General features: G+C 53.6%; 50 protein-coding genes and 1 other annotated feature (1 of these 51 running past the window's edge). Of the genes, 11 read left to right on the forward strand and 39 right to left on the reverse strand.

Annotated elements, in window-relative coordinates; all coding sequences use genetic code 11:
* Nucleotides 1–225: 225 nt before the first annotated feature.
* From AC6RNO_RS23495 to AC6RNO_RS23570, 16 genes are all read right to left on the reverse strand, one after another.
* Nucleotides 226–1,452: a methyltransferase domain-containing protein gene (locus AC6RNO_RS23495; RefSeq protein WP_497106956.1), complete on the reverse strand. Its 1,227-nt coding sequence runs from the start codon at nucleotides 1,450–1,452 to the stop codon at nucleotides 226–228.
* 160 nt (nucleotides 1,453–1,612) lie between these two features.
* The gene (gene ileS / locus AC6RNO_RS23500; protein WP_497106957.1) at nucleotides 1,613–4,693 is read right to left on the reverse strand and encodes an isoleucine--tRNA ligase; all 3,081 of its coding nucleotides are present in this window, start codon (nucleotides 4,691–4,693) and stop codon (nucleotides 1,613–1,615) included.
* Between the two features lie 86 nt (nucleotides 4,694–4,779).
* Nucleotides 4,780–5,035, reverse strand: a binding site (T-box leader).
* Entirely contained in the window at nucleotides 5,023–5,457 is a 435-nt protein-coding gene (locus AC6RNO_RS23505; protein ID WP_497106958.1) for an oligopeptide/dipeptide ABC transporter ATP-binding protein, read from the reverse strand. Its footprint overlaps the feature before it by 13 nt.
* A 1,242-nt stretch (nucleotides 5,458–6,699) precedes the next feature.
* Nucleotides 6,700–7,812, reverse strand: coding sequence for an NADH:flavin oxidoreductase (locus AC6RNO_RS23510; RefSeq protein WP_488434952.1), 1,113 nt, complete (start codon nucleotides 7,810–7,812; stop codon nucleotides 6,700–6,702).
* A 16-nt stretch (nucleotides 7,813–7,828) separates the two neighbouring features.
* Nucleotides 7,829–8,137 carry an ArsR/SmtB family transcription factor gene (locus AC6RNO_RS23515; protein WP_474679615.1) on the reverse strand — a complete coding sequence of 103 codons (309 nt, stop codon included), beginning with the start codon at nucleotides 8,135–8,137 and terminating at the stop codon, nucleotides 7,829–7,831.
* Nucleotides 8,138–8,333: 196 nt separating this feature from the next.
* Nucleotides 8,334–8,774: a MarR family winged helix-turn-helix transcriptional regulator gene (locus tag AC6RNO_RS23520; RefSeq protein ID WP_474679616.1), complete on the reverse strand. Its 441-nt coding sequence runs from the start codon at nucleotides 8,772–8,774 to the stop codon at nucleotides 8,334–8,336.
* A 173-nt stretch (nucleotides 8,775–8,947) separates the two neighbouring features.
* The gene (locus AC6RNO_RS23525) at nucleotides 8,948–9,637 is read right to left on the reverse strand and encodes a metal-dependent hydrolase (protein ID WP_488434953.1); all 690 of its coding nucleotides are present in this window, start codon (nucleotides 9,635–9,637) and stop codon (nucleotides 8,948–8,950) included.
* Nucleotides 9,638–9,664: 27 nt separating this feature from the next.
* Entirely contained in the window at nucleotides 9,665–9,946 is a 282-nt protein-coding gene (locus tag AC6RNO_RS23530; protein WP_488434954.1) for a chorismate mutase, read from the reverse strand.
* A gap of 130 nt (nucleotides 9,947–10,076) precedes the next feature.
* Nucleotides 10,077–10,658, reverse strand: coding sequence for an NAD(P)H-dependent oxidoreductase (locus AC6RNO_RS23535; RefSeq protein WP_497106959.1), 582 nt, complete (start codon nucleotides 10,656–10,658; stop codon nucleotides 10,077–10,079).
* Between the two features lie 75 nt (nucleotides 10,659–10,733).
* Complete coding sequence (locus AC6RNO_RS23540) at nucleotides 10,734–11,102, reverse strand: MarR family transcriptional regulator (RefSeq protein WP_497106960.1); 369 nt, start codon at nucleotides 11,100–11,102, stop codon at nucleotides 10,734–10,736.
* 190 nt (nucleotides 11,103–11,292) lie between these two features.
* Nucleotides 11,293–12,258 (reverse strand): class II fructose-bisphosphatase, encoded by a 966-nt coding sequence (gene glpX, locus AC6RNO_RS23545; protein WP_497106961.1) that lies wholly within the window; start codon nucleotides 12,256–12,258, stop codon nucleotides 11,293–11,295.
* Between the two features lie 72 nt (nucleotides 12,259–12,330).
* On the reverse strand, nucleotides 12,331–15,012 hold the full coding sequence (ppdK, locus tag AC6RNO_RS23550) for a pyruvate, phosphate dikinase (protein WP_497106962.1): 2,682 nt from the start codon (nucleotides 15,010–15,012) through the stop codon (nucleotides 12,331–12,333).
* A 147-nt stretch (nucleotides 15,013–15,159) separates the two neighbouring features.
* Nucleotides 15,160–16,212: a type I glyceraldehyde-3-phosphate dehydrogenase gene (gene gap, locus AC6RNO_RS23555; protein WP_474679623.1), complete on the reverse strand. Its 1,053-nt coding sequence runs from the start codon at nucleotides 16,210–16,212 to the stop codon at nucleotides 15,160–15,162.
* Between the two features lie 1,421 nt (nucleotides 16,213–17,633).
* A complete protein-coding gene (locus AC6RNO_RS23560; RefSeq protein ID WP_497106963.1) occupies nucleotides 17,634–18,383 on the reverse strand; it encodes an ABC transporter permease subunit in 750 nt (249 codons plus the stop codon).
* Entirely contained in the window at nucleotides 18,380–19,246 is an 867-nt protein-coding gene (locus AC6RNO_RS23565; RefSeq protein WP_497106964.1) for an ABC transporter permease subunit, read from the reverse strand. Before AC6RNO_RS23565 ends, AC6RNO_RS23560 begins: the two co-directional genes overlap by 4 nt.
* A 19-nt stretch (nucleotides 19,247–19,265) precedes the next feature.
* Nucleotides 19,266–20,636, reverse strand: a complete 1,371-nt coding sequence (locus tag AC6RNO_RS23570) for an extracellular solute-binding protein (protein ID WP_497106965.1) — start codon at nucleotides 20,634–20,636, stop codon at nucleotides 19,266–19,268.
* A gap of 531 nt (nucleotides 20,637–21,167) precedes the next feature.
* Between AC6RNO_RS23570 and AC6RNO_RS23575 the strand changes: the two genes are divergently transcribed.
* Nucleotides 21,168–22,310, forward strand: coding sequence for an oxidoreductase (locus AC6RNO_RS23575; RefSeq protein WP_497106966.1), 1,143 nt, complete (start codon nucleotides 21,168–21,170; stop codon nucleotides 22,308–22,310).
* 172 nt (nucleotides 22,311–22,482) lie between these two features.
* Nucleotides 22,483–23,052 (forward strand): TetR/AcrR family transcriptional regulator, encoded by a 570-nt coding sequence (locus tag AC6RNO_RS23580; protein WP_488438684.1) that lies wholly within the window; start codon nucleotides 22,483–22,485, stop codon nucleotides 23,050–23,052.
* Between the two features lie 203 nt (nucleotides 23,053–23,255).
* Here the strand turns inward: AC6RNO_RS23580 and AC6RNO_RS23585 are convergent, their stop codons facing one another.
* From AC6RNO_RS23585 to AC6RNO_RS23595, 3 genes are read right to left on the reverse strand one after another with little or no spacing between them, the layout of a single operon-like run.
* Nucleotides 23,256–23,600 (reverse strand): hypothetical protein, encoded by a 345-nt coding sequence (locus AC6RNO_RS23585; protein WP_497106967.1) that lies wholly within the window; start codon nucleotides 23,598–23,600, stop codon nucleotides 23,256–23,258.
* A gap of 6 nt (nucleotides 23,601–23,606) precedes the next feature.
* Complete coding sequence (locus AC6RNO_RS23590) at nucleotides 23,607–24,038, reverse strand: SHOCT-like domain-containing protein (RefSeq protein ID WP_488438686.1); 432 nt, start codon at nucleotides 24,036–24,038, stop codon at nucleotides 23,607–23,609.
* Between the two features lie 13 nt (nucleotides 24,039–24,051).
* Nucleotides 24,052–24,417 (reverse strand): DUF2089 domain-containing protein, encoded by a 366-nt coding sequence (locus AC6RNO_RS23595; RefSeq protein ID WP_063187382.1) that lies wholly within the window; start codon nucleotides 24,415–24,417, stop codon nucleotides 24,052–24,054.
* A gap of 302 nt (nucleotides 24,418–24,719) precedes the next feature.
* Here AC6RNO_RS23595 and AC6RNO_RS23600 point away from each other — a divergent pair, with 302 nt between their 5' ends.
* Nucleotides 24,720–25,244, forward strand: a complete 525-nt coding sequence (locus AC6RNO_RS23600) for a P-loop NTPase family protein (RefSeq protein ID WP_497106968.1) — start codon at nucleotides 24,720–24,722, stop codon at nucleotides 25,242–25,244.
* A gap of 87 nt (nucleotides 25,245–25,331) precedes the next feature.
* On the opposite strand, the gene AC6RNO_RS23605 is transcribed toward AC6RNO_RS23600, so the two are convergent.
* The 4 genes from AC6RNO_RS23605 to AC6RNO_RS23620 form a co-directional block, all read right to left on the reverse strand.
* On the reverse strand, nucleotides 25,332–25,991 hold the full coding sequence (locus AC6RNO_RS23605; RefSeq protein WP_488438688.1) for a TetR/AcrR family transcriptional regulator: 660 nt from the start codon (nucleotides 25,989–25,991) through the stop codon (nucleotides 25,332–25,334).
* A gap of 106 nt (nucleotides 25,992–26,097) precedes the next feature.
* Nucleotides 26,098–26,916, reverse strand: a complete 819-nt coding sequence (locus AC6RNO_RS23610) for an oxidoreductase (protein ID WP_497106969.1) — start codon at nucleotides 26,914–26,916, stop codon at nucleotides 26,098–26,100.
* Between the two features lie 463 nt (nucleotides 26,917–27,379).
* On the reverse strand, nucleotides 27,380–28,903 hold the full coding sequence (locus AC6RNO_RS23615) for a response regulator (protein ID WP_497106970.1): 1,524 nt from the start codon (nucleotides 28,901–28,903) through the stop codon (nucleotides 27,380–27,382).
* A 33-nt stretch (nucleotides 28,904–28,936) separates the two neighbouring features.
* Nucleotides 28,937–30,763: a histidine kinase gene (locus AC6RNO_RS23620; RefSeq protein WP_497106971.1), complete on the reverse strand. Its 1,827-nt coding sequence runs from the start codon at nucleotides 30,761–30,763 to the stop codon at nucleotides 28,937–28,939.
* 200 nt (nucleotides 30,764–30,963) lie between these two features.
* Here AC6RNO_RS23620 and AC6RNO_RS23625 point away from each other — a divergent pair, with 200 nt between their 5' ends.
* Nucleotides 30,964–32,229 (forward strand): ATP-binding protein, encoded by a 1,266-nt coding sequence (locus AC6RNO_RS23625; protein WP_497106972.1) that lies wholly within the window; start codon nucleotides 30,964–30,966, stop codon nucleotides 32,227–32,229.
* A gap of 1 nt (nucleotide 32,230) precedes the next feature.
* Here AC6RNO_RS23625 and AC6RNO_RS23630 read toward each other — a convergent pair whose 3' ends face one another.
* Genes AC6RNO_RS23630 through AC6RNO_RS23640 form a run of 3 tightly spaced genes read right to left on the reverse strand, consistent with a single transcriptional unit; the run spans nucleotide 32,231 to nucleotide 33,913 of the window.
* Complete coding sequence (locus tag AC6RNO_RS23630) at nucleotides 32,231–33,031, reverse strand: pyruvate, water dikinase regulatory protein (protein WP_474679638.1); 801 nt, start codon at nucleotides 33,029–33,031, stop codon at nucleotides 32,231–32,233.
* A 17-nt stretch (nucleotides 33,032–33,048) separates the two neighbouring features.
* Complete coding sequence (locus AC6RNO_RS23635) at nucleotides 33,049–33,684, reverse strand: CBS domain-containing protein (protein WP_497107009.1); 636 nt, start codon at nucleotides 33,682–33,684, stop codon at nucleotides 33,049–33,051.
* 40 nt (nucleotides 33,685–33,724) lie between these two features.
* The gene (locus AC6RNO_RS23640; protein ID WP_474679639.1) at nucleotides 33,725–33,913 is read right to left on the reverse strand and encodes a GapA-binding peptide SR1P; all 189 of its coding nucleotides are present in this window, start codon (nucleotides 33,911–33,913) and stop codon (nucleotides 33,725–33,727) included.
* Nucleotides 33,914–34,517: 604 nt separating this feature from the next.
* On the opposite strand from AC6RNO_RS23640, the gene AC6RNO_RS23645 reads away from it, so the two are divergent.
* Complete coding sequence (locus AC6RNO_RS23645) at nucleotides 34,518–34,991, forward strand: metal-dependent hydrolase (RefSeq protein ID WP_474679640.1); 474 nt, start codon at nucleotides 34,518–34,520, stop codon at nucleotides 34,989–34,991.
* Here the strand turns inward: AC6RNO_RS23645 and AC6RNO_RS23650 are convergent.
* Complete coding sequence (locus AC6RNO_RS23650; protein WP_497106973.1) at nucleotides 34,974–35,357, reverse strand: hypothetical protein; 384 nt, start codon at nucleotides 35,355–35,357, stop codon at nucleotides 34,974–34,976. The two genes, AC6RNO_RS23645 and AC6RNO_RS23650, sit on opposite strands and share 18 nt — an antisense overlap.
* Nucleotides 35,358–35,518: 161 nt before the next feature.
* On the opposite strand from AC6RNO_RS23650, the gene AC6RNO_RS23655 reads away from it, so the two are divergent.
* A complete protein-coding gene (locus tag AC6RNO_RS23655; protein ID WP_497106974.1) occupies nucleotides 35,519–36,733 on the forward strand; it encodes a PASTA domain-containing protein in 1,215 nt (404 codons plus the stop codon).
* 1,230 nt (nucleotides 36,734–37,963) lie between these two features.
* Here the strand turns inward: AC6RNO_RS23655 and AC6RNO_RS23660 are convergent.
* From AC6RNO_RS23660 to AC6RNO_RS23680, 5 genes are read right to left on the reverse strand one after another with little or no spacing between them, the layout of a single operon-like run.
* A complete protein-coding gene (locus tag AC6RNO_RS23660; RefSeq protein WP_497106975.1) occupies nucleotides 37,964–39,703 on the reverse strand; it encodes a DUF5605 domain-containing protein in 1,740 nt (579 codons plus the stop codon).
* Nucleotides 39,704–39,748: 45 nt separating this feature from the next.
* On the reverse strand, nucleotides 39,749–41,251 hold the full coding sequence (glpK, locus tag AC6RNO_RS23665; RefSeq protein WP_497106976.1) for a glycerol kinase GlpK: 1,503 nt from the start codon (nucleotides 41,249–41,251) through the stop codon (nucleotides 39,749–39,751).
* A gap of 11 nt (nucleotides 41,252–41,262) precedes the next feature.
* Complete coding sequence (locus AC6RNO_RS23670) at nucleotides 41,263–42,198, reverse strand: transketolase C-terminal domain-containing protein (RefSeq protein ID WP_497106977.1); 936 nt, start codon at nucleotides 42,196–42,198, stop codon at nucleotides 41,263–41,265.
* A gap of 3 nt (nucleotides 42,199–42,201) precedes the next feature.
* A complete protein-coding gene (locus AC6RNO_RS23675) occupies nucleotides 42,202–43,047 on the reverse strand; it encodes a thiamine pyrophosphate-binding protein (protein ID WP_497106978.1) in 846 nt (281 codons plus the stop codon).
* A 14-nt stretch (nucleotides 43,048–43,061) separates the two neighbouring features.
* Complete coding sequence (locus AC6RNO_RS23680; protein WP_474679646.1) at nucleotides 43,062–44,495, reverse strand: L-fucose/L-arabinose isomerase family protein; 1,434 nt, start codon at nucleotides 44,493–44,495, stop codon at nucleotides 43,062–43,064.
* 326 nt (nucleotides 44,496–44,821) lie between these two features.
* On the opposite strand from AC6RNO_RS23680, the gene AC6RNO_RS23685 reads away from it, so the two are divergent.
* Nucleotides 44,822–45,877 (forward strand): LacI family DNA-binding transcriptional regulator, encoded by a 1,056-nt coding sequence (locus AC6RNO_RS23685; protein WP_474679852.1) that lies wholly within the window; start codon nucleotides 44,822–44,824, stop codon nucleotides 45,875–45,877.
* Nucleotides 45,878–45,966: 89 nt separating this feature from the next.
* On the forward strand, nucleotides 45,967–46,746 hold the full coding sequence (locus AC6RNO_RS23690) for a Cof-type HAD-IIB family hydrolase (protein ID WP_497106979.1): 780 nt from the start codon (nucleotides 45,967–45,969) through the stop codon (nucleotides 46,744–46,746).
* Here AC6RNO_RS23690 and AC6RNO_RS23695 read toward each other — a convergent pair.
* Nucleotides 46,737–47,717, reverse strand: a complete 981-nt coding sequence (locus tag AC6RNO_RS23695; protein ID WP_497106980.1) for a phosphotransferase — start codon at nucleotides 47,715–47,717, stop codon at nucleotides 46,737–46,739. The two genes, AC6RNO_RS23690 and AC6RNO_RS23695, sit on opposite strands and share 10 nt — an antisense overlap.
* A gap of 876 nt (nucleotides 47,718–48,593) precedes the next feature.
* Between AC6RNO_RS23695 and thiM the strand changes: the two genes are divergently transcribed.
* Together thiM and tenA are read left to right on the forward strand one after the other, a co-directional pair.
* Nucleotides 48,594–49,400 (forward strand): hydroxyethylthiazole kinase, encoded by an 807-nt coding sequence (gene thiM, locus AC6RNO_RS23700; RefSeq protein ID WP_497106981.1) that lies wholly within the window; start codon nucleotides 48,594–48,596, stop codon nucleotides 49,398–49,400.
* Between the two features lie 15 nt (nucleotides 49,401–49,415).
* On the forward strand, nucleotides 49,416–50,075 hold the full coding sequence (tenA, locus tag AC6RNO_RS23705) for a thiaminase II (protein WP_474679650.1): 660 nt from the start codon (nucleotides 49,416–49,418) through the stop codon (nucleotides 50,073–50,075).
* A gap of 63 nt (nucleotides 50,076–50,138) precedes the next feature.
* On the opposite strand, the gene AC6RNO_RS23710 is transcribed toward tenA, so the two are convergent.
* From AC6RNO_RS23710 to AC6RNO_RS23725, 4 genes are read right to left on the reverse strand one after another with little or no spacing between them, the layout of a single operon-like run.
* A complete protein-coding gene (locus tag AC6RNO_RS23710; RefSeq protein WP_497106982.1) occupies nucleotides 50,139–51,236 on the reverse strand; it encodes an endospore germination permease in 1,098 nt (365 codons plus the stop codon).
* Between the two features lie 12 nt (nucleotides 51,237–51,248).
* Nucleotides 51,249–51,485 carry a hypothetical protein gene (locus tag AC6RNO_RS23715; RefSeq protein ID WP_497106983.1) on the reverse strand — a complete coding sequence of 79 codons (237 nt, stop codon included), beginning with the start codon at nucleotides 51,483–51,485 and terminating at the stop codon, nucleotides 51,249–51,251.
* A gap of 5 nt (nucleotides 51,486–51,490) precedes the next feature.
* Nucleotides 51,491–52,687: a Ger(x)C family spore germination protein gene (locus AC6RNO_RS23720; protein ID WP_497106984.1), complete on the reverse strand. Its 1,197-nt coding sequence runs from the start codon at nucleotides 52,685–52,687 to the stop codon at nucleotides 51,491–51,493.
* A gap of 16 nt (nucleotides 52,688–52,703) precedes the next feature.
* Nucleotides 52,704–54,230 carry a spore germination protein gene (locus tag AC6RNO_RS23725; protein ID WP_497106985.1) on the reverse strand — a complete coding sequence of 509 codons (1,527 nt, stop codon included), beginning with the start codon at nucleotides 54,228–54,230 and terminating at the stop codon, nucleotides 52,704–52,706.
* Between AC6RNO_RS23725 and AC6RNO_RS23730 the strand changes: the two genes are divergently transcribed.
* Complete coding sequence (locus AC6RNO_RS23730; protein ID WP_497106986.1) at nucleotides 54,213–54,575, forward strand: hypothetical protein; 363 nt, start codon at nucleotides 54,213–54,215, stop codon at nucleotides 54,573–54,575. The genes AC6RNO_RS23725 and AC6RNO_RS23730 overlap by 18 nt on opposite strands.
* A gap of 268 nt (nucleotides 54,576–54,843) precedes the next feature.
* Here AC6RNO_RS23730 and AC6RNO_RS23735 read toward each other — a convergent pair whose 3' ends face one another.
* Together AC6RNO_RS23735 and AC6RNO_RS23740 are read right to left on the reverse strand one after the other, a co-directional pair.
* The gene (locus AC6RNO_RS23735; RefSeq protein ID WP_488437748.1) at nucleotides 54,844–55,746 is read right to left on the reverse strand and encodes an aminoglycoside phosphotransferase family protein; all 903 of its coding nucleotides are present in this window, start codon (nucleotides 55,744–55,746) and stop codon (nucleotides 54,844–54,846) included.
* 1 nt (nucleotide 55,747) lies between these two features.
* A protein-coding gene (locus AC6RNO_RS23740; RefSeq protein WP_497106987.1) for a YcdB/YcdC domain-containing protein crosses the window boundary here: on the reverse strand, nucleotides 55,748–57,671 show its 3' portion. 446 nt of this gene lie beyond the right edge of the window; 1,924 of the gene's 2,370 nt are visible here — the last part of the coding sequence; the start codon falls outside the window, past its right edge; the stop codon is at nucleotides 55,748–55,750.

Raw genomic sequence — 57,671 nt, forward strand, 5'->3', positions numbered from 1 at the left:
CAAGACTCGTTATTGGTGATGTGGCTAACACCTTTCCAAGCAGGGTTCCCACCTGCTACCTCACTCGACCTATGCTTGGTCGCTCCACTTTTGCAGGCTTTCTTCGCGCAACAGGCCGAGCTGCCCTGAAAATAACCGGCAACGCGCCATTTTCGTGCAGTATAGGGGCCGCCAAATGGCATAAGGGCCCTTGCTTCACGCGTCCAGGCAGAGAGGCCGCTGGCTTCAGGCGCGCGAGGCTCCCGACGGCCCGCTTTTTCTGGCACAAAAAAATCCCGAATCCTTCGTGATGTAGAGGCTCCCTTTTTCCGCTATCCTGGCCCGCAAATAGGCCGTGAATTGGTCGAGCCTCTCGCCGACAAGAACCTTCCTCGCATTCATCGGAGTTGAAGTGATGTAATGAAGGAGCGGGTTCACCTCGTCAACCAGCATATAATCCTCAAACCGGATCTGCTCGATCTCCGTAAAAGAAGTCTGCAGCACCTCTTTCCCGTTATCCAACTGGAAGCGTTCCATTACAGGGTCCAGCACCTGAATATGCGGATCAAAAGCTTGGACCAACTGCTCGATTTCCTGCAAATGACTTCGGCTCATCGTTGAGGCGTACAAGCAGCCGCCCGGCTTCAGCACACGGTGCATCTCCGAAACGGCCCGGCTGATGTCCAGCACATGATAAAGCATGTGATTGGCGATTACGATATCGAACTCGTTGTCGTGAAAAGGAATCGCTTGGGCGTCGGCAAGCAGGAATTTGAACCGCCCGCTGTGTTCGCCCAGGCTCATCCGGGCCTCGTCAAGCATCCCTGCCGACAGATCCGTGAGCGTGATGCTCCACGTTTCGGGAATGCGGTCCGCATTTCTTCGCCATAACGCCGCGTCACCGCAGCCGAGCTCCAATATCTTGAGGCCGGGGAACGCGGCCAGATGTTCAAAAAACCACCGGTGCCATCCAAGCTTGTTCCGACTAAACCGGTCGTACAGACGTATTCTTGCCTGCAGCCGAACCGCATTATGGTACTGCTCGCTCCAGTCCTTTTCCTTATGGATCGTTTGGATAATGTCCGCCAAACCTTCCCAATCGACTTCCTGTCCCTGCTCATCTACCATACCTATCGCCTCTTCAATAGTTCTGTACACATACTGCATATGAGCGATCTTGTGTCGGATGATATCTTTTTGCATCTTCAAAGAGTCTCTCAGGTCCAATTCCGGGGCTGTATCGTTCAGGATGATTTGACTGATCTCGGCCAGGGATAACCCGATGTATTTCAGCATCTGGATCTTTTGCAGCCGTGCCACATCTTCTGTGCTATACAGGCGGACGGAAGCATGGTTGTACTGTGCCGGCTTTAGCAACCCGATCTTGTCGTAATAGCGGAGTGTGCGCAGAGTCATTCCCGTTCGCCGCGCGAGCTGGCCTGTTGTCAAGTATTGGCGTTCCTCCGGCTTCAAGCATTCGTCCTCCTCTCGTGATTTCTATTATATCCGGTGACGTTACGTCACCTTCAAGCTTTATTTAAGACTGCAGCTGGTCACGCAGGATTCCAACAAAATCAGAGCCGGGGGTCCATCGATAAGGCCCACGGCTCTGATTAGGTTACAGTTACTAGATTTACTCAAGCAGCAAACCGAAGCTGCGGTCTCCGATCTGCACGAACTCCATGCCCGCCGCTTGAGCAAAACGAATGCCGGCAAGGAGCACATTGTCCCGCAAAACAGCTTCATAGCGCTGCAGCGCTTCCTGCAGCTGCGCATCGGCGTCCAAAACGAGATTCACCCGCCGCTCAATCGGCAAATCGAGCTTTTTGCGGTAGTCTTGAATCGCGCGGACGACTTCGCGCACGAGGCCTTCCTGCTCCAGCTCCTCCGTGATCGCGGTGTTCAGCGCCACGGTCATCTGGTAGCCGGAGGCGGAAGCGAAACCTTCCCGGGCCTGCTTCTCGATGAGCAGCTCATCCAGAGCGATCCGCACCGCTTCGCCTTCGATCACTGCGTCCACAAAGGCGTTGTCGACAGCCTGCCTGGTCTCGGCAGCGGATAACTGCTTCAAATGGCTTTGGATCGGCCCGACCATTTTCCCGTATTTTTTGCCGGCCGCCTTCAGGTTCAGCTTCAATTGGAAGTTGACGAAGCCGTTATCGTCCTGTTCCACGCGAATTTGCTTGACGTTGATTTCGTCTTTGACGATATCCTCGAACCGGCTCAGGTCGAAATCGCCGCCGAACGACACGATCAGCTCGGATAGCGGCTGCCGGGTCTTGATTCCGGTCTCGTTTCTGACGCTGCGCGCCAGCTCGACGACTTGCCGCGCTTTCTCCATGCCGCTCTCCAGCGCGGCATCGATGACGGCCTCATCCGCCTGCGGATAATCGGCCAGATGGACGCTGCCTTCGCCGCCGAGATTGCCATAGATATCTTCGGCAATAAGCGGAGCGTACGGCGCGATCAGGCGGGCGAGCGTCAGCAGCGCGCTGCGCAGCGTCTGGTAGGCGGACACCTTGTCCGCCGTCATTTCGCTGCCCCAGAAGCGGTCGCGCGAACGGCGGATGTACCAGTTGCTCAGTTCGTCGACGAACGCTTCGAGCTGCTTCGCCGGATTCAGGAAATCGACGGCATCCAGCCCTTTCACCACTTGACGCACGGTGCTGTTCAGCCGCAAGAGAAGCCAGCGGTCCAATTCGTTTGCGGAAGCCTGCTCAGGATGATCGTCCGGATTGTAACCGTCGATCGTTGCATACAGCGCATAAAAAGCGTGCGTATTGTTGATCGTATCGATGACTTTGGACTTCGCCTCCGCGACGATCTGCTTCGAGAACCGCTTACTGTTCCATGGCGCGCTGTCGGACAGCAGCGCCCAGCGGAACGCGTCCGTGCCGAATTCCTCAATGATCTCCCACGGATCGATGACATTGCCCTTGCTTTTGGACATTTTTTGCCCGTTCTCGTCAAGGACGTGGCCTGTCGAGATGACGGCTTTATACGGCAGTTGGCCGTTATAAAGCGTCGATACGGCCAGCAGGCTGAAAAACCAGCCGCGCGTCTGGTCGATCCCCTCGCAAATCATATCGGCCGGATATTGCTCGCGGAACTGCTCCTCGTCGCCGAACGGGTGGCCGTATTGCGCAAACGGCATCGATCCGCTGTCGAACCATACGTCGATCACTTCAGGCGTTCGCGTCATCGTGCCGCCGCAGGAGCAGCGCAGCTTCACTTCATCTACGAAAGGCTTGTGCAGCTCCAGATTGTCGTCCAGCGGATGCAGCGACTTGCCCTGCAAATCGCGCAGGCTCCCCGGCGCATACTCGCCGCCGCAATCTTGGCACGTCCAGACGTTAAGCGGAGTGCCCCAATAACGGTTGCGGCTGATGTTCCAATCGACAAGCTCCTCCAAAAATTTGCCGAAGCGCCCTTCGCGCAGATGCGCCGGATGCCATTCGATCCCGCTGTTGTTGCGGATCAGCTCGTCTTTGACCGCTGTCGTGCGGATAAACCAGCTTTCCATCGCGTAATAGAGCAGAGGCGTTTTGCAGCGCCAGCAGAACGGGTAGCTGTGCTCGTACCGCTCCTTGGAAAAAAGCAGGCCGCGCTCGGACAAGCGCTTCACGACGTCGACGTCGCAATCTTTGACAAAACGGCCGGCAAATTCGGTAATCGTATCCGAATAAGTTCCGTCCGGTTTGACGACGTTCACAAAATCGAGCCCGTGCTGGCGCGCCGTCCGGTAATCGTCTTCCCCGTGCGCCGGAGCGATATGCACGATGCCGGTGCCGCTCGCATCACTGACATAGTCGGCGTCGACGACGATGTGCCCTTTGCTTACGCCGATATAGCCAAACGGCGGCTCATAGGCGGTGCCTACGAACTCCGCTCCTTTATGAACGGACACGATTTCATAGCTGCCGGTCATCACCTTGTCGGCGAGATTTTGGGCCACGATGTAAATCTCTCCGTTTTGCCTTACTTTGACGTAATCGACGTCTTTATGGACCGCCAGCGCCACGTTCGCGGGAAGCGTCCACGGCGTAGTCGTCCAGGCGAGGAAGCTTTCGCCGCCCTGCTTGCTTTTGAACATGACCGTCGCGCTCAAGTCCTTGACATCCTCATAGCCCTGCGCCACTTCGTGCGAGCTGAGCGTCGTCTGGCAATCCGGGCAGTACGGGCTGACGCGGTGGCCCTTGTAGAGCAAGCCTTTGCCGTGGATCGTCGATAAAATGTGCCACACGCTCTCGATGTAATCGTTCGTCAGCGTCACGTAAGGGTGCTCCATATCCGTCCAATAAGCGATCCCTTCCGTCAGCTCGCGCCACTGCCGCTCGTATTCGAAGACGCTCGCCTTGCATTTGCTTACGAATTCGGCGACGCCGTATTTTTCGATCTCCTGCTTGCCCGAAATTCCCAGCTGCTTTTCCACCCCCAGCTCGACCGGGAGCCCGTGCGTATCCCATCCGGCCTTGCGGACGACGCGGTAGCCGGACATCGTTTTGTAGCGGCCGATAAAATCTTTGATGACGCGGCCGAGCACGTGCCCGATATGCGGCTTGCCGTTAGCCGTCGGCGGACCTTCGTAAAATACGAAGTTCGGCCTTCCCTGACGGTGTTCCACCGATTGGCGGAACGTATCGTTTTGCTTCCACTGCTCAAGAACGCGCAGCTCACGGGTTCTGGCTTTTTCTTTCACATCGACTTTTCTCATGCGAGTATCCCTCTCTTTTTTGGGTTCATCCCATCCAAATTAACAGCTCCGAAAAAGGTGCGAAAAAAACAAAAAAATCCCGCCCCGTAAGGGACGAGATTCAACTCGCGATACCACCCTTGTTCCGCACCGACCGGCATGAATCCGATCTGCGGCACCTCCATCAGCGTACCATCATACGCGTTCCTTGTAACGGCGGAATCCCGGGGCAGCTTACTTCCTTGCTTCAGCTTTCCTTCTCGGAGAGGATTTTCGGTTACATCTTGTACATTGGCTTTCAGCGCAAGGCCAACTCTCTGGGGAACAAGGAAATAACGTACTCGTTCTCGTCAACGAATTTGTTCGGAACATTCAATTATTTCATTTGTACACCTATTTCCCCAAAATGTCAAGCAGGCAAAAGCCCCCGCGCAAGCGTCATACTTTGATGCAAGCGACGCCATGCCCGTCCGCCACCGTTCGCAAAGCGGGCTCGGTCTCCGGCATTCCCGGCTCGCCAACGGGCAGCGGTGCAAGAAGCTGCAGCCCTGCGGCTTGTTCAGCAGGCTCGGCACCTCGCCGGAAATGAGCACCCGCTCGCGCCGTTCCTCCACGAACGGGTCGGGAATCGGCACAGCCGCCAGCAGCGCCTGCGTGCAGGGATGGAGCGGGCTCTCGTACAGCGTGCGCCAATCGGCGATTTCGACGATTTTGCCCAAATACATGACCGCTACGCAATCGCTGATATGCCGCACGACGGACAGATCGTGGGCGGCATAGCCCACTGTTACATGCGCGCAGGGGCGACCGGCGGGGGCGGACTGGCCGCTGTTGCGCGAGTGCGGGGGGCGCGACCGGCGGGGGCGGACCGGCCGCTGTTGCGCGAGTGCGGGGGCGCGACCGGCGGGGGCGGACTGGCCACTGTTGCATGCGTGCAGGCGCGACCGACGGGGGCGGACTGGCCGCTGTTGCGCGAGTGCGGGGGGCGCGACCGGCGGGGGCGGACCGGCCGCTGTTGCGCGAGTGCGGGGGCGCGACCGGCGGGGGCGGACTGGCCACTGTTGCATGCGTGCAGGCGCGACCGACGGGGGCGGACTGGCCGCTGTTGCGCGAGTGCGGGGGGCGCGACCGGCGGGGGCGGACCGGCCGCTGTTGCGCGAGTGCGGGGGCGCGACCGGCGGGGGCGGACTGGCCACTGTTGCATGCGTGCAGGCGCGACCGACGGGGGCGGACTGGCCGCTGTTGCGCGAGTGCGGGGGGCGCGACCGGCGGGGGCGGACCGGCCGCTGTTGCGCGAGTGCGGGGGCGCGACCGGCGGGGGCGGACTGGCCACTGTTGCATGCGTGCAGGCGCGACCGACGGGGGCGGACTGGCCGCTGTTGCGCGAGTGCGGGGGGCGCGACCGGCGGGGGCGGACCGGCCGCTGTTGCGCGAGTGCGGGGGCGCGACCGGCGGGGGCGGACTGGCCACTGTTGCATGCGTGCAGGCGCGACCGACGGGGGCGGACTGGCCGCTGTTGCGCGAGTGCGGGGGCGCGACCGGCGGGGGCGGACTGGCCGCTGTTGCGCGAGTGCGGGGGGCGCGACCGGCGGGGGCGGGCTGACCGCTGTTGCGCGAGTGCGGGGGGCGCGACCGGCGGGTAACCTCGTTTGCCGTCCAGAGACCGGGGCTGCCGTTTGTGAAGCGGCTCGCTAGCCGCAAAGCCTGCAAAAGTGCAGGCTTTTTCGGCAGAAACGGCTCGTTTGGAGCAAAAGCCTGCGATAGTGCAGGAATTCCTGCTCCAGGTAGAGCTGAGCCCCGAATTCGGCGAAAAAAACTGCAGATTTGCAGGAATTTATCGCTGCAGGCGCGTCTTGGTGCAAAAGGATGCACTTTTGCAGTTTTTTTTCGCATGGCCGGCGTTGCCCTGGCCACAACAGCTTTTCAGCGGCCGGCCGCTCGGCGGCACGGGCGCGAACAAAAAAAGGCTGACCCGCAAGCAGTCTGCTAACTGCTTGGGGTCAGCCCCCGCCAAAACGCCGGCCGGTTTAGACCAGCGTTTTCAAGGCGTCGGCCGTGAACGGCACCAGCTCGTCGACTCGCCCTCCGCGGATTTTGTCCGCCCATGCGGGGTCGACCAGCAGCGCGCGGCCTACGGCTACAAGATCGAACTCTTCGCGCTCCAGGCGCTCAAGCACTCCGTCGATACTCGCGTTGCCTGCGCCCTTGCCCTCTGCAAAAACTTTCAAAAACTCTCCGTCAAGCCCGACCGAACCTACGGTAATGGTCGGCTTGCCGGTCAATTGCTTGGTCCAGCCCGCCAGATTCAGACCGGACCCCTCGAACTCGGGCTCCCAGAAGCGGCGGGTCGAGCAGTGGAACACATCGACGCCCGCATTCGTCAGCGGCTCCAGAAACTTGGCGAGCAGCTCCGGAGTTTCCGCAAGCTTTGCCGTGTAGTCGCCGGATTTCCATTGCGAGAAACGGAACACGATCGGGAAATCGGCTCCTGCGGCGCGGCGGCACGCTTCAATGATTTCAACGGCAAAGCGCGTGCGCGCGACCATGTCGCCGCCGTAGCGGTCCGTGCGCCGGTTCGTTTTCTCCCAAAAGAACTGGTCGATCAAATAGCCGTGCGCGCCATGGAGCTCGATGCCGTCAAAGCCGATTCTGCGGGCATCGGCGGCGGCCTGCGCGAAAGCGGCGATCACGTCGGCGATCTCCGTTTCGGTCATCGGCTCGGCGACTTTCGCGCCCTCGGCGTCGAGGCCCGAAGGGCCGGCCGGTGGCGCGTCCGGGTTCGGCAGGTCGCCGTTCTTGCGCTGCGTCCCGACATGCCAGAGCTGCGGAATAATGCGTCCGCCCGCTTCGTGCACAGCCGCCGCAACACGGGCCCAGCCGTCCAGGGCAGCTTCGCCGTGAAAACAAGGAATGCCCGGATGACTCGCCGCGGCCGGATGATCGATCACGGTGCCTTCGGTCACGATCAGGCCGACGCCGTTCTCCGCCCTGCGGCGGTAATAGTCGGCAACATCCTGCCCCGGCACCCCTCCGGGAGAAAAGGTTCTGGTCATCGGCGCCATGACGATCCGGTTTTGGAGCGTCAGGTTCCCGACCGTGAAAGGTTTGAACAATGCGGCAGCAGAATTGGAACTGGTCATCGTTACCTCCGATTCGTTAAAGCTTTTGGATTTTTTCCTTGAACAACTGTATGTTCGCTTCATTGCGTCTGTAATAGGTGTGCTGGCCGAAGCGCTTTGACTCGAGAAGCCCGGCTTGCTGCATTTTGACCAAATAGCCGGAAACGACCGATTGCGCCAGCCCGCTTTTTACGGAAATCGAGCCGACGCATACACCGCCCGCAAAGCCTGAATCTTCCGGCAAATGGATCTGGTTGTCAAAATTTCCGCGCGGATCTTTCAACCACTCCAAAATGAGGTACCGAGTTTCGTTAGACAAAGTTTTCAAAGCTAGTAAAGTGTCCATACGTTTATTATATCTATTTTAATAGAAATGTAAATATAAGCGGTTATTCGCACAGCGGCAGCGGCAGCAGCATCAATTGCCTTTTGCCTGCACCGGAAGCGGTATTTATCTCGCACTGAAGCGGCACAACCGGCGTCCGCACCGGTTTATCCGTAAAAAAGCCTGCGTTCCCTTGAAAAAGAGGCGCAAGCTCGTGTTATTTCAATTCATTTTTCAATTCGATTAATAGATCGTGAAGCGCTCTCAAACGTTCCCGCTGAAGATGGCCGTAGTTCTCCTCCAAGAACCTGGAAGCCGTCGAGTCCATCGGAAACAGCACTTCTTTTCCTTTCTCGGTAATCCTGACAATGACTTCCCGGCGATCCTCGACTCCCCTGGTTGCCGTAACCCAGCCCGGACGTTCCAATCGCTGGATCATGGAGGACATCGCACTCGGCGAACAATCGATCGTATGAATAAGGTCCGTTATCGTGACCTGTCTATCCTCTTGTTCCCTGGTAAACAATATTTTTAGCACATGAAGCTGGGGCACCGTAATATCGAAATCTTCGAATATCTTCCGCGATTGCTTGTTAAGCAGCTGATAAATATCCCGAATCTCTAAGTATACGCTTCTCAGCAATTCTGATGTCATCATCACCCTCTTCTCCTCACGTAAACGTTGTTGTATCCATCTTATAAACTCATCGCGCAAACGTCAATCACTTGGAAACGGGTTGAAGGCAAAAAAATAAGCACATCAGGCAGCGCGGCGGCTGCTCCGATTATGCTTAATTCTGCTGCACAGGCGCTTCTGTTCCCGGCCTATGTTCAGAGGCTTATTTTCTCGCCCGGACGAAGCACCTGGCCCTTCATGCCCTTCGCCTCCAGGCTCGCGCAGAACGCCTCGGCATCCTGCCGGATATCCGGGAACGAATCGTAGTGAATCGGCACGACCAATTTGGCGCCCAACCACTCCGCCGCCTGCAAAGCGTCGTCCGGCCCCATCGTGTACATTCCGCCGATCGGAACGAAGGCGACATCGATGGAGTGCCTTTCGCCGATCATTTTCATATCGGAGAACAAAGCGGTATCGCCCGTATGTAAAATCGTCTTGCCCCCGGCGCTGATGACGAATCCCGCAGGCATGCCGCCATAAATAATGCGCTGCTCGTCGTGAAGCACAATGCCGGAGCTGTGGAACGCCTGAATCATTTTGGCCTGCGCAAAGCCGAGGTCGACCGTGCCGCCGATATTCATTTGAATCGTGTCGAGCCCTTTCCAGGCCATGTAGGCGCCGAGCTCGAATGTCGCCACGATAGGCGCATTATTGCTGCGGGCGATAGGCTCCGCATCCAGAATATGATCCGCGTGAGCGTGCGTCAGCAGTATGGCATCGGTTTTGATGTCCTCGGGCTTTGTCACGGCAAGCTCATTGCCGCGCAAAAACGGATCGATGACGAGCGATTTGCCTTCCGTCGCGATTTGAACGCATGAATGTCCATGGTAAATAATTTCCATTATAATTCCCCTCGCTTGGCTTTTATTTTAACTATGTAATTTTTCCTGCATCTGCGTCGAAATATCAAAAATCTTTTTGAATAGTTCCGCTACAGTCGTATCGTCCAGCGGCCCGGTATTTTTTTGCAGCAAATAAGCGATAATTTCCTGCTCGCGAACGGGATCGAAAATAGGCAGGCCGTTGCTGACTTTGTACTCTCCGATTTGTTTAACGATCGAAGCTCTCCGGTTCAACAAACTGAGCAGTTCGTTATTAATTTCGTCCACTTTTGACCTTAGTTCGTTCAGCTCTTGCGCATTCATAGACATATCACCTGAATTCCTTCATTTTGGTTTGCTAAGTTAATTTTATTACTTTACCAACCTTTTGTCAGCATCTGCGCGCAAAACAAAAAAGAGCCGCCGGAAAGGCTAAGCTCCTCTTCGTTCAGGCAAGCGGTCAAAACGTGGAAAGGACCGTTTCCCGCACTTGCTTCAGCATCTCTTTGCGCGCGGCGTCGTCCACATAAGGAACGGCTCCGAACAATAAATGTCCGACAGACTCGATGCCGACAAATTCGAAAATGCCGGTATCCGAAGTTATTTTCAATCCCGCCGTCATGCCGATCTGATCGTAAACTTCCTTCGGTGTGCCGTGCGTGTTGATGATCAGGCCCTTTTTGCCTGTCAGCAGCTTGACGATCCCTTCGTCGCCGGAAGCATAAGCAAAGCCGTATGCAAACACCCGGTCTACGTACCCTTTGAGAATAGCGGGGAGCCCCGTCCACCAGATCGGATAAATAAAGGTTATGGCATCCGCCTCGGCGATATGCCGCTGCTCCGTCAAAATGTCCGCAGGAGTTTGCCCTTCTCTCATAGCGGCCGTATCCTCCGGTTTCAGCACAGGCTGAAAATCAAGCGCGTACAAATCGCGGACTACGACTTCATGGCCTTTTTCCTTCAAAGCGCCGGCTGCGGTTTCCAAAATGGCATGGTTAAAGCTTTCAGGGTTAGAATGGGCATACACGATAAGATGTTTCATAAGTTTAGCCTCCTGTTATTTTAAAATAATATGATTACCAACTACATAGACATCTATGCATTTGGGTAAAAAAAATTAAAACCTGCGGTAGAGGCGCTCCAGCAAAAACTCGAGCTGCTCTTTTTCTGTCTGCGTGAAGCCGCCGTAAATAACGTCGTTCAGTTTATCGGATATGGCCCGAAATACGGGCTCCAGCCGGAAGCCTTTATCCGTAAGCCGAATCAGCGTTATTCTGCCGTCCTCTTCGCTCTTGACTCTTTCGACATAACCGAGCTTCTCCAGCTTGTCCACAAGCACCGTTACGGTAGGCTGCGTGCGATGGATTCGTTCGGCCAGCATTTTAATGGACAACTGCGCATTCTCACGGTACAGAAACACCAAAATATCCCCGTGGGAAGGAACGATATCCTGCACCCCGTGAGCTTCCAGCTCCGACACAATCATTTTGTGAACTGCATCTTTAATCTTTCCAATCGTTGCGGCAGCGTTGTATGTTAGCATGCTTTGATTATACATAGATATCTATATAATTTCAAGCGAAATTTGATCCGCTGAAAAAAACGGCTTAGGAGTCCGGCAGGCGAAGCTGCTTTAGTGCATATCTTCTACGCACGCAGTTCGCCCGCCAGACTCCCTAGGCGCTCCCAAGCCGGCACTCCTGCAGTTGATGAATGCTCCGGACAAACCGGACAGACTCCGTATGCGCCCTCATGACGAGCGAATGCGTTTCGGCGCGGCTGCCGTAAAAAAATTTTACGCCCTGCAGCAGCTCGCCCGGCGTTACGCCCGTAGCGGCGAAGTAAATGTCCGAATCCCCGACAAGCTCCCTCATGCTCAAAGCTTGATCAGGATTGCGGATTCCCATCGAAACGCAGCGGTCCCGCTCCTTCTCGTCCGCCGGAAGCAGCCTGCCCTGCAGCTCGCCGCCCAGGCAGCGCAGCGCCGCCGCGGCAAGCACCCCCTCCGGGGCCCCGCCTGAGCCGACGTGCAGATCGATGCCCGCTTCAGGAAAAGCGACCGCCATCGCCCCCATCACATCGCCGTCGTGCAGCAAATGAATTTTGACTCCGAGCGAGCGCAGCGCCTCGATATGGCCGGTGTGCCTTTTCCGGTCCAAAATCGAAACGGTCAACTCGTCCGGCTGCTTGTGCAGCAGCTTTGCCGCCTGAAGGACCGTTGCTTTCAGCGGTTCATCCAGGCTCAGCTTCCCGGCTAATCCGGGGCCGACCGCCAGCTTTTCCATATACATGTCCGGCGCATGCAGCAAATTGCCTTTTTCGGCGATCGCTACGACCGATATGGCGTTGTTTCTCCCGCTCGCGACGATTTCCGTTCCTTCCAGCGGATCGACGGCCACGTCGAATCGGGGCCCTGTTCCGCGCCCTACCTGCTCGCCTATGTAAAGCATCGGGGCCTCGTCCATCTCCCCCTCGCCGATGACCACCTCGCCGTGAAAAGGGACGGAGCGGAACTCCGAGCGCATTGCGGAAGCAGCCGCATCGTCGGCGCTCATTTTGTTGCCCTTTCCTGTCCAGCGGGCTGAGGCCAGCGCCGCCAGCTCCGTTACCCGCATGATGTCCAGTGAAAAATCTCGTTCCATATGGCCCAGTCACCTCTCCGATTGTAAGGCAGGCAGGCTGCACGAGTCGTCACAGCCTGCCGGCTGATTGTTTTATACGGCCTCGACGGCTTGCCGCTCAGGCAGGACAGCTTGCTCCAGCACAGCTTGCGCAGCGGCAATCCGCGCCAGCGGAATGCGGTACGGCGAGCAGCTGACATAATCCAGGCCGATCCGGCTGCAGTAAAAGATCGATTGTTTGTCCCCGCCATGCTCGCCGCATACGCCTGTTTTCAGCGCCGACCGCACGGATCGGCCGGCGGTTACGGCCAGATCGATGAGCTGGCCGACCCCATCCGTATCCAGCACCTGGAACGGATTGTCGGGCAGCAGCTTGCGGTCCACGTAGTGGGACAAAAATTTGCCCTCCGCATCGTCCCGGCTGTAGCCGAACGTCATCTGCGTCAAATCGTTCGTGCCGAAGGAGAAGAAATCCGCATGGGCGGCGATTTGCCGGGCGGTCAACGCCGCGCGCGGCACTTCGATCATCGTGCCGACTTTATAGCGGCATTCGCGCAGCTTGCCCTCACCAAGCACCTGCTCGGCGACCTGGTCGATCAGCTCGCGGATCATTTTCAGCTCGTTGACGTGGCCCACAAGCGGAACCATAATTTCCGGAAGCACCTCGACATTCCTGTCCATGCAGCGGGAAACCGCGCGGAAAACGGCTTCGATCTGCATGTCGTAAATCTCGGGGTGGACGATGCCGAGCCGGCACCCCCGCTGCCCGAGCATCGGATTCGCCTCATGCAGCGATTGAACTTTGCGGATCAGCTGCAGCACTTCCGCTTTTTCCTGCTCGGAACCGTTCTCCTCGTAAGTCAGCCTGTTCAGCCTTTTTTGCAGCTCCGCCATGTTCGGCAAAAACTCATGAAGCGGCGGGTCCAGCAGACGAATCGTCACCGGCAGGCCGTCCATCGCGTCGAACATGCCTTCAAAATCGGCCTGCTGCATCGGCAGCAGCTTGCGCAGAGCCTCTTGGCGCTCTTCGGCGCGGTCGGCGAGAATCATCTGCTGCACGACGGGAAGACGGTCCGGCGAGAAAAACATATGCTCGGTCCGGCACAGCCCGATCCCTTCCGCGCCCAGCTCTCTCGCTATTTTGGCGTCGTGGGGGTTGTCGGCGTTCGCCATCACTTTCAGCGTGCGAATTTCGTCGGCCCACTTCAGCACTTCCAGAAGCTCTTCGGTCATCGACGCTTCCTGCAGCGGCACCGCTCCGAGAATGACCCGGCCGCTCGCACCGTCGAGGGTGATCCAGTCGCCCTCCCGGACGGAGAGGCCGCCGGCCTGCATCCGCTTCTCTTCCAGGTCGATGCGGATCTCCTCGCAGCCGCAGACGCACGGCTTGCCCATTCCTCTCGCCACGACCGCCGCGTGGCTCGTCATGCCGCCGCGGCTCGTCAGCACGCCTTCGGCGGCGATCACGCCGTGAATATCTTCGGGCGTCGTTTCGGTCCGCGCCAAAATGACGGTCTTGCCCTCGCGGCCCCATTCCGCGGCCGTATCGGCATCGAACACCAGTTGGCCGACCGCAGCGCCCGGCGAAGCCGGCAAACCTGTGGCCAATATGTGCTTGATCGCCTGTTCGTCGATGCCCCGATGCAGCAGCTTATCCAAATGCGCGACCTCGATCCGCTGCACGGCTTCCGCCTTCGTCAGCAAGCCCTCGCGGACGAGATCGGCCGCGACTTTTAAAGCGGCTTGCGCGTTCCGTTTGCCGCTGCGCGTCTGCAGCAGGTAGAGCTTGCTTTTTTCCACCGTAAATTCGATGTCCTGCATGTCTTTGTAATGCTTCTCAAGCTGCTTCGCAATGTGGAACAACTGCTCATACAGCTCGGGCGCTTCTTCCTTCAATGCGGCAATGGAAAGCGGCGTTCTTACGCCGGCGACGACATCCTCGCCCTGCGCGTTCATCAAATATTCGCCGTAAAACTCATTGTCGCCCGTCGACGGATTGCGCGTGAACACGACACCGGTGCCGCAATTCGCGCCCATATTGCCGAAAACCATGCTCTGCACGTTGACCGCAGTTCCCTGCTCGTCGGGAATCCGGTTGATTTTGCGGTATACTTGGGCCCGCGGATTGTGCCACGATTTGAACACCGCCTCGACGGCGAGCCCGAGCTGGTTATGCACATTTTGCGGAAACGCCTGCCCGGTTCTGGTCTGGATGCACTGCTTGTAGTCGGCAATCAGGCTTTGCCAGGCCGCCGCCGATACCTCATGATCCTGCTCAAAACCGTGCTTCTCCTTCATCTGATGCAAAAGCTGCTCAAAATGAACGCCCTCGATGCCAAGCACGACGCTGCCGAACATCTGGATCAGACGTCGATAGCAATCGTAGGCAAAACGCTCGTTGTCCGTTAGCCGCGCCAAACCTTTGACCGTGTCGTCGTTCAAGCCCAAATTCAAAATCGTATCCATCATGCCCGGCATCGACGTCACAGAGCCCGAGCGCACGGACACGAGCAGCGGATTTTCGGGATCGCCGAATTTTTGTCCTTTTACACTTTCCAACTGCTTCATGGCGGCGGCAATTTCCCGGAAAAGCTCATCCGAAATGCGGTTGCCGATTTTGAAAAAAGTGAGGCAAGCCTCCGTCGTGATCGTAAAACCCGGGGGCACCGGGAGCCCGGCGCGGGTCATTTCCGCCAGATTGGCGCCTTTGCCTCCGAGCAGAGCTTTCATTTGTGCGTTTCCCTCATGAAAAGGTAAAACCTGTTTGGCTGCCATCGTTTTGTTCCCCCTTCGATTTATCCATGCATGCGTCGCTGCGGCAAATTCCGTAAAATGTTTTGACCCCGTTCGTAGGAAGGGTATACATCATATTGCCGCAAACTTTGCAAATCACAACTCCGAGATCCTGCTGCCGGGTTTCCGCTATCTTTTGACCGTTGACACCAGACATTCCGCATCGCTCCCTTTCGATTGATTTTCGGCACGGGCCATATAAGATACAAAATCGATGACACGGCAGGCGTAAGCCCATTCGTTGTCGTACCAGGCGAGCAGCTTGACCTGATCGTCCCGTACCATGAGGCTGAGTCCGTCAATGACGGCCGACTTGTCGTTGCCGATATAATCCGCCGACACCAACGGAAGCTCGTTGTAAGCTACGTAAGTTCCGATTTCGCCTTCAACCGCTTGTTGAAACGCTCTTTTGACTTCCGCGGATTGCACCGTTCGATGCAGTTGAACCTGCAAATCCAGCAGCGACACATCCTGCGTCGGCACGCGTACGGAGATGCCCTGAATGTGCGGCGCGAGATGCGGCAGCACATCCGTGAGCGCTTTGCCTACGCCCGTCGAGGTAGGGATAATCGAATTCGTGCACGCTCTGGCGCGGCGCAAATCGTTGTGCGGGTTATCCAGCAGCTGCTGGTCGTTCGTATACGCGTGCACCGTCGTCATCCAACCCTGCTTGACGCCGAAGGCATCGTCGAGAATGCGCAAAACCGGCGCGATGCAGTTTGTCGTGCAGGATGCCGTAGAAAGAACGCGGTGCTTCTTCGGATCGTACCGATCTTCATTCACCCCCATGACTACCGTCAAATCCATGCTCCCGCCCGGCGCCGTAACCAGTACTTTGCGGGCTCCGGCATACAAATGGCGCTCCGCCTGCTGGCGCTGATTGAACTTTCCGGTGGAGTCGATCACGAGGTGGACCCCATACTCCTCCCAGGGCAGCAGATCCGGCGTTCTCTCCGAGACAACCGCCACCCGCCGGCCGTTAATAAGCAGATCCCCTCCGTCGGCTTCGATATGCGCATCCCAGTAACCATGTATGGAATCGTACTTCAAAAGATGAGCCAGCACATGCAGAGGGCTGGTTGAATTAATCACGGCTATTTTGCAGTCGGGATTCGTCTGCGAGAAAGCTTTGCGTATGCACAATCTTCCAATCCTGCCTGTACCGCTAATGCCAACGCGCATTTTCGTGCCTCCTAATTGATTATTTAGTATGTATTTAATATATATTTATTTTATTTATGATGCAATATATTTTCGAAAAAGTCGTCATTAATACAGGTTTTGTTTGAAATTTTTGTGAAATTTCGTTTATATAGTGTGTATTATATAAAGATAAGAGAAAAAAGACGCACAAAATAACTGTGCCTCTTGAGATGGGGGCTGCGCTCCCGCCCGCAGAATCGCAGGCGAATCGCGTGGCAGGCGGACATGCGCAAATAAACCTGCTGAAACTCTTGCGACGCCATGTACGTCGCTCTACAAAATGAAAATAACGAGGGCTAACTGCAAATCCGGGGTGTTAGGCTCAACGCGGCAGGGTTGTGGGGCGGGAAAGTACCGTACGATAGCAGCCAGTTTGCTGGAAAAACGGGAAGTCGCCGAAGGGCGTGGGGCGGGATATGCCGCGCAATAGCAACCAATTGCTGCAAATCCAGGGGGGTTTGGCTCAAGCCCCGAAGATACTCCCACACTATAGCAAGCTGCTCCTCCCAAACAGGCGGTTTCCGTTGAAAAAGCTGCGCTTTCCAGTGTGCCCGAGCAAGAATCACGCCATTCTATTTAGGCGGCTGGAAGGGATTGTATGTGGTTGAACACCCTCATGCGACACCACACCGTGCGCTGGGAGCTGCGTTCGCAAACATGTTTCGTTTAGCCGCCAAAAAGATGGCATGGCCATCGTTGAAACGGCTTGGCAACCCGAAAAGCCTGCGAAAGTGCAGGCTTTTTCCACGGCAGCGGCCCGTTTTTGGGAAAAACCTGCAAATGTGCAGGAATTTCCGGTTAAAACGGGCCTAAGCCAGCATATGAGCTGAAAAGCCTGCACATTTGCAGGAATTTTTCGCCACAAGCGTATCTACGAGCAAAAAACTGCATTTTTGCAGGTTTTCTTCGCCTGCCAAGTAAATGTGTGCCTCTAGCGAGCGAGTTTTGTGGATACGTGGCACTTTTGGCGGTTTGCGGAAGCAATGTGCTTTCAGCCACTTGCGGTAGCATAGCGCTTGCGGGGGACGTGGCGCGTATCACCCAATCGCCTCACGCAGCCCGCGGTACATGGGCAGTGGCGCATTACTTCACGCAGCCCACTGCGCACGGGGCGGTGGCGCTTTTCACCACGCGGCCCACTGCGCACGGGGCGGTGGCGAGGGCGGTCCTGCCCCGCTTCCGGCGGCAGCCTTTTCGATGGCTGCCACCATTCGCGATGACGCCGGCCACGTCATAGCGGCCGTTCCCCTGGCAGCCCCGTCCCTGCGCATGCGCGAGCGGCATTCCAACGCAGCATGCCGGCCCCGCTCCCCCGTGTCAGCCCTTCACCGCCCCGGCCGTCATGCCCGCCACAATCCGTTTGTTGAAGAACAGAAACAAGATGAGCGGAGGCAGCGAAATCAGCACAATATCGGCAAACAGCAAAGCCAGTCGGTGTTGTACATGCTCGTAAAATTGTAAAGCGTCAGCTGCACCGTCGCATTTTCCGACCCGGGGAAAAAATACATCGGATTGACAAAGTCGTTGAAAACGCCGATGGAAGTAAGGACGACGATCGTCGAGGTGACCGGCTTCAACAGCGGAAAAATAATGTTGAAAAACAACCGGGTCCCCCCGCACCCGTCCATAAAAGCGCTCTCGTCGATTTCCCGCGGAAGCGTCGCTGTAAAAGCTTTGTACAGGACCGCGGCAAACGGGAAGTGCAGCGCCACTTCGACCAGCGTAATGCCGGCCAGCGTTTTGAACATGCCGATCGTGTTCAGCACCCAGATCGTCGGCACGATCGCCGGCGGGATCATCAGGCCCGCAAGAATTACGAAATTGATCGCCGGCGAAGCTTTGCTTCCCTCTCGGCGCTGCAAAACGAACCCGGCCATGGCGCTGACGACAACCAGCACGAGGATGGACAAAACGGTAAGGAGCGTGCTGTTGTAAAACGCCCGGAGCAGCATGTTGTCCGAGGCCGTCAGCACCTCCTTGTAATTGGCCAGGAAATGAAACGATGTCGGCCAGACCATGGACATTTCCGCAGCTTCGGCCCTGGTTTTCAACGATGTGATAATGACGAAGTAGAACGGTATCCAAAAAATCAGTGTCGTCAGCAATAGCGCCGTGAGCCCGATCGCAATCCGTCTCATGCTTGCGGTCATAAGTCCACCTCGCTTTTGGTCAATAACCTGTACAGCGGAAACGCAAGCGCCGATACGCCGATGAACAGGATGACATTGCCCGCCGTGGCAAGGCCGTAAAAGCCGGCCTGATACTGCTTGTAAATGATCGAAGCGATCAGGTCCGTCGTGAAGCCCGGCCCTCCCTTCGTCATCGCCCAGACCAAATCGAAGGAGCGCAGGCCGCCGATAAACGCCAGGATGATGACCGAATTCATCGCCGGCCGGCTTAACGGCAGGGTGATGTGCCAAAAGGCGGACTTGGCGCTGCCGCCATCGATTTTCAGCGCTTCATAGTACTCCTGGGGGATCGCCATAATGCCTGCGATATAAATTACGGTCGCGATGCCGACGCCTTTCCAGACATCGACGGCTGCCACCGACAAAAGGGCAAGCCTGGTGTCCCCGAGCCAATCCGGACCGGTAATGCCGAATCCGGCGAGAGCCGTGTTGATCACCCCCTGCGAAGGATGCATCATCGTGGAAAAAGCGATCCCGACCGCAATCGTACTGAGCAAAGTCGGAAAAAAAACGACCGACCGCAGGTAGCTTTTAAACAATATCCGCGATGTTAGAAAAGCGCCGAGCAGCAAGCCGAGCAGCACTTTCAGCCCGCAGGTCGCTACCGCGTAAACGAGTGTGTTTCTAAAACCGATGCTGAGCGACGTCTCCGAAAAAAAGGAGACATAATTATCGAGTCCGATAAATTCCCAATCCGTCAGCGTCCATCTTGTCATGCTGAAAAAGAACGACAAGACCGTAGGCAGCAAATACAGCACGAAGTAAATAATGCCGGCCGGCAATAAAAAAGCGAACGAGTACATCTTCGCGTATGATCTCGTCATCGGATTCTCCCCTTCTTCTTTACCACCCCGGAAGCTTCAACTGCTGCGCCTGCTTCTGCACGTCTTTATCGTAGTCCTCCGCGCCTTTCTTCGCCGTGCTGATGCCGCTGCCCACCGAGACGGTTATATTTTCCAGGCTGGGCCCTTTGACCGGAGACAGGAACTCCAGCGCCGGAGCCGTTTTCCCCGAATCAAACAGCGGCTGCAAGTCCTTGATCGCCTGGAACGAGTCTTTGGGCAGTTCCACGCCTTTGATCACATAGGGGCCGGTAGCTTTCGCCGCCGCCGAATATACGGCCTGGCCTTCCGCGGATGCGAACCAGGCTATCCATTTTTTCGCCGCATCCAGCTTTTTGCTTTCCTTGTTGATATAAAGAGCTCCGGGCATCCATACCGTCAAACCGTTGATGTCGGCGCTGTCGCTCGGAATCGGAAATATGCCGATGTCGTTAACTTTATCGGGATACGATTTGCTGATGGCCTCGACGCCGTAAGAAAGCATCGGATAATGCGCACCTGTGCCTTCGGCCAGCATTTTCAGGCCGGTATCGTACGTAGTGGCGAGAAAATCTTTATTCATGTAGCCTTTTTTGTAGACGTCCTCGATTTTTTCAAAGCCCCGGAGAGCCGCAGGCGTCGTGGCGTATTTGACCTTGTTGCCCGTATAGTCCGCCGCAAAGTTTGGAACCGCCGTCTGGACGTTGTAAAAATCGCCCAGCACGAACAGCTGCGAAGTCCACGTATCTTTGAAGGTGGAAATGACCGCCGTTTTGCCTGCCGCTTTAATTTTTTCGTTGTTGGCCATGAATTGCTCCCACGTTTTGGGGACTGACAAGCCGAGATCGGCGTACACTTTTTTGTTGTAAAGCATGGCGCCGACCGCGGACGACCCGACGGGAACCCCGAAAACTTTGCCGTTCGCGCTCACCGTCGATTTAAAAGAATCCATGACGTTCACCATGTAGGGCTCATTCGTCAAATCCACGAAATTTTTCTCCGGGTTAATCGCTTGCAGCAGCGAGCCCGAATTGTACGAAAGCAGGTCGGACATGTCGCCGGTCGCAAGGCGCGTCTTGACGAGGTTGTCGCCTTCGGTGCCGCCCGGTTTAATATCCCAGTCGATAGCGATGTTCAGCTTTTTCTCGGCTTCGGCAGCTACGGCTTTGAGCGTTTCAAGCGTCGTGCCCGTGTTGCTGACCATCATTTTGATGGTCGTCTTGCCTGCGGGCGGCGTTTCTTTCGAGCCGCTCCCGGTGGTTGGGGCTGCGCCCGGCGCAGCGGAACCGCCGCTTGATGCAGGCGCCGCACCGCCACCGCATCCCGCCAGCATGGCCAGCGACAGCAGCGCGCAAGCAGCGAGTTGACTCGTCTTGCTTCTTTTTGGACTCATTCCCATAACATCCTCCCCTTTGTTCTCGCGTGGACACCGCATGCCTGTACTTTTACCCGTTTTCCCGGGCAGCTCATGTATGCGTTTCCATAACTCTAAGTCTAATTCACGCCTCTATGCAGCACTACCTGTGTCCTTGTCTTTTTTAGGGGGGCGTATTTTCTTTTTGGACTTCGACGAGCAACTTTAGTGGCTGGATCAGATCGTTGGGCTTTAAGACGTTAAAACGGCATTTGTGTTCATGCGGACGCCAAACGGCCAGGCAAACAAAGAGCTAATCAAGTATTATAAGCCCGACAAGAATCCGTACCGATTTAGGTTATGGACTTATCGGTTCAGAATGGGTATACTAGGACCAGGAGGTGACATCCGTATGGCCCGCCCGCGGAACTTCGATGAAGACGATGTGTTTTCTTCATTATGGACCGATGCGTCCATAACTAAAATACACGGACAAGCTTCTTACTTTTTTTGTTTATTATGGACCATTAGGTCCGCAATAAAAACATACACGGGAAAGAGGAATGGAACATGAATGCTCAATACGAGCCTCTATTTGCATCGTTTCGTCTGCCTTCGGGCGTAAGGTTAAACAATCGGGTGATGATGGCGCCGATGGGCATTGGGGCATCCAGTCCAAACGGAGAAGTAACGGATGCGGAACTGGCTTATTATCGGGCTCGCGCTCAAGGAGCTGGCACTATCATTACAGCTAGCGCGCTCGTGTCGCAAAACGGAAAGTTCATCCAACATGGATTCGGCATCGATCACGACGAGCTGCTGCCCGGATTGAAAAAGCTGGCGGCTGTCATTCAGGAAAACGGGGCCAAAGCGATTGTGCAACTTTATCATGGCGGTCGGCTGAGCAATCCGGCGATGGTTCCAAGCGGTCATGCGCTGAGCCCCAGTACGATCGCGGCAGAGCGTGAAGGAGCGGCCGTCCCCAAGGCGATGACGGAAGCGGAAATCGAAACGGCGATCGAAGAGTTCGCGCAGGCGACCCGCAGGGCAATCGAAGCCGGCTTTGACGGGGTTGAAATTCACGGTGCCAACGGGTTGCTGATCCATCAGTTCTTTTCCCCGCATGCGAACCGAAGGGAAGACAAGTGGGGCGGAACGTTGGAAAAGCGGATGGCCTTCCCGCTCGCAGTCGTGAAACGCGTCCAAAAAACCGTTGCGGCGCATGCAACGTCGCCATTTGCAGTCGGGTACCGCATTTCGCCGGAGGAAAAAGAAACGCCGGGAATCACCATGGCCGATACGCTTCATTTTGTCGACGTGCTGGCGGAACAAAACCTGGATTACATCCATCTTTCCGTGGAACACTTCTGGCAGAGTCCGAGAACGGACGACAAGATCGCAAAGCCGCGAATCGTGATGGTGCAGGAACTCGTCGGCGACCGCGTCCCCGTTATCGGTGTCGGAGGACTGTGGACCCCCGATGATGTCGTAGAAGCTCTGAGCACGGGCGTTCCATTGATCTCGCTTGGCCATGCCATGATTATTAATCCGGAATGGGTAGCCCTGGTCCAAAACGGACGGGAGGAGGAAATCAAAACGACGCTTTCGCGTTCCGCGCAGGAGAAACTTGCGATTCCCGACGGAATATGGGGCAGGATCATGAGTATACCTGGCTGGTTCCAAGTGGTGGATGAAGAGGGTACGGAAGGTTAAGGCATTGGCGAATCGATGCGAAGGAGAGGCTATCCGGAATGATGCCGGAGAAGCCTCTTCAAGGCATTTTTGAAGGCAGCGCTCCGCTGTAGAGCAGTATTATTGAAACAACTACATGTTCTGTACTTACTGGTCCGGCATGTATATAATATGTTCGGGAGGGGGTACACATATGGTACGGCCGCGCAATTTCGATGAAAACGAAGTTTTAAAAAAAGCAATGGCTCTATTTTGGGCCAAAGGATATGAAGCATCGTCTCTAAGCGATTTGTTACAAGCGACGGGGCTCAGTAAAAGCAGTTTATACGAAACGTTCGGCAGCAAGCACGATCTATTTATTCGAGCATTCCAGATCTACCGGACCAAACGTATGAAGGGGTTAATGGATCATTTGAGCGACGCGAACGTTTACCGGGGGATTGAATCTGCATTACATGCGCTCTTTGACGGTACCGGCAGTCCATTGGGCTGCATGACGTCCAATGGTGCGATCGAATTGGCTCCGCATGACAAGATGATCCAGAAGCTGGTCGAAAGCGACTTTGATGATGTCGAGCTTGCTTTTTTCCATGCGATCGAAAGAGGAAAAAGCAATGGCTCTATCCAAACCGAAACAGAGTCCCTGGAACTTGCACGTTTTCTCACCGTCTCCTTTCATGGAATCAACGTCATGGTGCGGGCAAAATCCAAGCGGGAAAGAATCGAGGGTGCCGTCTCCATTATTTTGGATCGGTTGAAATGACTAGAGCGTTCAGCTCGCTTTCTTCATCCCTGTTATGGACCGCTTGGTCTTTGTTGAACGAAAAGGGGACAGATCCGGCGATCCATCTACGTCTGCGCGTTGATTTTACGACGGAAAATGTCGCTTCTGTGGTCATGGAGGCACGATTTTGATTACCGCACCAGTAAAGTCGGCACCAGAGAAATCGTAAATGAAAGCTTCGCCTACAATTTAATCAACACTTCCGTGCCGTCCTGAGCCTGGACATCGACCAGAACCGTCCCTTTGCAACGTTGCAACTCCTTGATGAGCTGCCTGATCGCTTGCTTCGTGTTTCGGTTTTCGAGAAGCGACAGCACCAGTTCAATCCCGAACCGGATGCTGTCCGAATCGAAATCATGCATCCGGCTCGAGTACCCACCCTCATGTCCGCCGTGCTTGTTCAGCCAATCCTTCATTTTGCGCTGGACTAAATTGGAAGTCAGGATACCACTCCCCATGCGCAATACGGCATAAGGGACCGGAATCGTAAAAGCGTGCTCCTTGCTCTTAACCTTCACAATCATCATGACCCATCACTCAATCACTACGGTGACGGTATCCTTTTCACCGGAGCGGACGTCAACGATTTGCCCGTCAAGCTCGTTCTCGATTGCATCGATCAGCAGGTCGATATCGATATCCTTTACATATTTCGCAGCCTGCGGAATATTGGACGCGATGCTGTGCCCCGCTCCGAGAACAGCCTTCACCAGTTTAATCGGCAAATTGATGTTGACATTATCGTTTTCTTGGGATGTTACCCGTATTTTCAACGTTTTGTCTAAATAACCGCCGGATGCCGATGACAGTTTCTTCGAATAGTCGGGTTTCCCCAGCACCTGCACGGCTTGCGATGTATGAGCCGTTTGCTTCTCCTTTAGCGCAGCAATCAACTCCGAAGCCTTGTCTGAATCAATTTTGCCTTCCTGCATCATGGACAGCACTTTGCTGATTTCTTCTTTCATCGTTTCTTCCTCCTTATTCATCCTTCAACATTTTGACCGCTTCATCCGCGGTGATTTCGCCATTCTCCAGCATGGAAATGACCTTCTTCTCATCGACTTCCGGCTTCTTCCGCGTATCGTATCCGAGGGCCGTAATGATATCATTGAGCTTGCCGCGCACCGTCGGGTAAGATATGCCGAGCTCTTTCTCCACTTCCTTTATGTTGCCCCTGTTCACTAGAAAGGTGATCACAAAATGGAGCTGTTCGGGCGAGAGTAGAGCCAGCTTTGATAATTCAAACGTGTTCTCAATCGTCGTCCGGCAATGTCCGCATTCCAGCTTGACGGCGTGCAGCGGATGGTCGCATACAGGACACTGTGTGATGATGGGATATTTCATACTCTACTCCTTTCTTTTTTTAAATTATAAATCAAAATATTCAATATGTAAACGAATAAAATCAATTATTTTAATTTCATGATTAATTTTATTGATTTTTCGGGTTATTATCCTGAAAATTTTAAAATGCTCTATTTAAAAAAAGAAAGCCTCGGATGACGATAGCACGGGGGTGGAGCCAATCCATCGCCGATTTGCGTTGCCGTCAGACTTCGCTCAACAAACTGGCAGATTAATGCTATTGCAGGATATGGAAAAGGGTGTGAGGAATTATGTTCTAAAAACTTATATGTGGAAAGTTGATGATCGAATTGAACATGGATGCTCCGAGAAAAATTCATATTATAGGTTCCGTTGGCAGCGGTAAAACAACTTTAGCTAGAACCCTATCTTTGAAATTGAAAATTCCACATTACGAATTGGATAATGTTGTATGGAAGCGCAGCAAACCAAGCGACATTAAAAGAACTGTCGAAGAACGGGATCACATATTGAGTACATGTATTCAGTCCGATGCTTGGATTATTGAGGGTGCTCATTACAACGAATGGGTGTTCCCGAGTTTTAATAATGCTGACTTGATCATTTTTTTAGATACCGGCTATTCCAAACGAAATTATCGAATAGTCAGAAGATTTATATTGCAGTTACTCAGAATCGAAAAATCAAACTATAGACCATCCTTTAAAATATTTAGAAACATGTTTATCTGGAATGATAATTTCGAAAGACGAATTAAACCGAAATTATTAGAAAAATTGAAACTGTATGATTCCAAGTCCATGACACTAAAGGATAATATTGAAATTACTAACTATTTCAACTAGCAAAAACGCTTGTAAAGCTTTATCTGAAAAGAAGATTAAGATATGCAAAAAAACCACGCAGCAGCGTGGATTTCAAAGTAATTATGTTTAATACCTTCGATTTTTACTATAACCTTCTAGATAATGATTCATTGTTGCAATAACATCTTGCTTAAAGTCACGTTTGAGTCCATGCAGTCCGTTCTTTTCGATAATGTCAATAACCTCCGCAGGCAAGGTGGCAGATAGTTTGCATCCGGTAATAATCGATGCCTCCATTTGAAGAATTTCCATTACATCCTCTTGAGTTAATGCATTATTTTCACAAATTATGAACACCAAATCCGTCATTAACTTATATAAATTCAGTTTCTGGATTAACATTGTTTCCGCGTCTACATTTTTTTCAAATACAGCCGTACGCATGGATTCCAGTTTTATATACAGGGGATTATCGTCAACCAGTTCTGTAAGCTCATTCATGACAAGATTTTGGAAATCATTGAAATTCCTGATTGGCGTTTCTTTCGCCATTTCGGTCAGACATGCAACTCTTTTCTCATACTCCCGACAAAGCAGGCTAAAGAACAAAGCCTCTTTAGTTTTAAAATACACAAACAGAATGCCATTAGACATGCCCATCTGCTTGGCAATATCGGACATTTTAATTTTTTCGTATTCGGATGAAAGAAACATTTCAGACGCTTTATCAAGAATAGCCTGAGCTTTTAAAGCCTTTGCTTCAGGAGTCATTGCACGTTTTGCCATAACCTCATCACTCCATTTCGATTAATTTTATTCCATTATCGATTTGGAGTCAAAATTGAACTCTAGAGCCACGATGTTTATCGTGAGTGCATCATCTCCACCTCTATTAACCGAACATTCTGATAATTCTGTCGTAAGCGCGGTCTCCAAAAACATTTTTTATGAACACCATAGGCTTTGCCATAAAACCGACAAGATATCGTGTTTTCGGCCTTTTAACTGTTACAGCTCTTCCAATGGTGCGTGCAATTAGTTCAGGCTTTGACAATTGATTGCCCGTATAATTTTTGATCATGCCATCGGCTGCTTTACTGGCGGCCTGGGCATACGGCCCCTTGGCAGATACTTTTTTTAGATTCTCAGCGGCAATAATACCCCAGTCCGTTTTGATTCCGCCTGGTTCCACCACGATGACATCAATGCCAAACGGTGCCAACTCCAAGCGAAGGCAATCTGAAAGACCTTCCACCGCAAACTTTGTCGCATGATACCAGCCACCGAAATTCGTCCAAATTTTACCTCCCATTGAAGAAACATTAACAACTTTACCGAATTTATTTTTTCTCATACTCGGCACCACAAGCTGGATCATTCTCGCAAGTCCGAATACATTCACTTCTACTTGACGCCGGGCTTCCTCCATTGGAACGTCTTCTATTGCTCCATACGAACCATATCCTGCATTATTGATCAGGACGTCAATTCTGCCTTCTTTTTTTAGAATCTCATTAACGCATTGAACCATGGATGCGTCATTGGTTACATCCAAAGAAATTGGATGAATCCCTTTTGCCGCAAGATCTTGCATTTTATCTATGCGCCGGGCGGCTGCATAAACAGTAAAACCCTTATTCTTCAGCTCGATGGCTGCTTCTTTACCTATGCCGGAAGATGCACCTGTAATCAAAACAACTTTTTGACTCATAAACAAAACCTCCATACGAATAATTGATTTTGAGTCAATTATAAGTGACTCTAAGTCAATTGTCAACTAGTCATGCATAATGAAGTAAGAAAAGGCCAACCTTATAACTTCAACTAACGGGACTAGGTAGTTGAATATGCAAAAGAGACGCGGCTGTCGGCATAAATCGACAGCCGCGTTGTACTAAAGGGCAAGTTTTCCGCGACACTCGGTTAGGGCTACGGGAAACAGGGAACCCTAATTTGAGGGACAGCCGCTTTTTCCGGGCGCTACCTCTCCTTGTGAGGTTGCAGAACTGAACATATTGGGCAGGAGGCATCGTGGTAGGGAAAAACCTGCACAATTGCAGGAATTGTTCGTGGCCAGCGATCAAGAACGCAAATTCATGTATTTTTGCAGGTTTTCTTCGTGCAGCCAGGCAGATTGTGGTTATCGCCTCTGACGCAGGGCGCTTACGGGTTATTTATGAAAAAGGGGCTTGTTTGCGTTTTCCGTAAGCTGCGGGAGTTTCGCCGACTATTTTTTTAAACAGCTGGCTAAAATGTTTCGTGTCTTCGTAGCCGACAAGGCTGCTGACATCGGCGAGCCGGTCAACCCCTTCCGTCAGCAGCGTCTGCGCTTTGCCGATGCGGTAGCGGATCAAATATTCGGAGAACGTGCAGCCCGTCTGGGATTTGAACAGTCTGGACAAATAGCTCAGGCTGACATGGTGCTCGGCGGCGAACTGCTGCAAGCAAATATCGCGCTGATAATTGTTGTGAATCCAATTCATCAAGACGGGAGCGAGACTTTTCGGCTTTAATTCCTTCGGCTCGTGCTTGCAAAACAAGCTGACGATTCGGTCTTCCAGCCAGTCCGACAATTCGCGGTGAGTCGTTATTTGCTCAAAAATTTTCATATCCTCCTGCCAATGACCGGACTTTATATCGGCTCCCGCCGCGGATTGCAGATTGTAGGTCAAAGAGTACAGCATGTCGCCTACGAACAGCAGCAGCTGTTTCATGGTGATGTCCTTCTGCTGCAGCTCGCCTACGATTTTATAAACGTTTTGTTTGGCTTTCACGATACCGCCTTGCAGCAGGCAGCTTTGCAGTACTCTAACCTTGTCCCACACTCCGCCCAAATCGGCTTCCGCGGCTTGCGTCCCGGGGGAAATAAACGAAGAAACGCCAAGCTTCATATGCTCTTCCAACTGTTTGTTTACAAAAGCGAAGCATTTGTGAAGGGGCTCCTTTTCACTTTTGAACACGTAGCTGAGATGGACGCGGTTGCCGGTCTGCTGCAGCTCATGATGCAGCGAGACGAGGCTCGCAATGATACTCCCTGCATGGGAACCGGCGTGAGCCGGGATCAGGACGGCTTTGCGCTGCGAGTCGATATCGATGCAGTGGATGCTTTGCTCCTGAAAGGTACCGTCCAGGAACGGCCGTTTGATGTCGCCGCTGCTGACGCTTGTCTCCTTCCAGCCTCTTGCCGACGCCCGGTTCTCCAGCAAAAGCAGCGCCAGGCACCAGGGCCGGCGGTCCAAAGCGGCGGAAAGCTCGTTTTCCGGAAAAGAGGAAGCGAGCAGCATCTGCACGACGGACCAGTTGATGCGTTCCGCCTTTTGCCTCTCATCGCTTTCGATGGCTTGAATCGCCCTGTCGATCGTTTTGTATAAAACATCTTTTTTGACGGGCTTCAGCAAATAATCGGCCGCCCCGAGCTGCATCCCCTTCTGTGCATACGCAAACTGATCGTGCACGCTCAAAATAATGCCTTTGACCGGATGCTCCGCAAGGTTCAGGCGGGCGATCAATTCCAGGCCGTCCATACCGGGCATATTGATGTCCGTCAGCACCAAATGCGGGCTTGTATGACTCGCGGCCGCCAAAGCGTCTTCGCCATTCTCAAAAGCGAATATGCGATGCTGCGGTTCATACGCTTTGAACAGCTCGACCAGTTCCGCCAACGCCCATCTTTCATCCTCAACCAGGTAAATGTTCATCTGCCGCCATTCCCTTCCCCTTTTTCGCGTCCGTCACGTCCGCCCGTGTACGATGAACGGAAATTCCAATTTCAAAGTTGTTCCCGCACCCGGACGGCTGCAAAGCCCTATCCGATAGTTCCCGCCATAAAACAGCTGCATGCGCTGGCGGATGTTGAGCAGCCCGATCCCTTCCGTTTCATTGTAAAGCTCCTTGATCCGGTTGGATTCGCCGAGCAGGCTTTGCAGTTCCAGCAGCTTCCTGCCCTCGATGCCCTTGCCGTTATCGCTGACCTCGATGATCAGGAGACCTTCCCTTTGGCAGGCGCGCAGTTCGATGCGGCCGCCCGACTTCATTTTGCCGAGCCCGTGAATGACCGCGTTTTCAATCAAGGGCTGAACGGTCAGCTTCAACACGGAAGCTTGCAGCAGTTCGTCCGGAATGCCGATGTGCAGCTCGAACCTGCCGCCGAAGCGGTGCTGCTGGATGTTCATAAAATTTTTAATATGCTCCAATTCCTCCCGTAGCGGCACCGGATGCTGCAAGTTTCTCATGCTGTATTGAAACAGCTCGGCCAGCGATTCGGACATTTCGGCGACCTCCTCGATTCCCCTGATCCGGCTGATCGATTTCATAATGTTGAGCGTATTGTACAAAAAATGCGGATTGATTTGCGCCTGCAAAGCCGACAGCTGGGCGTTCTTCTCCGCCAGTTTCGATTCGTAGACTTCGCTGATCAAGCGGGATATGCTGTCCAGCATGTTGTTGTAAATGCGGCTCAAGCGGCCGATTTCGTTATTTCCGGCGAACTCCATGCGCTGACTGAAATCGCCCAGTTCCACCCGGTTCATCTTCTTCATCATATGACGCAGAGGGAGGGTGATATGATGGGACAGCATGTAGGAGACGACGGCGATGAGCAGTGTCGCCAGAAGGCCGACGACAAACACGATATATTGCGACCGCTTTTGTTTGGACAGCAAATAATCGTTCGGAATGAGAATAATCGTATTCCAATTCGTATAGTCCGATTTTTCGAACGTGTACACGTACGGCCGCCCGTTCCAATCGACGTCCCCGGAGCGGCCGTTCCGCCTAAAAATCGATGGTTCCAGCCGAATGTCGGGCGAGCCGGTCAATTCGTTCCGGTTGTCGTAGACGACATGGCCGTCATCCGTAATAATTAATACGCGCATATGGTTTTCGATATCGTTGCTATCCGGTTGGACCAGCATATTTTTGAACACTTCGGCGTTGATATTGATTTTCATGAACCCGATAATTTCCCGGTTCGGAATTCGGTTGATGTTGCGCACAAAGGAGATGACGTTATCCCCTTCGTCCGCGACCGAAACTTCTTTTGCGGTAGGCAGCAAAAAGAACTTGTTTTTATACGTGTAGTCGTTCATTTCGTACCACGATTCGTTTTGCAAATACAAGGATTCGCCGCCGAGGCTGCTGTTCGCTTTCAGGCTTTTCCCCTTGGACACGTAGTAGACGCTGTTGTCGGTCGTGAAGATGAAAATGCTCTGCATATAAGGCCGCGCGCTCAAGTACGTGCTGAGCTGGTTGTTGATCGCCAATTCGATTCTGTTCTGCTCGACCGAATTCGCGGTTTCGTAATGGTCCAGCAAGTTCCGTTGAACGATCGGATCTCCGAATATCGATGCCGAGAGCTTCTCAATGTCTTGAATGTACAGCTCGACCGTGCGGCTGAACTGCCTCGTTATCGTGTTCGAAAGCGAAAGCGTCTGCGTTTTGATATCGCTTACATTTTTATAATAAAAAATAAGGCAGGTCAAAACGACAATAAACAAAGAGACGGCCGAAAACGTAGCAAACATTTTGGTTTTGAGCATGTAATCGTTCCATCTCTTCATGCCGCATGCAGCCCCTTTTCCGAGGATATCCCTATTCCTGATTATAAAAGGATCTTTTCCGCGAATAAAGGTTCAAAACATAGGAGTCGGGGCATCTCCCGCCGTTTGTCGGGGAGAACTTGAATTGGAGGGATTCGGAAAGGATACGTCGAAATGGAAAACTGAATCGTGCGCAGTTAGTCGATACTGGGGATGACGACATGAATCTTTTTAAAGAAATTATTCTTCAGCTCTTTTTTGCTCTTATTCCTTTCGTCGCATTTAATATTTACTACCGGGACAAAAACAGAAATTACAGCCGTTCTTTCATTCTCCTGACAAGCACGGTCTGTTTGCTCCTATCGATGATTTTCGCTTCCAGAGTAGTAGACGGGATTTTTTTCGATATCCGCTATGTCATTTTGCTTTTCGGCCTTTATTACGGCGGCATCCGGACAGGTCTGATCCTGCTCGTTGAATTTGCCGTTTACCGGTTCTATGTGGGCGGCGATGGCAAGTGGATCGCTATGATCATATTGGCGGTTATTTTTGTTTTATCGATTCTATTTTACAAATTTTTCAAAACCACTTCCCGCAAACCGCTGGTCATTTTTGGAGCCGGGCTCGTTTTCTCGATGATTCCGCTTGCGCTCACGTACGCATATTTCCCGCACTCTATAATCCGGCATTTGGGTTGTCATATTTTCATCATTCCCTTGCAAAATTCGCTCGGCATTTGGCTGCTGATGTCTTTGTTCGGCAAATCCGTTGCGGAAAAGGATATGTTCATCCGGCACAGGCTGCACGAAAAAATGGATACGATGAACCACGTGGCGGCTTCTCTCGCTCATGAAGTGCGCAACCCGCTTACGGCCGTGCAGGGCTTCCTGAAATTGATTCAAAAAAACCCCGCCAACTACAAAAAGATCGAGCAATATATCCAGATCAGTCTGGAGGAAATACAGCGAACCGAATCCATCCTGTCCGAGTATCTCACCGTCTCCAAGCCTCCTGCAAATCACCTGGAGCTTTTTAACTTTTCCGGACAGCTGCCCCTTATTGCGGAAGCGATGCGCCCGCTTGCGGGTACGTACGGCGTAAAGCTTGAAATTCATGCCCCCGCCCCCGAAATCCAGGTGAACATATGGGCCCATACGGATGAACTGAAGCAGGCGCTTGCCCATTTTATCAAAAATGCCATCGAGGCGTGTTCGCAGGTGCCGGACGGCAAAGTCGTGCTCAGACTTGTGCCCGCAGAAAAAAATGCCGTATTTTCCATTACGGATAATGGAATCGGCATGAATGAAGAGCAAATGAACCGCTTGGGCTCGATTTATTTTTCGACGAAATCCAACGGAACGGGACTTGGACTTACCTACTCGTACCAAGTGATTCATTCCCTCGGGGGCACGATATCGGTTGCAAGCAAAGTGAAGTCGGGCACGAAATTCACCATCGCATTCCCTTACGATCCCCCCGGCAAATGAGCTACATCGTATCCAAAATAATGCCGGCCGTCTCCTCGATCGCTTTTTCCGTCACATCGATTACGCTGCAGCCGAGCTGTTTGTACAAATCCAGGGCGAATTCGATCTCCTCCGCCACCCTTTCCAAAGAAGCATATTTGGCGCCAAAAGGAAGCCCGACCGCTCTCAGGCGCTCGGCGCGAATCTTGATCAACTGCTCCGCATTCATCGTCAGCCCGATCAGCTTGCTCTTGTTCAAGGAAAATAACGTTGCAGGCGGCTTCACTTCCGGCACCAGCGGATAGTTGGCCACTTTATAGCCCTTGTGCGCCAAATAGATGCTGAGCGGCGTCTTCGACGTTCTGGACACGCCAAGAAGTACGATATGCGCATGTTTGAAAGCGCTCGTATCTTTGCCGTCGTCATATTTGACGGCGAACTCGATGGCTTCGACCCGTTTATAGTAATCTTCGTCCATCTGATGCAGGAGGCCCGCTTTCCTTTTGGGCGAATCTTTGAAAGTGTCTATGAAAGCTTGCATGACAGGACCCAAGATATCGATCGCGCTCACGTTCAAGCGAATCGATTCTTGGCGCATCATCTCTCTTAATTCCGGAAGAACGAGCGTGTAGACAACAAATCCTCCGAGACGCGAGACTTCTTCCATCATGCTGCGAATTTCTTCTTCTGTTCGTACGGACCCGAAGCGTCTTATGTTGACGCGGCTGGCGTTAAATTGACGAATTGTCGCCTGAACGACCGTATTTGCCGTTTCCCCCACCGAATCCGAACAAACGAAAATCGTTTGGACTTTATCCTCCACCCGCAAATTCCTCCTATTTACTCCCCTTGTGCCGCTTCCAGCAGCAATTTGGTCATGGTCGTCTTCGTAATTCTTCCGACCACCTCGTCCTGCTCCTGCTCGGCCCCCACCTTAACGACCGGAAGACTATCGACTTGATGAGCGATCATTTTCCGGGCCGCATCAAGCACATCGTCCTCCGGGCCGACTTTTACAATATTCGGGTTCCTTGTCATCACCAGACTAATCGGCATCGACGTGGCCGAAGCATTGCCCAGCGTAACCTTCAACAGATCTTTCCGCGAGACGATGCCGACCAGCGAGCCGCTGGCATTTACGATGATCAGGGTCCCGACATTTTCCAGGAAAAGGGAAACCACAGCATCGCTGACAGTTGCCGTTTCACGCAAAACGACAGGAATTCCCATAACTTCTTTGACTTTCATCCCGTCTAATTTTTTGTACCGTGATTCTTCCTGGATCGCTTCCTTTCCAAGAAAATAACCGACCTTGGGCTTGGCATCGATATACCCGAGCATAACAAGCAAAGCCAGATCGGACCGAATCGTAGGACGGCTGATTCCGAGCATCTCGGCAATGCGCTCTCCGGTAATCGGGGCATGCTGTTTGACCAATTCGATGATTTCCATTTGGCGGGATGTAAGCTCTATAATGTTTCCCTCCCCAAATCTTCGTTCTCATCCTTATTGTAGCCTATCTGCCCGTCGTGTCAAACCGCTCATTATCGCTTTGCCGGCATTCCGCCGTATTGCACAGGCCGTAAATCTTGGCGACACCGCTAGTCGGAACCGAAGTAATGATTCTATTGCAGTTTTTACAAATAACGACACCAAGATCATACCTGTGAATGGCTGCCAAATGCACATAAGAATTGTCAGACATACGCTTTCCTCCCTCGCTCTAAAAAAGTGCGCACAAACGATATTTGATATGTATTAAATATATAATAAATTGATTTATATCACAATAAATAAAGAGAAATTCGTTGTAAATGCGGATAAATGATGTAATAAATGCTGGATTTATAGAAAATTTCGTTATCGATCATAGGACGAAACGCCCGTAGCATACGCTTTTAAATAACTAATCACGAGGTGATCAGCATGATTCATGAGTCCATGACGCTTGGGCAATTCATGGAAAGACCGCAAAAACAAAGCCGCCGCAGATCTGTCCTGCTCATAAGAATACCGGGAGGTAAAAAGACGGCGCGGTTCATTCGCTATGTTTTCAATTAAAACCGGCGCCCGTTCGAGGCGCTCCGTCAAAAAGCTTAGCCCCTTTTACTGCCCTGTGCAGGAATGGGACTAAGCTTTTTTTCATCGTATCCCGCCGGATTTGGGCTGCGTACCATATTGCTGCTTGCTTCGAGAGGCAAACATACGTACTATTATCGTAAGTACCTCTCGAAGACTATACTGTTCTCGAATTACGCATAGAGGTACCGTTTAAGGAGGTCTTTTTTATTTTACAGAAAACGCACAGCGTGGCGGGACTCGTAGCCGCCGAAATCGTAATCATTCATCAAGACGTGCCTTTTTTGTCCTGGGAGGCTGCCGGCGCGCTCCTGCTCGGTTGTTTGGCCGGCACTTTGGCCGATGTGGACAAGCCGGGTTCGACGATGGCCAAGGTGCTGTTTCCACTGTCGGCGCTGCTTCAAATTCTTAAAGTACGTCACAGAACCGTTACGCACTCCATCCTTTTTACCCTCGCATTGGCCGGATTTACTTCCGCATTGCCCGCTTTGTACTTCTGGGTGTTCGTTACGGCTTATGCTTCGCATCCGCTTATCGATCTGCTTAACGAGAAGGGCGTGCAGCTGCTTTGGCCGTTGAAGTGGAAAATTCGCGTTCTGCCCAAATTTCTTGCGGTGGACACAGGCTCGATGAGCGAAACGGTATTTCAATGGCTGCTGCTCGCCGTCAGCTTATGGATTCCTTTCTCAACGATCAAGTTCTAAAACACATCTGAGCCGAACGGCTCTTTTTTTATGCGAAAAGGTATGGACGGCCCGCCGTACAGCACCAAAACCTGCAAAAGTGCAGGCTTTTTCGCTGAAAGCGGCTCGTTTGGAGGAAAAACCTGCGATTGTGTAGGAATTTTCGACCGTTAAGGAGCTGGGCTGGAGTTTGGGCGGAAATTGCTGCAGATTTGCAGGAATTCTTCGCTGCAGGCGGTAGCGAGGTGCAAAAAACTGCACATTTGCAGGAAATTTTTCGCTGTGGGCGGACCAGGTCGCATAAAAACCGTACGTTTGCAGGTGGTGCCCGCGCGCGATGCGAAGCAGACAGGCTGCTTCCAGTGTGCGGTTTTTCAATAGTCTCAAAATTTACAAATTGTTCTGACCGAATACGCTGGGTTTCCTCTCATTTTACATATATACTAGATGATAGGTCATATTGAACTCAAAATCACTGCGGGCTTCGAATTCTATACTTTATGAGTTTCCCGAACTCACTACCCTGTCAAGAGAGGATGGATTGTAAATTGAATAAATCCATAGAACAAAGATATGTTCCTCATTCGCAATTACTCTCATTGCATAGAGGAAACCTGCACTACGGAGAAGACGTGTCCCTGCGCAGGCCGGTTATATTATTTACCGCCGAATACGGGAGCACACAGTCGGCCGAAGCTTATATCCAAAAATTCAGAAAAACCGCTTCCTTCAATCATGATGGATTTCACCATATACTTGATACTTTTTTTGCGGAAAGTTCGGTGCTGATCGTGCTTCAATTCAGACCGGGCAGACTGCTGCGCGAGGAACTTGACAAAAAGCGCTGGACATTTCCGGAAGCTGTCAACCTCGTTGCCGACCTCGGCGTCTCGATGCTGGATGCTATGGAAGAGCAGATTACAGGTTTTTCTATCGGCGCCGACAATTTGTGGCTGAGCGAGGACGGACGGCTCTCCGTGATTAATTATTGGGAAGAAGGGGAACCGCAAACGCAAGGAGCAATCGGTCTGTGCCGCTTGTTTACCCGGCTGTTGTCAGGCTCTGCGGAAATACCCGGCCCGTTCGAAGCGCTGCACACGCACCTTGAACGAACCCGCATCCCCATGGCGACGCCGGAGCAAAAAGACGCTTTGGTAAAACTGATCAAGCGCGTTTCCCAGGGGCAGGCGTCTTTATCGTCGCTTGTTTTCGAACTTCGCGGCCTGCCGGCCGCAAACGCAAATAAACCCGACAACGAGGAAATAAAAGCTCCTCCCGTTCGGGAAGCCGTGCCTGTGGATGACGACGAAACGGATGAAGAGCCCGCCCGTCCGGGCAGCAAAAGGCTCGGTCTAAGCCTCGGAGCGGTCGCCTTTTTGGCGGCTGTGGTCGTCGTCTGGGCACTGTGGCCATCCGCCAAATCGAAAGAGCACGTAACCGTGCCGCCAAGCGCTTCGGCCAAACCGACTGCGTCCCCTTCCCCGGCCCATACGCCGGAACTCGGACAAAAGCAGACGACCGCAGGAACAGGCAACCGCAGCGACGGAACGGGACAAACCGAGGAAGTGCTCATACCGAATCTGGTAGGAATGACGCAGGCGGATGCCGAAAGTCAGGCATTGACATCCGGCCTGCACTACGAATTTTACCTGGAAGCCAACGACAAAGCCGACGGTTCCGTCTTCAAACAGGACCCGCCGGCAGGAACCAAAGCTTACAAAGGCGACAACATTACGTTCTGGATCAGCAAAAACAGCCAATAGCTTACAGCAAAGCGGGGAATCTTTGCTTTTCCGTACTCTTAAAACCGCCGGGTAATCGGCCGTTTTAGAAGGGGACCAACTAAATTCAAATTCTGGGTTGATGCGCAAACCGGCAATCTTTTGGAATTGGAAGAGACTAACGAAAAAATGAGATACCAAGCAGCGTTAAAGTTCTGGAAATCAAAATGAATGCCGCAGTGGATCGACCAGATTTAAGGTTGAAGAACCGAACGGATCAAAAAAAGGAACCAAGTATACTTGACCTTGAATTCCTTTTTTTGCATTACAGATAATTTGAGTGTACTATGTGAGGCAAGCAATGTGATGGATAGATTTCGCGGCCGAGTTCAGTGGCAAGCCCATTCGCCGAAACGGCACAGGCGTCTAAACTGAACAGTCCGACTTGCGAAAAAGGGCGGGGTGCCCGGACGTTTCCATCACCTGGTTCGGCGGAAACCCCGGAATCGGGCGGACACCGCCCTAAAAGCTGCTCGCTTTGGCGTCACTGAAGCGCTAAGGTACAAAAAGCCTGCAAAAATACAGGTATTTTCACCTTTGATGCGCTCTGCTCGGAAATTCCTGCAAATGTACAGGCTTTTTCACCGATACACAGGGCTCAGCCCCATTACGGACGGAAATTCCTGCACAATCGCAGGCTTTTTCGCCAATTAGGCACTTACCGGCATAAAAGCCTGCATTTTTGCAGGCTTTTTCGCTTCCCGACCGGCTCATGACCAGCAGCACCGTTTTTCGGAGTTTTGGGCGCCCTTGGCGTACCCTTTCGGTTGCCTAACTCCCCCCAGCTCGGGGGGTACGGAGGCTCTGCCGCTCTGCTCGGCTGCCTAGCCCCGCCAGTCCGGGGCTCTGGAGCACGGCCACTGTGCCCGGCTGCCTAGTTTCCCCAGACTGAGGCTCGGGGTCGCTCTACTCAGCCCCCCAGCCCGAGGTGCGGTTGCCTGGCTGCTCTACTCGGCCGCCTAGCCCCTCAGCCTGGGGTGCGGTTGCCCGGCCGCTCTACTCGGCCGTCTAGCCCCTTAGCCCGAGGTGCGGTTGCCCGGCCGCTCTGCTCAGTCGCCTATCCCCTCAGCCCAAGGTGCGGTTGTCCGGCCGCTCTGCTCAGTCGCCTATCCCCTCAGCCCGAGGTGCGGTTGCCCGGCCGCTCCGCTCGGCTGCCCTGCTCCCCAACTCGTGGGCTTGCTGCTTTGCCCGAGCAGCCCCTTGCGAGCCTTATCAAACCCGGGTCAGCCGCACGGCCATGTACTGGTTGCCTGGCAGGTCGATCCGGAACGCTCCTTCGTAAGCCCCATCCAGCGTTTTGATCGTCATATTCCACGTATCGATCACATCGACCCTGTAGCGAATGCCGGGCTTCATGTTATAAGTTCTGAACTTCGGCTGGTTAAAGCCGTAATAATACAAATAATACTCGTCCTTGACACCAGCGCACGGGACATCCCACTCGGATTTCAACGGTTCGAGCCCGTTCGCCGGACCTTCTTCCATGATCGTCCGCAAAAATGCGATCCGCTGCGGGCTCGTTCCGTGCAGCTTGCCGCCTTTCGACCACCACAAAATATCTTCGGGATGGATATAAGTTTCGCCATGTCCGACGTAGCCGCCGCGGACGGCGCCTTCCCAGAAGCGGCGGGTCATCTCCTCGCCCGTGATGTTGCCCCAGCCCAGATCGATATCCCCTTCGTAAGCGCATTCGTCGATAACGACCGGCTTGTTCCAGGCATCGCGCCATTCGTTCGTATTTTCCGCCGTTTTGTACACGTCAACCCGCTGAATGCTGCAGTGCGTAACCCACGGACGGCCGTAGTCGTAGAAATTGAAGCAGTTATGAACCGAAATCAGGTGGGAATGCGGGTCGTTTTCGGTAACAATTTTGGCAAACCGTTCCCAATCCTCCGGCTGCTTCGCCCACATCAAATCGTACTCGTTGGCCAGCGACCACCAGACATGCCGATAAGCCGACAAACGGGCGGTGATATAGCGTAAATAGCGGTCGTCGGCCGACTTTTTCATTTCCGAGAAACCCCACCGGTCATAAGCATGGAACAAAATAAGATCCGCTTCGACGCCAAGCTGGCCCAATTCGCCGATTCGCCGCTCCAAATGCCGGAAGAACGCAGGGTTGAACCGGGTGAAATCCCAGCCTTCCGCCAGCGAGCCTTCATACGGGTAGTAGAGCGGTTCGTTGGCATTGAACTGGTACGATTTCGGAAAAACGCACATGCGCATTTTGTTAAAAGGGGACGCTTTCAACGTTTCCAGCGTCAGCTCCTCCAACTCGTCGCCTTGATGGGACCATACGTAGCAGGTCGTGCCGACCGGAATGTACGGAGTCCCGTCTTCGTAAGCGAAGTGGAACGTATTGCGCACCCGAACCGGGCCATGGTTGCCGGCCGAAGGGGCTGTGCAAACAAACTGCCCTGCGATGCCGTCGAGCGAACGGGCCGTGCTCTTCGTGCGGTACGTCCAGACGCCTTCCGCATCCGGCATGAAGCGAACCCGGTACACGCCTTCGCCGTCATAAAATCCGAGCGAGCGCAAAGTCCGGCCCGCGAAGCTGAATTCGGCGCTCAGCTCCACATCCGTGAACGGGTTGCCGTGGCTTGGGCCATGGAGCGCAAGCTCGAACACGCCCCACTTCTCCGCCTGTTCCGCAGCTTGAACGGACGCCGACCCGACGGCCACCGTCTCGGCTTCGTACGCTGCGGACGGTACCGCTTCTTCTTCCGCTTCGTATTCCGGCGCTACGCCGGCAAGTTCCGCGAGAAGAGCGTCCAACTGCTCCTTCGTCCACGTCCAGGACTCGTTGGAGGCGGCGAATTGCGGCACCGTTCTCATTTTCATAAAGGAAAGGTAAGGCGAATCCGCAAGCGAAGGAACGTATTTCAGCAGGACGGCCCGCCCCGCCTGATTGGCCCAGATTTCGCCTATTTTCGAATGTTCATTGAAAGACAAAGGAAATTCCTCCTTCGAATAGGTCCGCCACGCCATGGCTGACCATTATACGGTTTGATGATCCGATACGACGGAAGCGACGGCGCGTTTCCATCCGTTATAATACTGTTCCCGTTTTTCCGCTTCCATGAAAGGCTCGTACTTGCGGTACGATTTTTGCCGCGAGGCAATCTCATCGGCGGAAGTCCAAAAACCGAGTCCAAGGCCGCCCATATAGGCGGAGCCCATCGCCGACAGTTCGGCAACGTCCGATTTCACGACCGTGCGGTTCAACATGTCCGCTTGAAACTGCATCAAAACCCCGTTATCCGACGCCCCGCCGTCGGTCCGCAGCTCCCCGAGCCGGATACCGGATTCGGCTTGCATTAACTCCACCGCGTCGCGCACCTGGTAGGCGATACTTTCCAACGCCGCGCGGATCACGTGCGCTTTGGTCGTCCCCCGGTTCATTCCTGTAATGGCCGCTCTCGCATAAGGGTCCCAGTAAGGCGCCCCGAGCCCGACGAACGCCGGAACCAAATAGACACCTTCATTATCCGGCGCTTGTTCCAGCAGCCGGTCCATTTCGGCGAAAGAGCCAAACAGGCCGAGATTGTCCCTCACCCACTTGATGCTGTCGCCGGAAGTCCGGATGACCGCTTCGAGGGCGTACGTAACTTTGCCGCCCATTCCCCAGGCAATCGCCGTAACAAGGCCGTTCCCGCAGGATTCGTGCTTGCCGCCGACATTCATCAATACGGATGTGCCTGTGCCGTAAGTCGCTTTGGCCATGCCGGGATGAAAGCATTGGTTGCCGTATAAGGCTGCCTGGGAATCGCCGATAATGCCTGAGATCGGAACCCGCTCCGCGAACAGCTCCGCATCTTCCGTGTAACCGAACACTTCGTCCGACGACTTCACTTCAGGCAGCAGGCCGGAAGGGACGCCGAACAAGCGGCACATGTCCTCATCCCACTGCAGCGTATGGATGTTGAAAAGCGACGTTCGGCTGGCATTCGTGTAGTCGGTGGCATGCGTCCGGGCCCCTGTCAGCTTCCAGAGCAGCCAGCTGTCGATCGTGCCGGCCAGCAGCTTCCCCTCTGCCAGCTTCTCGCGCGCGCCCGGCGCATGATCCAGCATCCAGCCCCATTTGGCGGCCGAAAAATAGGGGTCCAGCATCAGCCCCGTTCTGGACCGGACCGCGTCCTCGTGGCCTGCGGCTTTATACGCGGCGCATACGTCGGCCGTCCGCTGGCACTGCCATACGATCGCCGGGTAAACGGGCAGCCCAGTCGTTCGGTCCCACAGTACCGCCGTTTCGCGCTGATTCGTCACCGTCAGCCCGGCGAGATCGCCGGGAGCGATGCCCGCCGCATCCAGGGCCTGCCGGGCGGTCTTTTTCACATTATCATAAATTTCCAGCGGATCATGCTCCACCCAGCCGGGACGTGGATACGACTGGCTGTGCTCGGCCGCGCTGCGCCCGACAATCGCGCCCGAACGGTCTACGATAAGCGCTTTTGTTCCCGATGTGCTCTGATCTACCGTTAATATATATTCCTTCTTCATAGGCGCAGCTCCTACTTGCCGAGCAGCTCAAGCGCTACCCGCTTGATATTGTCCTTGCTGATTCCGTAGTACGCGAACACTTCCGACGTTTTGCCGGCGATGGCCGGTTCGTCCGGAATGCCGATAATGCGCATCGGCACAGGCTGATGCTGCACGACAACTTCGGCTACCGCCGCTCCGAGCCCGCCAAGCACGCTGTGCTCCTCGATCGTAATGATGTGCCCTGTTTCGCGGGCGGCCCGTACGATCGCTTCTTCGTCCAGCGGTTTAATCGTATGCATGTTGATCACTCTGCACGAAACCCCGGCTTCTTTCAGAGCGGCTTCCGCATCGAGCGCAACCCGGACCGTTTCGCCCGCCGCGATAATCGTAATGTCCGAGCCTTCGCGCATCGTCACCGCTTTGCCGATCACAAATTCGTAGTCGTCCGATTCGTAGACGTCCTCGACAGGGTTGCGGCCGATGCGCACGTATACGCCGCCTTCATGCTTCACCAGCGCTTCCGTCATCCGCTTCGTCTCGTGCCGGTCCGCCGGCAAAATGACCGCCAGCCCGGGAATCGCGCGGGCTACGGCAACGTCCTGCACCGAATGGTGCGACATGCCGAGAGCGCCGTAGCTGACCCCGCCGCTGATGCCGACCAGTTTGACGTTCGTTGCGGAATACGCCACGTCCACCTTGATTTGCTCGATACTGCGCATGCTCAAAAAGCAAGCCGGCGATGTGACAAAAGGCTTTTTCCCGCTGTGGGCCAGACCTGCCGAAATGCCGACGATGTTTTGCTCCGCGATGCCGACTTCCACGAACTGCTCCGGGAACGCCTTGGCGAACGGCGCCATCGCGGCCGAACCGCGGGAATCGCTGGCAAGTACCATAATATCGCGGTCATTTTGAGCAAGTTCCAGCAGTGTATCGCATATGACTTGACGATTAGGGATCGTATTCATCGGTTATCGCGCCTCCTCTTCCTGCTTCGTTTGCTCCAGCGCCGCGGACAGTTCGGCCAAAGCCTGCTCCAGCTCCGCATCGCTCGGCACGTGATGATGCCAATGCGGCACATTTTCGGCGAAGGACACGCCTTTGCCTTTGACGGTATTGGCCATCACCAGCGTCGGCTTGCCCGCCACCGACGGCGCGGCCCGGAAAGTGTCGACCAATGCGGCGATATCGTTGCCGTCGATAGAAACGACGTTCCAGCCGAAGGACGTCCACTTATCCTCAAGCGGATCGAGCCCCATGACCTCTTCCGTCGAGCCGCTGATTTGCAGACGGTTCCGGTCCACGATGCCGATCAAATTGTCCAGCTTGTAATGCGAGCCGGCCATCGCCGCTTCCCAGACGGAACCTTCCGCCTGCTCGCCGTCGCCCATCAGGCAGAACACGCGGTAAGACTTGCCGTCCCGCTTCGCCGCCAGCGCCATGCCGACAGAGATCGCCAACCCGTGCCCCAGCGCACCCGTGTTCATTTCGATGCCGGGCACTTTATTGTTCGGATGCCCGATCAGCCTCGTGCCGAAGCGGCTGAACGTCTGCAGCTCTTCTTTAGGAAAAAAGCCGAGGTCCGCAAGTATGCACCAAAGCGATTCGACGGAATGGCCTTTGCTGGCGATAAAACGGTCGCGGCCGTCCATTTTCGGGTTGCTTGGATCAATATTCATAATGTTATAGTACAATGCCGTCAAAATATCCGTATTGCTCAGCGATCCGCCGGTATGGCCCGTTTTGGCGCCGTGAATCATTTTCAGCAAATCCATGCGGATTTGGGCCGCTTTTGCTTTCAATTGGGCTGTATTCATAGAGTCCTCCCCTTTTACAATCCGGCGCCGCGCAGCCACGCCTGAATCTCTTTCTCCGTAGGATCAACCGGGTCAGGCGTCAATCCTGGAATGTATTGGCAGGCCTCATAGAGCGCCGGAATCGCGTTCGCATGGATGCCTATGGAATGGTGTACATAAGGGCCTTTAACGAGCTTTTCTTCCCACAGCGGCCAATCGTTGACTTCCACCCAAACGTAGGAACCGCGCGTGTACGGGCCTTGAATGCCGCGGGCTTTGCCCAGGAACAGCTGGTATTCCCCGTGGTCGCCGTCAAAACGCGCCAATGTCATGTCGCCGCCCTTGATTTCGCCTTCGTGCGTGCCCGGCGAATGGTCGTCGAACAAAAAGTGCTTGCGCAGCTTCGGTTTCTCCTCCACCGAGAGCGAGACCGGGAAGTTGCCGCAGTGGAAAAGCAGCTCGCCGTTCGGATTCTCCGGATGACGGACGGTCAGGTCCGCGAAAAAAGTCGGCGCCTGGTTCATCGTAGCGGCCTGCACCATAACGGAAGTGATCGCTCCATGAATGTCGGTTTCACAAGTGACCGGAATTTGTTCGTCCGTCAAAATCGCGTTGGCCAGACAAGGCATGATGCCCATCGCATCCTGCAAGGAGGACCAGCACTGGATCGCGATAGCCGTGCTTCCGGTCGACCGGGCGTACTGCCTCATCGCCACCTTCAATGCAGCGATGCGCTTCACGTCGTCTTCCGTCACTTCCGAATAATCGAGCTTCGCTTTGATATATGCAACCGCTTCCTGAAGTTCGGCGCTGTTCCCCTTCTCGATCTGCTTCGAGGCGCGTTGAATGTCTACCAGTGTAATCGGGTGAATCTCGATGCCGAAGCGCTCCAGCAGTTCGCCTTCATTGCACATCATCGTCCAGAAGGAAGCCGGGCGCGGTCCGATCTGCAAAATACGCAGGCTGCGGAACTGTTTCACCACATTCGCAGCGGCGATAAAGTTCGTGAAGCCCCGCTCGAACACCGGGTCGTTAACGCGGCTGTTCGTCACGTACGTGAACGGCACGTTAAAACGGCGCAGCACCTTGCCGGTGGCGAATAGACCGCACTGCGTATCGCGCAGCCGCATGCCGTCCTCCAGCGGAGCCTCGTCGCGCGGGCCCCACAGCAGTACGGGCTTGCCCAGCGCTTTGCCCACGCGCGCCACGGTGTCTTCGGTTCCGAAGTTGCAATGCGGAAAAAAGACCGCATCCACGTTTTCCTGTCTGAAGCGCTCGGCAATAAGATCGGCGTTGATATGGTCGTCATACAGCAAACCTTCGGAATTCAGGCCTTCCAAATCGACGATGTCGATATCCATTCCGAAGCTTTCGATTTTTTCCCTGATCAGCACCTTGTACTTGAAAGCGTCCTCCGCACTGAACACGAATCGCCGTGTCGGCGCATAACCCAACTTGAATTTTTTCATAAAACAATCTCCCCTCGTTTGAAATGAAAAGTCCGTTTCGCTAAACAACTAAACAGTCTCCGCAAATTAGCAAAACAAACTAATAAACCGTATAAAAAATTAACCCAAAAGTGAACTAAACTGTTTTCTTAAATCATCCTTCAAATTTATCCTAACACCCAATAAACGCAAGTGTCAATCCCGAGTTTAGTCAATTTTACCCGATATTTAACTAAATTTAACTAAACTAAAAATAAACAAGAACTAGTTTTCCTTGTGCTTTCCAACAAAACACTGTAAACTAAACTTGCTCAACAATTTATATCGCAAGGAACGGAGAAGCAATGATGAAAATGGAAGATATCGCCAAGATGGCCGGCGTTTCCAAATCGGCCGTATCTCTGGCTTTCAGCGGCAAGCCCGGCATCGGCCCCGATACCCGCGAACGCATCCTGCATATCGCGAGAGAAGCCGGTTACCTCCCGAAACCGAAAGCTCCCGCTATCGACAACAGCGCGGCAACCTCGCTCACTTTTCTCGTATTTACGAACTCCGGCATCGTGCTGGAACAGTACTATCAACAGCCCTTTTTTCGGGAACTGATACATTTTATCGAGGAAAGATGCCGGGTCAAAGGATATTCCCTGCTCTTTTCCTCTATCGATATGGAATATTTCGAGCGCGACATTCGCTCGGTGGCGGAGGAGCGCCGCAGCGGCGGCGTCGTTTTGCTGGGGACGAATCTGAACCGCGGGCAGATCGCCGATATCGCGGGCATTCTCGATCCGCATCTGGTCGTGCTCGACACCTGCTTCGAGACATTGCCGGTTCATTTTGTGGAAATCAATAACTTTATGGGGGCTTATCAGGCAGGGGCCCATCTGTGCAAAATCGGGCATCAAGAGATCGGATATATGGCATCCAACGTGCGGATTCATAATTTTGAGGAAAGAAACCGGGGTTTTTCCGCCGCTTTGCGCGAGTACGGTGTGGAAATAGCCGAGAGCCATAAGTTCTCCGTGGCGCCGACGATTTTATCCTCTCAGGAATCGCTGAAAGCGCAGCTGGAAGCGTTCCTGCAGGCCGGGCACAAGCTCCCCTCGGCTATTTTTTGCGAATGCGATTATATTGCGATCAGCGCCATGAAAACTCTCACCGAGCTCGGCTACCGTATTCCGGAAGACGTGTCGGTGGTCGGTTTTGACAATATTTCGGAATCCCTTATCGTCTCCCCGGAGCTTACGACCGTGCATGTCGACAAGGAAACAATGGCGTACCTCGCCGTCGATCTGCTGATCGAATCCATCGAATCGGGGCAAAAGGCCAAAACGAAAACGAAGGTCGACACGCATTTTGTGGAAAGGCTCTCCTCGCGCCCGCCCGCTGCTCAAGTTTCCGAGTAGCTCCGGTCTTTTTGGAAATTGTGCTTGTACAGCAGCTCCGAATTGTGCGACACTATTTGAAAGAAAAAGATGGGAGTGTTAGAGAGAAGATGAGTTACAAAATCGTTTTTTTCGACATTGACGGCACCTTGGTGGATGAGACAAAGCAAGTTCCCGCCGATACGATCCAGGCTGTCAAAGAACTGCAGAAGAACGGCGTGGAAGCGGTAATCGCCACCGGGAGGGCCCCTTACTTTTTCAAGCCGCTCGCCGAGCAGCTCGGAATCGCTTCCTACGTAAGCCTGAACGGCGCCTACGTCGTTTTTCAGGGGCAACCGCTGTACAAGCATCCGATCCCGCGCTCCAGCCTGGAAGCTTTCGTCCGGCATGCGGACAGCCATAACCATTCTCTCGTTTTTGAGGGCAGCGAAGCGTTTTACTCCAATTCGAAGGCGCATCTGAATGTCGAGGAATCCGTCTTGTCGCTGCGCGTGGACCTCCCGGGATACGATCCCGATTATTGGCAAAAGGAAGACATTTACCAAGTGTTCCTGCACTGCGAGGCTCATGAGGAGCATCTTTACGAGGGACATTTTCCCGATCTGAAGCTGATTCGCTGGCATGAAAAAGCGATGGACGTCCTGCCGGCCGGCGGCTCCAAGGCCAAGGGCATCGAAGCGCTGTTGAACCGGCTCGGCATCGAGTCCCGCGAGGCGGTCGCTTTCGGCGACGGGTTGAACGATAAAGAGATGCTGGCGTACGTCGGATTAGGCATCGCCATGGGCAACTCGCACAAAGAGCTGCTACCGCACGCCGATTACGTTACGGCATCCGTGGACGACGGCGGCATCCGCAAAGGTTTGCGCTATGCCAATTTGATTCACTCCTGAAGCACCGTGCCGGCAATCAACCGCTTGAGATCCTGATTGCGGTTAGGCGTCAGCTCACTTGAGCGGTTCAGCAAATCGCAGAGGGCGATCAGGTCCTCAAGTTTGGAGCGCAGCTTCCAGCTGCGCCCCACAACGCCGCCGGCCGCTTGATAGGCGTTAATAAAATGCTTTTCAAAAAGAGAATCGTTCGCTTCATAACGCAGCATGTTGCCGATATCTGCGAGCCGGCTGCCGGAGAAGGCGAACTCCCAGTCCAATACGGCTGAAACGGCGATTGAACCGCTATTTTCGCGGACAAGCACATTTAAGCCGTTGTAATCCGAATGGACAAGCACCGGTTCTTCCTCCGCATCCGACAAAAGGGGAGCATGGCGCCTGCAAAACGCCCACAAAGCGCCCGTAAGCTCCTCCCCCAGCCAGCGGCCGGCCCCTTGGACGAAAAGGCTTTGCTCGATAAATTCGAGAAAAGAGGCCGCATCCATTTGAAACGAATGACGGATTTTCAAATCTTCGCCGAAAAAGCCTGCCTCGGCAAAAGTGAAGGCATGAATGCCCGCAAGAACTTGCCCGGCCGACGCGGCGGCCTCCGCAATTTGCCCGCTTGCGCCCGAGCGCATCGCATCCCTGAGCAAATAGCCTTCCTTCCATTCCAGCAGCGCCCATGGCTTCTCCAGCGCCGAACAGCTCGTATCGGCGAATAAAATTTCCGGCACCGGCACGCTCTCCTTAACGAGACGAGCGATAGCCAACTCTTTGTCCGCAACGGCCGCATCGCCCCTGTACACGCGAAGCACGCAGTGCCGAACCGCGCCGCCATCGATCGTTAGCTTGTAGTTGGAATTGCTGTATCCTTCCCCGAGCCGTTCCACTGCGGCGACCCGCTTCCCTCCGAATACGGGCGACACCAGTCTGCTTGCTTCCGGCAAATCCAGCAGCACACGATTTCCCAGACGCTCCCAGTTTTCTTTCATCTGCTACGACCTCCTGGACCGGTTTTTCTCTTTTCTCCGCCATGTGCGGCAAAACATGTATGTCCGAGATTTTTCCACCGTATACTATTGTATCACCACTGCTTGGAGTCTGTCCGACAGCGCTGCATTTTTGTGAATTCCCACATGAAAACTGACGAATATAAAATAACTTCTACTGTTGAAAAAGCGTCAAAGGCGATAACCACAATCGTTGCCTGTCTGCACGAAGAAAACCTGCAAAAATACATGAATTTGCGTCCTGGATCGCTGTCCACGAACAATTCCTGCAAAAGTGCAGGCTTTTCAGCGGGGACATGGGCTCAGGTTCACTTTCAGCGAAAATTCCTGCACTTTTGCAGGCTTTTCGCCAAAACAAGCCAATTTCAGAGGTAAAACCTGCACTTTCGCAGTTTTTTTCCTACCACGATGTCTCCTGTCCATCGCAGCGCGCGGTTGCGCTGCATGACGGCGGTCGGTCTTTTTGTTCAGTTCCACGACCTCGCAAGGAGAGGTACAAGCGGCTGTACCCCAATGTAGGGCCCTACCGGTTCTCCTAGCCCTAACAAAGTGTCGCGACTTTCTCGGAGCGATCTGCGATCTGCAGTTTTTTGAGCTGAAATCCGGGGTTCGGGCCGATATGAACGCTCGACAAATTTAAGTTGCATTTTTTCCCCCGGGGGACTACACTTAAAAGCAACCGAATAGAACGGGAGCTTGCGCGATGCAGGCTGAGAGTACGGCTAATCTGCCGTAGACCGTTGAACCTGTTGGATAATGCCAGCGTAGGAACCCGCTCAAAGTGTCGTATGATCACTTTGCCTGTTTGTACACAGGCAAAGTGTTTTTTATTTTATACTCAAAGGAGTGCTTCATTTCATGAACGTACAGCAAATCGCCGCAATGTTGGATCGGGTGAGAGCGGCAAAACCCCTCGTTCACAATATTACGAATGTTGTCGTCACCAATTTCACAGCCAACGGGCTGCTCGCTTTGGGCGCTTCGCCGGTCATGGCCTATGCCGAGGAGGAAGTCGCCGAAATGGCCGGCATTGCCGGGGCCCTCGTTCTCAACATCGGCACTTTAAACGCTGCGGAAGTGCGCGCGATGAAGCTCGCCGGCAAATCCGCCAATGCGCACGGCGTGCCGGTCGCTTTTGACCCGGTCGGCGCCGGCGCTACCGCTTACCGCACAGCTACGGCCAGAGCGATCATGGCCGAGGTCGATGTCGCCGTGCTGCGCGGCAATGCGGCGGAAGTCGCGCAGGTGATCGGCCGCGACGCGCAAATCAAAGGCGTCGATGCCGGAGAAAACGGCGGCGACGCGATGCAGCTGGCTGTCGCCGCGGCGCAGCAGCTTGGCACGACGGTTGCCGTTACCGGGAAAGACGACGTCGTCTCCGACGGGCAAACAACGTACATCTGCCGCAATGGCGATGCGATTCTCACAAGAGTAACCGGAACAGGCTGCTTGCTGACGTCCGTGATCGGCGCCTTTTTGGCCGTTGAAGCCGATCCGGTGAAAGCTTCGGCTGCAGCTCTCGTCACCTACGGCGTAGCTGCGGAAATCGCCGTAAAAAACAAAGGCTCCGAAGGTCCGGGAAGCTTCCAGATCGAATTGCTGAACGCCTTGGCGCAAGTTTCCGCAGAAGACCTGGACAAATATGCGCGCTTTGAACTTGTTTAACTGGAGGTACGGACGATGACATTATTTTCCGAACGGATTCGCCTTGCGGCGGACGAAAGCTGGGAAGCCAGCTTCCGTCACCCTTTTGTGACGCGGCTTGCAGACGGAACGCTTCCGCTGGAATGCTTCAAATATTACGTGCTCCAAGACTCGTATTACTTGTCGCAATTCGGCAAAGTGCAGGCGCTCGGCGCGGCCAAAGCGGCCGACCTGTATACGAGCGGGCGGATGGCCGAGCATGCGGTATCGACGTATCGGGCGGAGCTCGGGCTGCATGAGAAATTCAGCGCCCTGCTTAACATTACGGAAGCCGAGAGAGCCCGCTTCGAGCCGGCGCCAACCGCCTACGCCTACACGTCGCATCTGCTGCGCGCCGGGTACGAAGGGCATCTCGGGGACATTTTGGCCGCCATTCTGCCCTGCTACTGGCTGTACCAGGATATCGGGGAGCGGTTTAAGGATGCCACCCCGGGTCATCCGATTTATGAGGAATGGGTCGGCGCATACGGCAGCGACTGGTTCCGCACGCTTGTGCAGGAACAGATTGACCGTCTTGACGCCATCGCAGAACGGGTTACGGAAGGCGAGCGCGTGCGGATGGAACGGCATTTTGTCATTTCCAGCCGCTATGAGTTGGCTTTTTGGGAAATGGCCTACACGCTGGAAACGTGGTGATTTGCGAAAAATCAAGCAAAAATACCGGGGCCGCACACTTCGGGTGCCGGAAATGCCATTTTTTCAATTCCGTCTATGGTATTTTTGCTTGATCGCATGCACGAAAAGAACGATCGCCGGAATTACCGGAAACAAAGTAAAATCCCAAGTCACCCAGTATGGATTGACAGCGTTGAAAGCGATGATATTCGGGGTGATCATAAAGGCGAAGCCGAATAAAAACAGACCGAGCGGCACCGTTAAAACCCGAAAATCCCGCAAATTGAACAGCTGCGCAACTCCGACCGTAAAAGCGTATGTGTTCACGACTGACCGGAAATAAGTCGATAATATCCAGTTAATGGCGAGAATCGCTTCCACCCTTTCGAGAAAATGTCCGGCATTGATTTTTTTGGCCAGCGTATATGTCGCATAAACTTGATTCGTCAGCAAGTAGTGGCCGAGCACCAGCAGGGAGACGAGCGTAATGGAAAAAATGGCGAGACCGGCCAAAAAGACGCCGAGCAAATAATCCCGCAAAGTATGCTTGCTCTGTTTGACGCTTGGGAATATCATCCAGAACGTAACCAATTCGCAAAACGGAAACGATACAAAAAACAAAACGCCTTGCGTGATGCGGAAAGGACCTTGTCCAAAAAAAGGCTCCAGCTTTTTCGGATCCGACTGGGGCAGCAGCAAAACGATGAGAGCGACGAACAAAACGGCAAAGAGGATAAAAAAGACTTCGGAGGTTCGCGTTATCGTCTCCAGTCCGCCGCGAACCGCCATAATAACGATCAGTACCATCAGCAGATTGATGACCCGCATCGGGGTTTCCGTCATCATTTGCGCGGTAATAAAATCGCCGATTTCCCGAATCTGAACGGTCAGCGCCATCAAGAGAAACATCAGGTAGATGAGCGTCACCGCGCCTCCCGCCCATTTGCCCAGCACAAGCCTGTTGAACTCCACCATCGTAAGGCCTCTGAACCTTTGGCTGACTGCAAAGATACCCCACGCCACGGCAACTCCGATAGGCAGGCTGATTAATGCGGAAATCCAGGCATCCTGCTTGGCGTAAATGGTCGCATTGCTCGGCAAAAACAGCAGCATATCCCCGATAACGTACAAAATAACGAGAACGGACAATTGTTTCGTTCCGATTTGCTCTTTTTTCGGCAATATATAACCCCCTTATGAAACGAAAAAATGACTCAACCAATCGTTGATCGGCTTGTATATCGTATGAAGGAAGTTTAAGGGACTTGGCAGCATAATTTGCTTGACGGCGACAATGCCGGTCCATACGCCTGCAAGCAGGATGATGGAAAAGAGAACGGCTTCCTTTAACCAGCCTTTTCGCATTAAAGCCGGCAGCTCGATAAAGGCCGCCGCGGCTGCCGCCATCATGACGATCGCTATACCGAGCATGCTTGTTACTCCTTAAGATCGTTTTTGACAGGATTGTTGGTAATGCCGATCCGGCGGATGATCACTTCGACATCGTATTTGATTTCCAGGTTTTCGAAATAGGTGTTCCAGTCGTCTTTCATCCGTTCCCACGCTTTCGGGTCAGCCCTGTAAATCGCATGTCCGAAGCCGAAAATGTCCACATCGAATTTTTGCCGGACATGGGCGACTGTCGTTTGCATAAGCTCGGTAAGATGCTGCTCGTTAACCTTCTGCAGCTCGTTGATCGTTTGCGGATCGGTCAGATCGATTTGACATTCCGCCTCGCCGATACTGGAAACATTGAGCACCTTGATCGTAATGACAGGCTTGCCGCTCACGACACTGCCCTTGATGTCGGTTTTGGAACTTACCGTTTCAAGCACCAGCTTGCCCCCGTTCGGGCATTCCAGATTGCCTACCGAACTCGTTACGTTGTTCATAATATAGTTATAGCCCCTGCCTTCTTCCTCGCTCAGCCAGCCGATCATACGGTCTTTATAAAAAACCGCCAGCCCGGCGTAGCGCAATATCGCGGAAGGCTCGATTTCCTCCGTATTTTTCTTCTTCTCGCCTTCCTTTTGATTTCCGAGCACCCGGACCCCGCTCAATACCGGATTCAGTCCCTCGGTAACCAGCTGATCCACGAGCTGATCCATCGTCACGGTAGTTGTAGGCGACCAGGCTTTGGCTGACGTATCCAGCGAGTAAAACAAACTGTGAGCCGGAATTTTTTCCAAAGGCGTTAAAATTTTCAGCACGTCTTCAGCCGGAACCTGGCGCGCGACCATAATATAAAAGTCGGTTCTCGCTTCGGGATTGCGGTACAGCAGATCGAGCGTGCTGCTGATGCCTTCCCGGGCCACGGACTCGCCCAAAATCAATACCCGTATGTGGCCGGAGTATATTTTGCGCGGACTCGTCTCGGTCAGCTTGCGGAAGGCTTCGAACACTGTCGGCGCCGTCGCTTTGTACATCGTAACCGTCGATCGGCCGCTTCCCGTTCTGGCAAGCATTTCGCCGGGAATGACGACCTGAATGGAGATCTGGTATTGATCTCCCACCTTGTCGATGGCCGTCCCCATCTGGATCGCCAGTTCGTTCAACTCGCGCCGGTTCCAGCATCCCGTTGTCACGGTCAAGAGCAGGATCAGGATCAGAAAAGTTGCACCCGCTTTTTTCATAGCAGCTTTCCCCGCTTCAGTTGTTAAGTTCGTCGTCGCTATCCTGGCGGACCGTATCCCGGCCGGAGATCGATAAAGGCCTTCTGATCATATGCCTCCAAGGCACCCGGAACAGCGTATCCTTCTGTTCATGCAGGGAAAACGGAGCGAAGGAGCTCATGTACTGAACGCCGAACGAGCGCAGAGTCGTCAAATGAAGCACGAGCGCAATAAGTCCGATCAGAATGCCAAATAAGCCGAACGACGCGGCCAATCCCATCAAAACAAAGCGAATCATTCGGACGGCGATCGTCAGGCTGACGGAAGGCAGGACGAAGCTGGAAATGGCCGTGATAGCGACAATTATGACCATGGCGGCAGAGACGATGCCGGCCTCGACGGCAGCTTGGCCGATAACCAGCGTGCCTACGATGGAAACCGCCTGTCCTACCGTTTTGGGGATGCGCACCCCCGCTTCGCGCAAAATTTCGAACGTTACTTCCATCAGCATCGCTTCGATAAACGCCGGAAACGGCACGCCTTCCCGCTGTGCGGATAAATTGATAAGCAAATTGGTCGGAAGCATTTCCTGATGAAATGTCGTAACCGCAATATAGAGCGAAGGAGCAAGCAGCGCTATAAAAAAAGACAAAAAGCGGATGACCCGCAGCAAGCTGCTGATGTCGAAACGCTGATAATAATCTTCGGCCGACTGGAAAAATTGCACGAACAAAGCCGGAATGAGCAGCACGAAAGGGGTGCCGTCGACCAGAATCGCAATTCTTCCTTCCAACAGCCCCGCCGCAATCGTATCCGGACGCTCGGTGTTGTAAACGGTCGGAAACGGAGTATAAGTTTTGTCCTGAATAAATTCTTCGATATACCCGCTTTCCAAAACTCCGTCGATCTTAATCTTGTCCAGCCTGCTGAAAACTTCCTTGACGACCGCGTCGTCGGCGATATGTTTGATATACATAACCGCAACGCTCGTTTTGGTTACTGTCCCGATTTGAAAATTGTGATGCCAAAGCCGCGGGTCTTTGATTCGGCGGCGAATCATCGCCGTGTTGTTGCGGATATTTTCGGTAAAAGCCTCCATCGGGCCTCTGACGACTCCTTGGGAGGTAGGCTCGCTTACATTGCGGCCTTCCCAGCCGGCAGCGCCGATTTGAAGCCCTTCCGCAAAACCGTCGGTCAAGAGGATCGCCCCGCCCGACAGCAGACTGGTGTAGAGATTGGACTCATCGTCCAACAAGCAAACATCGCCCGCCGTAAGCACCGCTTCTTTCAAAAAGATCAGCGGGTTGACGCATTCATTGTACAAATCCGGATCGGCCGTCCGCCGGTCTTTGGAAAGAATCGGTTCGATAATGGACTGGTTCACAATCTGGTTGTCAACCAATCCGTCCATAAACAGCAGCGCCAATCGCCAACCTTCGGCAGACGTCAATTCTTTGATGATCAAGTCCTCACTGTACCCGAATTGCCGTTGTATATGCATCGTATTCCGCTCTAGTTCCGTATACAAGGTTGTCGCATTCTCTGTTTGCGGATCGCTGTTCATCAACGGTACCTCCGGCATCAGTATGATTTCCATTTTTTCCATACAGCCCGAAATTATGCAAACAAAAAAATCACCCTGCGGGTGACTAACGACTACATCCACCGGAAATGGATGACCGGCAATGAAAAACCTGCAAAAATACATGAATTTGCGTCCTTGATCATTCGCCACGAACAATTCCTGCAAAAGTGCAGGCTTTTCACCGAATACATGGACGCAGACTCACTTTCAGCAAAAATCCCTGTACTTTTGCAGGTTTTTCGCCAAAACAAGCCAATTTCGCAGGAAAAACCTGCACTTTTGCAGGTTTTTCACCCCCGACCAGCCTGCCAATCCGCCGAATAACTACCCGCCGTGCAGCACTACAATCCGCGCCGGGACAGGCGCTCATTAGGAAAGAGCCATTGCACAACGCCGGCACCACCGTCTTTTGATGGCAAAAGAACATGTCTTGCAAAAACATCCGGCTGGCGTTAGAAAATTGCGCGATACCTCTTTCATGACGCCGGGCCGCGGTGTTCAATGCAAAAAGGAGCCGGTACCAGCCGACTCCTCATTCCCCTACTAAACGGGGCATTTGGTTACAATCACATTTTGCTTCAGCCTTATTGGCTCAGCTCCTTAATAAAAGATCGAATCGTTCCGCTTGGCGAATACAGGCCTCTTCCCCTCCGCTGTCGCTTTCAATATGCCACCAGGCGGCAAGGAGCGCGTGACAGTACGCCCAGACAAGCACCCTTTCCTTGTTCAGATCCAATTGCTCAACAAACAGGTCGATTCTGCGTTCGGTAGCTTGTAAAGCTTGCTCCGGCGGCACATGGTTCATTAAAAAAGGGATTATTTCATACTCAGGTTCGCCAATCACTCCCTTGGGGTCAATGGCCAGCCAAGGTTCGCGTTCGGCGGATAGTATATTCTCATGATGCAGGTCGCCATGGAGCAGGTACTGTTTGCCGGGAGCGGACTGCAGCCGGGAAAGCAGCAGCTCCGCCTTCTCTATCATTGCCTTCGGGAAAGGCCCGGTTCCGCCGTTAAAATGCTTTCGCAGCCGCTCAAAGCCTTGAAACCATCCCGCCACAGTCGGAAAAGCCGGCTCCGCCGGCGGGGCCGCCCGCAGTTTTTTCATCACCGATGCGGCAATCAGCACCGCCGTTTCGTCATCCGCTACGGATTTTAACGTGTTCCCCGGCTTCAGCCTTTCCAACAAAATCAATCCCATATCGGCATCGGCATGGAGGAGTTTGACCATTCCGCGGCCTTCCAAGCACGTGAGCGCCATAATTTCCGCAGCCGTATCTTTGGAAGGGACTCCAAGCTTCAAAACGGCCTCTTCCCCTCCGCTATATACGACCGGAGCGACGAAGTTATAGCTGAGCGAATAGGAAGGAAGCACCCGCAGCGACCATTTGGCTTCAATGGAAGCGATCAGTTCATTGAAATCGTCCAGCCACTGTTCGCCTTTTTCCTTATGGACGCCAATGATCGTGCGGCTGAAATGTTCAGGCAGTTGGATCATATTATTGTATACCGATCCTCTGGTCCAGTTTTCCTTGCAAGTATACGACTCTCATAAGCACAGTCGCCGCTTGCGCCTTCGTCACAGTGCCCTGCGGATCGAACTTGCCGTCGATGCCGTCCAGCAATCCGAGTTGGGCGGCGAGAGCAACGGCGCCCTTCTCCGCAATGAGGTCGGCATCTTCATAGCCGAGCTTCGCATTGTTTTGCAGCTGCGCGGCCAGCTTGTCGTATTTGAGGAACTTGACAAGCAGAGCGGCCAGCTTTTCCCTCGTCAGCATGCTGCCCGGCTCCAGCCGCGGGGTTTTGCGGGGATCGAGCCACTGAGATTGAATATAAAACTGGGCGGCCGCATAATAAGCATTTTCTTTGTCCACATCCTCAAAATGCAGCTGCGGCTGCGAGCCGTTGTTCGCGTAATAAATCGAATCCTCATAATGCGGATTCAGCGCTTTCGCGGTCATCTGCAGCCAATCGCCGAGCGTAATGGCCTCATCCGGATGCAGCTTGCCTTCGGAATCGGCCTTCAAAATGGAGTGCTGAACAAGCGACTCCAAATCTTTTTGCGCCCAATGTCCTGCGATATCGGCAGGCAGCGCCGGCACATTTCCGCCGCCTTCGCCGGATAGCTGGAAAGTTTCCCGCCATTTGCCGGTAACGGCATCGATTATAAATCCGGCCTGCGTGCTGTCCTTGTAGTTTTGCTGATAAACTAGCTTAAGCACCGGTTCCGCATACCCTGTAGTTCCCGAATAAAAGCCGCCGAACTTGTGGTATTGCAGCACCGGAGCCGTGCCTTTCATAAATATTTTGAAAGCTTCTTCTTTTGTTGTAGCCGCCTCCAGCGAGGACACTTTCGCTTCCAGATCTTCCTCGCGGGTACTGTGATAGCTTTTCAGTGCGCCTTGCGCGTTCAACGTGATCGAAGTCGTATCGCCGCTGACCGGAAGCCCCTTGAATATACGCTGATAGCGGTACACGAACAAACCGTTCCCGCCATTGGCCGGGGAATCCGCCGACATCAATTTGAGTTCCTCGGCCGCATTCGGATACAATTGATTAATGAGAGCCAGCGCCTTCCCGTCCGCCGCCTTTTGCGCAATCGCTTCCTGCTTTTGCCCCTCTCTTGACGCTTCATTCACCAATGGGGACCCATACCCGAATCCGTCTGCCTGAAAATCGAGAATTCGCCCCGTTTTCGCATCAACGACGGCTGTGGATTGCTTTTCATACCCGCCAAAAGAAGGCGTTTGATTGGACCAGCTCAAGTTCCACACCTGCCGGTTATTTTCCCAATAGGCATTTAATTCCTTTCCGATCAGCTTCCGATCCGCCGGAATGGCTTCCAATCGCTCCGCGAGCCCGGCTGCCTGCTCGGCCGTCAGCAGTTGGCCGTCTCCTTTCCCCCCTGTCGGAACAAAAACTTGATCCGTCTTGCCGACATCAGAAAGCTGCTCAATGTCCGATTTCAGGTCTTTGCCCGTTTCATCCAGCAGTTTGCCGGTTTGCGCATCGATGCTCACATCGCCGCGCAAAGGAGCCCAGCCGAGAAACCAGCTTTTTTCTCTGGCGTATGGTTTATACAACGGAACATACTGCAAATTCAAATGAACGCTCGATTCGTATTTTTTAAGCGCTTCATCCTGGCTGACAGCCGGCTTCGAAGACGGATATTGTTCCGACGCTTTGGTTCGGTAATAACCCGTAACTTCCCCGTTGCCGTCTACGGTCACGGAAATATTGTCCCCGCTTGCGAGGCCGTCTATGAAAGGAGTGAACGTAAAATAATATTGAACAGGACCAAAAAGCGCATCTTCCCTTATTCTCGGCTGTTGTTCAAGCTTCAAGCTGTCGGACCCGATCGAAGGCGCTGCCTTGCGGATAAAATCTTTTGCCGATTCGAGGGCTTCCGCTTCGGTCTTTTTC

It is taken from the genome of Paenibacillus sp. sgz302190, from assembly GCF_059820445.1.

What these genes read in the sequence shown, in the direction of transcription:
- ileS (WP_497106957.1), bottom strand. Translation starts at nt 4,693, where the DNA reads ATGAGAAAAGTCGATGTGAAAGAAAAAGCCAGAACCCGTGAGCTGCGC.
- AC6RNO_RS23510 (WP_488434952.1), bottom strand. Translation starts at nt 7,812, where the DNA reads ATGACCAGTTCCAATTCTGCTGCCGCATTGTTCAAACCTTTCACGGTC.
- AC6RNO_RS23515 (WP_474679615.1), bottom strand. Translation starts at nt 8,137, where the DNA reads ATGGACACTTTACTAGCTTTGAAAACTTTGTCTAACGAAACTCGGTAC.
- AC6RNO_RS23520 (WP_474679616.1), bottom strand. Translation starts at nt 8,774, where the DNA reads ATGATGACATCAGAATTGCTGAGAAGCGTATACTTAGAGATTCGGGAT.
- AC6RNO_RS23525 (WP_488434953.1), bottom strand. Translation starts at nt 9,637, where the DNA reads ATGGAAATTATTTACCATGGACATTCATGCGTTCAAATCGCGACGGAA.
- AC6RNO_RS23530 (WP_488434954.1), bottom strand. Translation starts at nt 9,946, where the DNA reads ATGTCTATGAATGCGCAAGAGCTGAACGAACTAAGGTCAAAAGTGGAC.
- AC6RNO_RS23535 (WP_497106959.1), bottom strand. Translation starts at nt 10,658, where the DNA reads ATGAAACATCTTATCGTGTATGCCCATTCTAACCCTGAAAGCTTTAAC.
- AC6RNO_RS23540 (WP_497106960.1), bottom strand. Translation starts at nt 11,102, where the DNA reads ATGATTGTGTCGGAGCTGGAAGCTCACGGGGTGCAGGATATCGTTCCT.
- glpX (WP_497106961.1), bottom strand. Translation starts at nt 12,258, where the DNA reads ATGGAACGAGATTTTTCACTGGACATCATGCGGGTAACGGAGCTGGCG.
- ppdK (WP_497106962.1), bottom strand. Translation starts at nt 15,012, where the DNA reads ATGGCAGCCAAACAGGTTTTACCTTTTCATGAGGGAAACGCACAAATG.
- gap (WP_474679623.1), bottom strand. Translation starts at nt 16,212, where the DNA reads ATGCGCGTTGGCATTAGCGGTACAGGCAGGATTGGAAGATTGTGCATA.
- AC6RNO_RS23560 (WP_497106963.1), bottom strand. Translation starts at nt 18,383, where the DNA reads ATGACCGCAAGCATGAGACGGATTGCGATCGGGCTCACGGCGCTATTG.
- AC6RNO_RS23565 (WP_497106964.1), bottom strand. Translation starts at nt 19,246, where the DNA reads ATGACGAGATCATACGCGAAGATGTACTCGTTCGCTTTTTTATTGCCG.
- AC6RNO_RS23570 (WP_497106965.1), bottom strand. Translation starts at nt 20,636, where the DNA reads ATGAGTCCAAAAAGAAGCAAGACGAGTCAACTCGCTGCTTGCGCGCTG.
- AC6RNO_RS23575 (WP_497106966.1), top strand. Translation starts at nt 21,168, where the DNA reads ATGAATGCTCAATACGAGCCTCTATTTGCATCGTTTCGTCTGCCTTCG.
- AC6RNO_RS23580 (WP_488438684.1), top strand. Translation starts at nt 22,483, where the DNA reads ATGGTACGGCCGCGCAATTTCGATGAAAACGAAGTTTTAAAAAAAGCA.
- AC6RNO_RS23585 (WP_497106967.1), bottom strand. Translation starts at nt 23,600, where the DNA reads ATGATGATTGTGAAGGTTAAGAGCAAGGAGCACGCTTTTACGATTCCG.
- AC6RNO_RS23590 (WP_488438686.1), bottom strand. Translation starts at nt 24,038, where the DNA reads ATGAAAGAAGAAATCAGCAAAGTGCTGTCCATGATGCAGGAAGGCAAA.
- AC6RNO_RS23595 (WP_063187382.1), bottom strand. Translation starts at nt 24,417, where the DNA reads ATGAAATATCCCATCATCACACAGTGTCCTGTATGCGACCATCCGCTG.
- AC6RNO_RS23600 (WP_497106968.1), top strand. Translation starts at nt 24,720, where the DNA reads ATGATCGAATTGAACATGGATGCTCCGAGAAAAATTCATATTATAGGT.
- AC6RNO_RS23605 (WP_488438688.1), bottom strand. Translation starts at nt 25,991, where the DNA reads ATGGCAAAACGTGCAATGACTCCTGAAGCAAAGGCTTTAAAAGCTCAG.
- AC6RNO_RS23610 (WP_497106969.1), bottom strand. Translation starts at nt 26,916, where the DNA reads ATGAGTCAAAAAGTTGTTTTGATTACAGGTGCATCTTCCGGCATAGGT.
- AC6RNO_RS23615 (WP_497106970.1), bottom strand. Translation starts at nt 28,903, where the DNA reads ATGAACATTTACCTGGTTGAGGATGAAAGATGGGCGTTGGCGGAACTG.
- AC6RNO_RS23620 (WP_497106971.1), bottom strand. Translation starts at nt 30,763, where the DNA reads ATGAAGAGATGGAACGATTACATGCTCAAAACCAAAATGTTTGCTACG.
- AC6RNO_RS23625 (WP_497106972.1), top strand. Translation starts at nt 30,964, where the DNA reads ATGAATCTTTTTAAAGAAATTATTCTTCAGCTCTTTTTTGCTCTTATT.
- AC6RNO_RS23640 (WP_474679639.1), bottom strand. Translation starts at nt 33,913, where the DNA reads ATGTCTGACAATTCTTATGTGCATTTGGCAGCCATTCACAGGTATGAT.
- glpK (WP_497106976.1), bottom strand. Translation starts at nt 41,251, where the DNA reads ATGAAGAAGGAATATATATTAACGGTAGATCAGAGCACATCGGGAACA.
- AC6RNO_RS23670 (WP_497106977.1), bottom strand. Translation starts at nt 42,198, where the DNA reads ATGAATACGATCCCTAATCGTCAAGTCATATGCGATACACTGCTGGAA.
- AC6RNO_RS23675 (WP_497106978.1), bottom strand. Translation starts at nt 43,047, where the DNA reads ATGAATACAGCCCAATTGAAAGCAAAAGCGGCCCAAATCCGCATGGAT.
- AC6RNO_RS23680 (WP_474679646.1), bottom strand. Translation starts at nt 44,495, where the DNA reads ATGAAAAAATTCAAGTTGGGTTATGCGCCGACACGGCGATTCGTGTTC.
- AC6RNO_RS23685 (WP_474679852.1), top strand. Translation starts at nt 44,822, where the DNA reads ATGAAAATGGAAGATATCGCCAAGATGGCCGGCGTTTCCAAATCGGCC.
- AC6RNO_RS23690 (WP_497106979.1), top strand. Translation starts at nt 45,967, where the DNA reads ATGAGTTACAAAATCGTTTTTTTCGACATTGACGGCACCTTGGTGGAT.
- AC6RNO_RS23695 (WP_497106980.1), bottom strand. Translation starts at nt 47,717, where the DNA reads ATGAAAGAAAACTGGGAGCGTCTGGGAAATCGTGTGCTGCTGGATTTG.
- thiM (WP_497106981.1), top strand. Translation starts at nt 48,594, where the DNA reads ATGAACGTACAGCAAATCGCCGCAATGTTGGATCGGGTGAGAGCGGCA.
- tenA (WP_474679650.1), top strand. Translation starts at nt 49,416, where the DNA reads ATGACATTATTTTCCGAACGGATTCGCCTTGCGGCGGACGAAAGCTGG.
- AC6RNO_RS23715 (WP_497106983.1), bottom strand. Translation starts at nt 51,485, where the DNA reads ATGCTCGGTATAGCGATCGTCATGATGGCGGCAGCCGCGGCGGCCTTT.
- AC6RNO_RS23720 (WP_497106984.1), bottom strand. Translation starts at nt 52,687, where the DNA reads ATGAAAAAAGCGGGTGCAACTTTTCTGATCCTGATCCTGCTCTTGACC.
- AC6RNO_RS23725 (WP_497106985.1), bottom strand. Translation starts at nt 54,230, where the DNA reads ATGAACAGCGATCCGCAAACAGAGAATGCGACAACCTTGTATACGGAA.
- AC6RNO_RS23735 (WP_488437748.1), bottom strand. Translation starts at nt 55,746, where the DNA reads ATGATCCAACTGCCTGAACATTTCAGCCGCACGATCATTGGCGTCCAT.